This is a genomic window from Microbacterium gubbeenense DSM 15944, from assembly GCF_000422745.1.
In the GTDB taxonomy this organism is placed as follows: domain Bacteria; phylum Actinomycetota; class Actinomycetes; order Actinomycetales; family Microbacteriaceae; genus Microbacterium; species Microbacterium gubbeenense.
The window spans coordinates 57672-114147 of sequence record NZ_AUGQ01000001.1 but is presented as its reverse complement, the minus strand read 5'-3'; the positions used below and the strand labels follow the sequence as shown (position 1 = coordinate 114147).

The following is a 56476-nucleotide window of genomic DNA, read 5'->3' as shown; positions in this document are numbered from 1 at the left end:
CGGGGGCGAATGGCTGCCCCCCGTGAGGTCGGCGATCGCGTTCGTCGTCGACGGGCTCGGAGCGATTCAGCTGCGCGCACACCGGGCCCACGCGCGCACCCTGTCGCAGGCGATGCCGAAGAAGCACGTCGCCCAGACCGTATACCCCTCGACGACCGCCGCGGCGCTGGCGTCGTTCCTCACGGGCGAATGGCCGGGCGTCCACGGGCTCGTCGGGTACCGGGCGCTGGACCCCGACCGCGACGTCGTCGAGAACCAGATCAGCGGCTACGGCGAGAACGGGCTCGATCCCGCGACGTGGCAGCGCAGTGAGACGGTGTTCGAGCGCGCGGCCGCCGCCGGCCTCAAGCCGTATTCGGTCGGATCCCCGGAGTACCGGGGGAGCGGGTTCACGGCGGCGCTGCATCGCGGCGCGGAGTTCGCCGCGGAGAGCGATCTCGCGCAGCGCGTCCAGGTCGCCTGCGCCCTCGCGCAGCAGCAGGACGGCGCGCTCGTGTACTGCTACCTGCCCGAGCTCGACAAGGCCGGCCACAAGCACGGCGTCGACTCCGACCGCTGGCGCGACACGCTCGAGCAGATCGACCGCGCGCTGCGGCCCGCGTTCGGGCTCGGGCGCGACATCGGCGTCATCGTCACGGCCGATCACGGGATGATCGACGTGCCGTCCACGAGGCACGTGCTGCTCGAGGACGGGGATCCGCGCCTGGACGGCGTGCGCCACCTCGGAGGCGAGCCGCGCTTCCTCCACGTGTACGCCGATCATGGCCAGGACGCAGCCGCGCTGTGCGAGACGTGGCGAGAGGTCTCAGGCGCGACGGCGGACGTCGTCACGCGCGACGAGGCGATCGCCGACGGCCTGTTCGGCGCCGAGGTGCAGCCGCACGTCGCGGGGCGCATCGGGGACGTGCTCGTGGCCGCGCGCGGCCTCTGGGCGTTCTACGACGATCGGCTTGCCGATAAGCGTTCGCAGGCCATGATCGGCCAGCACGGCTCCCTGACCCCGGAGGAGACGACGGTTCCGCTCATCCGGGCCGGGGGGTATGCGGACTGAGTCAGTCCTCTCCGCGGGATCCGAACACGATCTCGTCCCACGAGGGCATCGTCGGGCGGCCCCTGCGGCGCGACGACTTGTCGCTCTCCGCGCTCGGCGCGTCCGCGTCGTCGTCCCCGGCGGGCGGCGTCTCCTCGAGATGCGGATCCAGGCCGCCGAGCGTCGCGACCGGACGCGACGGCTGATCGTCGGGGGCGTCGGTGAACGCGGGAGGCGCCTCGCGCTGCCCGCGCTTGCGGCGGAGGGCCTCGAGGAGGTCCGCCGTGTCGGCGGGGCGCTCGGGCTCGACCGGCTCGGGCGAGTGCTCCTCTTGGAACGCCTGGTCGTCGAACGTCGAGGAGTCCTTGGCGGCCCCCGACGCATCGAGCGCCCTGAGGCGCGGGATCAGCCCGTCGTCCGGCAGCTTGCCCTGGCGCGACAGCTGCACGGCGTCGTCGTTGGCGGGGGAGAGCGCGCTGCGGCGGGGGTCGAAGGACCAGCGCGCGTCGCGCTCGACACCGCCGGCCTCGAAGCTCAGCTTGACGACCCAGCCGTCGTCGGTCTTCCAGCTCGACCAGCGCTCGTGCCCCGCCGACACGTCGGCGAGCTTCTGGCGGATCGACGTGCCGAAGGTGGGTGCGTCGTCGAGATCGACCTGCACCCCGGTGAGGACCGGCATCGCGAGCGCGCGGTCGACGATGTGCTCGCGCTCGGCGAGAACCGGGCCCTCGAAGAGCCGCACGCGCTCGATGTCGCAGCCGAGCAGTTCGGCGACGTCCTCGGCGGACATGCCCGATCGGATGTGCGCCTGGATCTCGCGCGGACCGGGCCCCGCCTCTCGCGGCTTCGGCTCGGCCTCGGCGCGTGCGCGGCGCACCTCCGTGCGCAGCATGTCGTCGATGTCGAGGGTGAAGCGCTGTCCGTGCTCCGTGGCGAGGACGAGCGTCTGCCCCTCCGTGCCCACGATGGTCAGCTGTTCCATCCTGCTCCTTCCGCTTGGCGCGAGCGGATCGCGTCGCACACATGGTGTCACGCGCGGGCCGGGAAGTGCGGGAATACAGCGGGCGCGCCGCGGGTTTGACCTGCTGCGGCTCCCGGATGACGCGCCCATGACATCTCGCATTTGCGAATTCAGGTTTCGTCGTGCAAACTAACGCCGCCCCGCGTACGACGCACGATGTGCATCAGATGTCGAATTCCGCACGGTTCCGCCGCACGCGCGACCACTGCAGGGGCACCCTGCACTTGACCACAGACCCCCGAAAGAAGTGACGCCCGGCGATGGCAACAGACTACGACGCTCCGCGTAACAAGAACGAAGACGAAGGCAACGAATCGATCGAGGCCCTCAAGGCGGCGCGATCGAACCAGAGCACCGCGGTCGAGAGCGAGGACGCCGACAACCCCAGCTTCGTACTGGGCGGCAACGACCTCTCGAACGTCGAGCTCGACGTCGTCGTGCTGCCCCCGCAGCAGGACGAGTTCACCTGCATGGAGTGCTTCCTCGTGAAGCACCGCTCGCAGACCGACCACATCGGGCCCTCCGGCCCCGTGTGCAAGGACTGCGCCTAAGCGGACGCCCCGCTCTTCGCACGCCGAATAGCGGCCGCCAAGCGGTCGGGCGTGCGGGACGAGATTGTCCACGACCTGACGGGATCGTCGGGATCCGTGTTCTCCACGAACACGATCCCGTCGATCCCTCCGCGTATCTGGTACCAGCCGCGCGGGTCGAGATTCACTCCGCGCACGGCGCGGGCCTCGTCGCCCGAGAGGGCGAGCGGCTCGCCGAGGTGGGCGGCTTCGATATGCGCGCGCCCGGCGAGGAGTTCCCGCCCCGAGACCGAGATCACGGGCGCGAGGAAGATCAGCACGAGGATGAGCACGGCGGCGGACGCGACGCCGAGCGCGAGCGCTACGACACTGTTCATCTTCACGAAGACGAGCGACACCATGGGCGCGACGATGGCTGCCGCGCTGAGGATCTTCAGCGACGGCGCGAGCCGTTCGCGGTAGATCGGCCCCGTCGAACGGGTCCGATCGGGGGAGGAGGCGGTTTTCTGCATTACCCTCGATGCGTGAGTGATTCCGTGGATCTTCCCATTGTCGCACCGGTCGTGCCGACCTACGCCCACCCCGGAGACGCCGGCGCCGACCTCGTGTCGTCGATCGATCTCCGTCTCGAGCCCGGTCAGCGCGCGGTGGTGCCCACCGGAGTGCGCATCGCGCTGCCGGACGGATACGCCGGCTTCGTCGTTCCGCGCAGCGGGCTCGCCGCCAAGCACGGGATCACGATCGTCAACGCGCCCGGCACGATCGATGCGGGGTACCGTGGCGAGATCAAGGTCGCGCTGCTGAACACCGATCGGGACAGCGCGTATGACATCGCCGCCGGAGACCGCATCGCGCAGCTCATCGTTGCGCCGGTCGTCCGGGCGAGATTCCTCCCGGTCGACGACCTTGACGACAGCGTGCGCGGCGACGGCGGGTTCGGCTCGTCCGGATACGCCGCCGAGAAGACCAACGGAGAGTGACAACGATGACTGACCCCCAGGACACTTCGGACGCCGCAGAAGAGGCAGTCCCCTCGACGGAGAAGTCGGCCCCGGCCGATCGTGCGGAGGCCGGCCCGTTCGACGCGAGCGAGGCCAACCCGGTGCGCCCGTACATCGACATCGGCGGCATCAAAGTGCTGCCGCGCGAGGGGCTCAACCTGCGCCTCGAGGTCGAGGAGAACACGCAGCGCATCGTCGCGGTCGGGCTCGACTACGCCGGATCCACGCTGCAGGTGCAGCCGTTCGCCGCGCCGCGCTCGAGCGGTCTGTGGCACGAGACGCGCGAACAGATCCGCGCCCAGGTGTCGCAGCAGGGCGGGCGGGTCGAAGAGCGGGAGGGGCCGCTCGGGGCCGAGCTGCTCGCCGAGGTGCCCGCCGGAACCGGCGCCGAGTCGGGCCGGCGCGTCGTGCGCTTCGTCGGCATCGACGGCCCCCGGTGGTTTCTGCGCGGCGTGATCGGCGGAGAGGGGGCGAGCTCGGCCGAGGCCGCGCAGAAGGTCGAAGACCTGTTCCGTTCGATCGTCGTCGTGCGCGGGGCCGCACCGATGCCTCCTCGCGATCTGATCCCGCTCACGATGCCGCAGACCCCCGGATCCTGATGAGCGACGATGACGCGCGTCGCGACGACGCCGCGACGCCGCTGACGCCGCCCGCGCCGGAGGAGCCGAGCGCGTCGCGTGTGCTCGGCGAGGCCCTCGGACAGGCCGCGCGCCGCGCCGGCATGGACCCGTCCGACGAGGCGACGACGGGCAAGGTCGTGTGGAAAGCGATCGGCGGCGCGCGCGGCATCGTCGAATCGGTGCTGCCGCTCATGGTCTTCCTCATCAGCCTCGCGCTGTGGCCCGAGCAGCTGGCGGTGGCGGTCGTCGCCTCGATCGGCGCGGCGGCGATCTTCACCGTCGCGCGCCTGATCCAGCGTCAGCCGCCGTCGGCCGCGCTCGGCGGTCTCATCGCGGTCGGTGTGGCGGGCGCGCTGGTGCTGTTCACGGGGCGCGCCGAAGACAACTTCATCCCGGGATTCATCACCAACGTGGCGTACGGATCCGCTTTCCTCATCTCGGCGCTCGTGGGCTGGTCGCTGATCGGCCTCGCCGTCGGGTTCCTCATGGACGACGGGATCGCGTGGCGTGCCGACAAGCGCAAGCGCCGCGCGTTCTTCTGGCTCGCGATCATGTGGGCGGCGTTGTTCTTCCTGCGCCTCGGGGTCCAGCTGCCGATGTGGTTCGCCGACGTCGACGTGCAGACGCTCGGCACCGTGAAGCTCGTGATGGGGATCCCGCTGTTCGCGCCGCTCGTCGCCGTGACGTGGCTCGTGGTGCGCGCGACATACCCGCGGAAGTCGTCCTGACGCGTGCTATATTTATCTTGACATCAAGATAAATTGCGCAACATTAGGTCCGCCTTCCTAGCCTCGTCGCCGACGGGGGAGGAAACTGGGAGCGCAATGCTGCGGTCGACCAGAAGGAGACGCCCGTGTCCACGGTGAACAGCTTCGGTGCGAAGAGCACCTTGACGGTCGGTAGCACCGACTATGAGATCTATCGACTCGATGCGGTCGAGGGGTACGACAAGCTTCCGTTCAGCCTCAAGGTGCTGCTCGAGAACTTGCTTCGCACGGAGGACGGCGCCAACGTCACCCGCGAGCAGATCGAGGCGCTGGGCGCATGGGACGCGAATGCCGACCCCAACACCGAGATCCAGTTCACGCCCGCACGCGTGGTGATGCAGGACTTCACCGGTGTGCCCTGCATCGTCGACCTCGCGACGATGCGCGAGGCCGTGACGAGCCTCGGCGGCGATCCCGACAAGATCAACCCCCTCTCGCCCGCAGAGCTGGTCATCGACCACTCGGTCATCGCCGACCTGTTCGGCCGCGATGACGCCCTCGAGCGCAACGTCGAGATCGAGTACGAGCGCAACGGCGAGCGCTACCAGTTCCTGCGCTGGGGCCAGACGGCGTTCGACGACTTCAAGGTCGTCCCCCCGGGAACCGGCATCGTCCACCAGGTGAACATCGAACACCTCGCCAAGGTCGTCTACGACCGCTCGGTCGACGGCGTGCTGCGCGCATACCCCGACACCTGCGTCGGCACCGACTCGCACACGACGATGGTCAACGGCCTCGGCGTGCTCGGCTGGGGCGTCGGCGGCATCGAAGCGGAGGCGGCCATGCTCGGCCAGCCCGTGTCGATGCTCATCCCGCGCGTCGTCGGCTTCAAGCTCACCGGTCAGATCCCGGCGGCCGTGACCGCGACCGACGTCGTGCTGACGATCACCGACATGCTGCGCAAGCACGGCGTCGTCGGCAAGTTCGTCGAGTTCTACGGCGCCGGCGTCGGATCCGTGCCCCTCGCGAACCGCGCGACCATCGGAAATATGAGCCCCGAGTTCGGCTCGACCGCGGCGATCTTCCCGGTCGACGACGTCACGCTCGACTACCTGCGCCTGACCGGGCGCGAGGAGCACGCGGTCGAGCTGGTCGAGCAGTACGCCAAGGAGCAGGGCCTCTGGCACGACCCGTCCAACGAGCCGCAGTTCAGCGAGTACCTCGAGCTCGACCTGTCCACGGTCGTTCCGTCCATCGCCGGCCCGAAGCGCCCGCAGGACCGCATTCTGCTCTCCGAGGCGAAGACGCAGTTCGAGAAGGACATCGTCAACTACGCTGACGCGTCGACGACCGACGACATCGTCGATCTCGAGTCGAAGCATTCGTTCCCGGCATCCGACCCGGGCGCCGTCCCGGGCGACGAGGACCACGACACGCGTCCCGTGCACATCTCGAGCGGCGCGAGCGGCGTCTCGAAGCCGGTCAAGGTGACCTCGGCGGCGGGCGACCGGTACGTGCTCGACCACGGCGCCGTGACGCTCGCGGCGATCACCTCGTGCACCAACACGTCGAACCCGTCCGTCATGATCGCGGCCGGCCTGCTGGCGCGCAAGGCGCGCGAGAAGGGCCTCACGCAGAAGCCCTGGGTCAAGACGACGCTCGGCCCGGGCTCGAAGGTCGTCACCGACTACTACGAGAAGTCGGGCCTCGACAAGGACCTCGAGGGCCTCGGCTTCTACACCGTCGGCTACGGCTGCACGATCTGCATCGGCAACTCGGGACCGCTGATCACCGAGGTCTCCGAGGCGATCAACGACAACGACCTCGCCGTGACCGCGGTGCTCTCGGGCAACCGCAACTTCGAGGGGCGCATCAGCCCCGACGTGAAGATGAACTACCTCGCGTCGCCGCCGCTCGTCGTCGCGTACGCGCTGGCCGGTTCGATGCACTTCAACTTCGACACCGACTCGCTCGGTACCGACGCCGATGGCAACGAGGTCTTCCTCAACGACATCTGGCCGACGCCCGAAGAGGTGCAGGAGATCGTCGACTCGTCGATCTCGCGCGAGCAGTTCATCAAGCAGTACAAGACGGTGTTCGACGGTGACGACCGCTGGCGCAACCTGCCGACCCCCGAGGGTTCGATCTTCGAGTGGGACGACGAGTCCACCTACGTGCGCCGTCCCCCGTACTTCGAGGGCATGACTCGCGAGACGACGCCCGTCGAGGACATCACGGGTGCGCGGGTTCTCGCGAAGCTCGGCGACTCGGTCACGACCGACCACATCTCGCCGGCCGGCGCGATCAAGGCCGACACCCCCGCGGGCCAGTACCTCACCGAGCACGGCATCGAGCGCAAGAGCTTCAACTCTTACGGATCGCGCCGCGGCAACCACGAGGTCATGATCCGCGGAACGTTCGCGAACATCCGCCTCCGCAACCAGCTCCTCGACGACGTCGAGGGCGGCTACACCCGCGACTTCACGCGGGAGGGCGCGCCGCAGTCGTTCATCTACGACGCGTCGGTGAACTACCAGGCCGAGGGCACCCCGCTCGTGGTGCTCGGCGGCAAGGAGTACGGTTCGGGATCCTCGCGCGACTGGGCCGCCAAGGGCACCAGCCTGCTGGGCGTGAGCGCCGTCATCACCGAGAGCTTCGAGCGGATCCACCGTTCGAACCTCATCGGCATGGGCGTCGTTCCGCTGCAGTTCCCGGAGGGCGAGTCGGCCGACTCGCTCGGGCTCGACGGCACCGAGGTGTTCTCGATCGAGGGCCTCACGGAGCTGAACAACGGCGTCACCCCGAGCACGGTGCGCGTCTCCGCGCAGCCGAGCGAGCACTCGCCGGCCGGCAAGCAGACCATCGAGTTCGACGCGGTCGTTCGCATCGACACCCCCGGTGAGGCGGACTACTACCGCAACGGCGGCATCCTGCAGTACGTGCTCCGCAGCCTCGTCTGAGTCTCGCGCGCACATCGAGCCCCTCGCTTCCGGTCGGAGGCGAGGGGCTCGTCGCGTCCCGCCAGATTTCCAGCGCCGGGGCGTAGGGTCGAGTCTATGAGTCTGCTTGATTCGATCTCGGGCCCGCGCGATCTCGATCGCTTGTCGAAGCGCCAGCTCGTCGACCTCGCGGCCGAGGTGCGGCAGTTCCTCATCGAGAACGTGTCGCAGACCGGCGGCCACCTCGGGCCGAACCTCGGCGTCGTCGAGCTGACGATCGCGCTGCACCGGGTGTTCGAATCGCCCGAGGATCCGATCGTCTGGGACACGGGGCACCAGTCGTACGTGCACAAGCTCCTGACCGGGCGCCAGGACTTCCGCGACCTCCGCTCGCGCGATGGCCTGGCCGGATACCCGCAGCGGTCGGAGAGTCCGCACGACATCGTCGAGTCGTCGCACGCCTCGAGCTCGCTGAGCTGGGCCGACGGCATCTCGCGCGCGTTCGCGCGCACGGGCCGGGCCGACCGCCACGTCGTCGCGGTCGTCGGCGACGGCGCCCTCACGGGCGGCATGACGTGGGAGGCGCTCAACAACATCACCGACGACAACGATCGCAACCTCGTGATCGTCGTCAACGACAACGGGCGCAGCTACGCCCCGACGATCGGCGGTATGGCGCGCTTCCTCAACAAGGTGCGCACGGGCACGACCTACCGCGACCTCGACGCGAAGTCTGGCCAGGCGGCGCGCCGCTTCGGCAAGGTGGGGCGCGCGCTGCACCGCGGCCTGCGCGGCGGCACGCGCGGCTTCCTCTCGCGGTTCACGAACAACAACGCGCTGTACACGCAGCTCGACATCAAGTATCTCGGGCCGATCGACGGCCACGACCTCGCGGCGCTCACCGAGACCCTGGAGCTGGCGAAGAGCTACAGCGCTCCCGTGCTCGTGCACGTCATCACCGAGAAGGGCCGCGGCTACGAGCCCGCCCGGAACGACGAGGCGGATCAGTTCCATTCGGTGGGGAAGATCGATCCGGAGACGGGTCGCCCGGTCGCGGGCGGATCCGGTCAGTCGTGGACGAGCGTGTTCGCGCACAGCCTCGTCGAGGTCGGCGAGAAGCGCGACGACGTGATCGCCATGACCGCGGCGATGCTGCGGCCGACGGGGCTCGCGCCGTTCGCCGAGCGCTTCCCCGACCGGGTCTACGACGTCGGCATCGCCGAACAGCACGCCGTGACGAGCGCCGCGGGCCTCGCTTACGGAGGACTGCACCCGGTCGTCGCGCTCTACGCGACGTTCGTGAACCGCGCATTCGACCAGGTGCTCATGGACGTGGCGCTGCACAAGGCAGGCGTGACCTTCGTGTTCGATCGTTCGGGCGTGACCGGCCCCGACGGGCCGAGCCATCACGGCATGTGGGACCTGGCGCTGCTCAACATCGTGCCGAACATCCGCATCGCCGCACCGCGCGACGGGGAGCGCCTGCGCGAGGAGCTCGGCGAGGCGGTCGAGGTCGACGACGCGCCCACGGTGATCCGGTTCCCGAAGGGCGACGTCGGCGATGATATTCCGGCGCTGGAGCGCCTCGATGACGGCGTGGACGTGCTGTTCCGCGAGGGCGACGAGGACGTGCTGCTCGTGGGCATCGGCCCGTTCGCGCGTACGGCGCTCGATGTGGCCGCGCGCCTGCGCGCGCAGGGGATCGGTGCGACCGTGATCGACCCGCGCTGGGTCGTGCCCGTTGCGGCGTCGCTGGTCGACCTCGCGGCGCGCCATCGCCTCGTGATCACCCTCGAGGACGGGATCCGCGTCGGCGGCATCGGCACGCGCGTGCGCCAGGTGCTGCGCGAGGCGAGCATCGACACGGCCGTCGACGAGCTCGGCCTGCCGGATCAGTTCATCGATCACGCGTCGCGCGCCGAGATCCTCGAGGACACGGGCCTGACGCCCGCCAAGATCGCGCAGGACGTCGTCTCGCAGGTGCTCGGCACCCGCGTGCCCGTTGCCCGTCCGGAGGCGCCGCGCAGCGCCACAGGGGCCGCCGAGCCCGTGCGCAGACGCACCCGATGACGAAGAGCGGCCCCGGCGATCGCCGGGGCCGCTCTTGTGTCGCGGGGCGGTTCTAGTTCACGCCGAGGATCTTCGGGTCGTGGAAGTCGCCGCCCGCGGCGCGCGCGGAGGCGCCCACGCGGTCGAGATACGCGGTCGCACCGCCGTCGATCATCGGCCAACCCGCGCCGAGGATGAGCCCGAGGTCGATGTCCTCGACCTCCGGGACGACCTTCTCATCGAGCATCAGCCGGATCTCGCGCGCGAGCTCGTCCTCGACGCGGCGCAGGATCTCCTCGCCGCTCGCGGGGGACTTGCCGACCTCGATCGCCTTGCGAGCCTGTTTCGACCAGCCCGTGATCCTGCGCTTCTTGTCGCGCTCGAGCGGCTGCTCGATCTCGGCGATCGCGTGCAGGTTCGGCGAGGCGTAGAAGCGCTCCGGGAAGTGGTGCACCATCGTGTCCTGCACGTGGGCCGCGACCTTCCAGCCCACGAGGTCGATGAGCTCGAACGGACCCATCGGCAGGCCGAGCGGCTCGAAGGCCTTCTCGACATCGACGAGGTCGGCGCCCTCATCGACCGCACGACTGGCCTCGCCCATGACCTTCGCCAGCAGGCGGTTCACGATGAAGCCCGGCGCATCGGCCGACGCGATCGCGTTCTTGCGCAGGTTCTTCGCCACCACGAACGCGGTGGAGACCGCCGCGTCGCTGGCCTGCGGCGTGCGGACGACCTCGACGAGCGGCATGACCGCGACGGGGTTGAAGAAGTGGAAGCCGACGAGGCGCTCCGGGTGCGCGAGCACCGAGCCGATCTCCTCCACCGACAGCGACGAGGTGTTCGTTGCGAGGATGGCGTCGTCGGCGATGAACTCCTCGACCTCGCGGAACACCTGCTGCTTGACCGACGTCTCCTCGAACACGGCCTCGATCACGAAGTCGCAGTCGGCGAAATCGGCCTTGTCGGTCGTTCCGGTCACGAGTGCGCGCAGCTGGTTGGCGGTGTCGGCGTCGAGGCGCCCCTTGCCCTCGAGCTTCGCGATCTCGTCGTAGATGTAGGTGAGGCCCTTGTCGACGCGGTCCTGCGAGACGTCGGTGATGAGCACCGGAACCTGCAGGCGGCGAACGAACAGGAGCGCGAACTGGCTGGCCATGAGGCCCGCTCCGATCACGCCGACCTTGGTGACGGGGCGCGCGAGATCCTTGTCGGGGGCGCCGACGGGGCGCTTGGCCCGCTTCTGCACCAGGTCGAACGCGTACATCGACGCGGCGAACTCGTCGCTCGCCACGAGATCCGCCAGCGCCTCGTCCTCGCGCTCGAAGCCCTCTTCCTTCGTGCCCTTCACGGCCTGCTCGAGCAGGTCGAGGGCCCGATACGGCGAGCGCGGCATGGGGCCGACGCTCGATTCGAGCATGCCGCGCGCGATCTTGATCGCGGCGGGCCACTTGATCGAGCGCTCGATCTTGCCCGGTGCGTTCTTCCGCTCGACCGCCACGGATCCGTCGAGCACGCCGTCGGCCCAGCTGAGCGAGGCCTCGAGGAAGTTCGCGGGGGAGAAGATCGCGTCGAAGATACCGAGGTCGTAGGCCTGCTGCGGTTTCAGCGTGCGGTTCTGCTTCAGCGGGTTCGAGATGACGACCTCGAGCGCGTTCTCGATGCCGATCAGGTTCGGCAGGAGGTAGGCACCGCCCCATCCGGGGATGATGCCGAGGAACACCTCCGGGAGAGCGATCGCGGCGGCCGACGAGTCGATCGTGCGATACGTGGAGTTCAGCGCGATCTCGACGCCGCCGCCGAGCGCCAGCCCGTTCACGAACGAGAACGACGGCACTCCGAGCTCGCTGAGCTTGCCGAGGACGTGGTGGCCGCGCTGAGCGATCTTGAGCGCGAGGTCGCGCGTGCTGAGCGAGGAGATCTGCGACAGGTCGGCGCCGGCCGCGAAGATGTACGGCTTTCCGGTCACCGCGACGGCGTCGATCTCGCCCTTCGCCGCGCGCTCGGCGAGCTCGTCGAGCGTGTCGCTCAGCTCGCGCAGCGTCAGCGGGCCGAGCGTGTTGGGTCGCTTGTGGTCCCGCCCGTTGTGGAGCGTGATGAGGGCGAGCGTGCGGCCGCTCGCGAGGGTCACATCGCGCACGATCGAGTGCGTGATGACCTCGTCGACGGATGCCTGCTCGAGGTCCGAGAAATCGATGGTGCTGTAGTCGGTCATCGGCCCGGTCACTTCCTCTTCGTCTTGCCCGTGTAGTGCGGGTTCTCCCACACCACGCTGCCGCCCTGCCCGAGGCCGACGCACATGGCGGTCAGCCCGTAGCGCACGTCCGGGCGCTCGGCGAACTGCGCCGCCAGCTGGATCATGAGCCGCACGCCGCTCGCGGCGAGCGGGTGGCCGAGCGCGATGGCGCCGCCCCACGGGTTCACGCGCGGGTCGTCGTCGTCGATCCCGAAGTGATCCAGGAAGCTCAGCACCTGCACCGCGAACGCCTCGTTGAGCTCGAACAATCCGATGTCGTCGATGGTCAGGCCGGCCTTGGCGAGCGCCTTCTCGGTCGACGGGATCGGCCCGATGCCCATCACCTCGGGCTGGACGCCGGCGTAGCCGAACGACACCATGCGCATCTTGGGGGAGAGCCCGAACTCCTTCACGGCGTGCGAGCCGGCGAGGAGGCCGATGGTCGCGCCGTCGGTCAGCGGCGATGAGGTGCCCGCGGTGACGCGCCCGTGCGGACGGAACGGCGTCTTCAGGCCCTCGAGGTCGGCCATCGTCGTGTTCGGGCGCCGCCCCTCGTCCTGGGTGGCGAGGGCGAAGGCGCCCTCGGCATCGGAGACGGCGATCGGAACGAGGTCGGGCTGGATGAGGCCCTTGTCGTAGGCCGCCTGGACCTTCTGCTGGCTCAGCATGCCGAACCGGTCGGCGCGCTTCTTGGTCAGCTGCGGGAACCGGTCGTGCAGGCGCTCGGCCGTGACGCCCATGTTCAGCGCCTGCGGGTCGACGAGCTTCTCGGCCACGAACCGGGGGTTCGGGTCGGCGTTCGCCCCGATCGGGTGGTGCCCCATGTGCTCGACGCCGCCCGCGATGGCGAAGTCGTAGGCGCCGAAGCCGATCGAGGCGCCCATCGTCGTCACGGCGGTCATCGCGCCGGCGCACATGCGCTCGATCGCGAGCCCCGGAACCGACTGCGGCAGACCCGCGAGCATGGCGACGGTGCGACCGAGGGTGAGGCCCTGATCTCCCGTCTGCGATGTCGCGGCGATCGCGACATCGTCGATCCGGTCCTTGGGAACGTCGCCGTTGCGCTCCATCAGCCCGATCAGCGCCTTGACGGCGAGATCGTCTGCGCGGGTGTGTGCGTACATCCCCTTGTCGCCTGCGCGACCGAAGGGGGTGCGAACGCCGTCAACGAAGTAGACGTCGGTCAGCTTGGCCACAGTGCCTCCTGAAATTGGTGTGCCCCGCCAGCCTATGGCGCCGGGTGCGCGCGGCGGCGATCCGGTTGGGCCGAACCTACGAAGCCGATTCGTCCGTATCGTCCGAGGCTTGCGCCGCGTGCACAAACGCGGAGCAAATGATGGGGGCGGTCTGGGCGATCTGCCAGGGCCGCGCACCGTGGCTCGCGAGCGCTTCTCCGATGGCGTCCTCAGTGAGCGGCTCGGGCGGCTGCCACGCGACGCGGCGCAGGTGGTCGGGCGTGAGAAGGTTCTCGGTCGGGATCGACAGGAACTCGGCGTGCGCCTCGACCGCGGGCTTGGCGGCCTTGATCCGTTCGTCGGCCTCGGGGCGGCGCCCGCTCCACGCGCGCACGGGCGGGAGCGCATCGCTCGGCACGCGCTCGGCGGGGAGGTCATCGGTCGCGCGCCCGTCGACGAATGCCTGCCACCACCGATCGATCTGCGTGCGGCTCTGTCGCCCGGTGAACTCCTTGAGGCTCGACAGCTCGCCCTTCGAGCGGGGCTGCGCGACGACGCCGGCCACGAGCGAGCGATCCGGCACGAGGCGGCCGGGGGCCGCGTCCAGCTCGCGGGCGAGAGCGTCCCGCGACAGCCAGAACGCGCGCGCGATCGCGAGGTTGCGTCGGCCCCGGATCTTGTTCAGGCCGTTGAGCTTGCGCCACGGCTCCGCCGGAGCGGGCTTGGGCAGCCGCACCAGCTCGTCCGCGAACTCCTCCAGGGCCCACTCGAGCTTCCCCGTCTCGGCGAGCTCGTCGGCAATCAGGTCCCGCACGTCGAGCAGATGCTCCACGTCGAGCGCGGCGTACTCGAGCCACGATTGCGGCATCGGCCGCGTCGACCAGTCGGCCGCCGAGTGCTCCTTCTTCAGCACGATGCCCAGCGTGCGCTCGACGACAGCGCCGAGCCCCACCTTCGGCCAGTCGAGAAGCCGGGCCGACAGCTCGGTGTCGAAGATCCGCGGCGGCACGAGATCCAGCTCGCGCAGCGACGGGAGATCCTGCGAGGCGGCGTGGAACACCCACTCCTCATCGCCGATCGCGCGCTGCAGCGCCTGCATGTCGCCGATCGCCGGCGGATCGAAGAGGAACACGCCCGCGTCGCGTCGGGACACCTGCACGAGATACGCCCGCGCCGAGTACCGAAAGCCGCTCGCCCGCTCGACATCGACGGCGACGGGGCCGCTCGCCGCCGCCAGGATCCGGCAGGCGGACTCGAACTCATCGGCGGTGTCGATCACGCGGTACGAAATGACGGGGCTCCTTCACGAGGGGATGATGCAGGTTCCATTCTCGCGGATATCGTCACGCCGGATGTGCGCCGGGGCGGAGCACCGCGATGTCCTCGGACCCGGGCGGCAGGCCGGCCAGCATACAGACGAGCTCGGCCCAGGCCTCGATGTGGGCGTTCGAGGGCGTATCGGGCGACCACGACGCGCGCAGCTCGATCTGCGCGCCGTCGCCCTGGGAGGCGAGCGAGCCGAAGCCGCGCGACACGGTCTTCGTCGCGGTTCCCGCGAGCGCACGGCTCGACGCGCCCCGTTCCGCGAGCGCGTCGGTCAGCCACGACCATGCGACATCGGCGAGCAGGGGATCGGTGCCGATCTCGGGCTCGAGGGGCGCCTGCGCGAACGTGACGATGCGCCACGCGCCGTCCCAGGCGTCCGGCTCGTCGGGATCGTGGAGGAGGATGAAGCGCCCCGTGCCGAACGGGGAGTCGCCGTGAGAATCCGGGCGCACGTCCGCGGCGAAGGCGATGCTGTCGGGGGCGAGCCCGGCAGGCGAGGGGATCTGCCGGACGGCGAGATCATCGCGGAACGTCACCGTCCGCAGGCGTTCTGCGGCGGCTTCGAATCCGCGGGACGATCCGCCGTCGACGTTCACGCGGTCAGACTAGGCTGATTGTGTGCTGAGGAGATCCAGGCGCGCCGCGTCCGACAGAGCAGGCCTTCTCGAAGTCTTCGGAGCCGCCGCGGCGCTGGCCATCGGCGTGATCGTCGGCGGCACGATGCTCTCGTTCGCGATCGCGCGGAAGGTCGTCACTCCCGCCACTCGGAGGCTGACCGACGTCGAGATCGTCGGCATCGATCGCGGCTCGCAGACGATCACGCTCGCGCGCAGCTTCGACACGGTTCTGCCCGGTCGGTACGGCCTGTTCGTCAACGAGGCGCACGAGTACCTGAAGATCGGTTCGGTGCTCTCCGCGTCCGAGCACACGGTGACGCGCAAGCTGCTCACGCACGTGGCCCCGGGCAAGCGCATCGCCGATCGGGCGACCTTCAGCGGGTGGTACTTCGTGCACCCCGAAGAGCTCCATATCCCGTACGAGGACGTGCAGATCGACGCCCCGGTCGGTCCGTGCCCGGCGTGGCTGTTCCCAGCGCGCGAGGGCGGATCCGGCTCGACGTGGGCCATCAGCGTGCACGGCCGCGGCACCACGCGCTCCGAGGTGCTGCGCGCCGCCCCCGTGTTCCGCGATGCGGGGCTGACGAGCCTCGCAGTCTCGTACCGCAACGACGGCGAGGCCGGGCGCTCGAGCTCCGGGCGGTACGGTCTCGGCGCGACGGAGTGGCGCGACGTCGAGGCGGCGATCGAGTTCGCGCGCTCACGCGGTGCGACGCGGATCGTGCTGATGGGGTGGTCGATGGGCGGCGCGATCGCGCTGCAGACGGTGCTGAACACGGCACACGCCGACGTGGTCGACAGCATCATCCTCGAATCCCCGGTCGTCGACTGGCGCACGGTGCTGAACTTCCAGGCGCGCGCCCTGCACGTGCCCGCCCCGGTCGCGCACATCGTGCGGCGACAGCTCACGCTGCCGCGCTGGTCGCGCGTCGTGCGGGCCGGCAACGCGATCTCGCTGAACGACCTCGACGTCGTCAGTCGAGCCGACGAGCTGGTGCACCCGATCCTGCTGATGCACAGCGACGACGACGGGTTCGTCCCGTCCGAGGCCTCGCACTCGCTGGCGGAGGCGCGGCCCGACCTCGTGCGGCTCGTGTCGTACTCCGAGGCCCGCCACACGAAGCTCTGGAACTACGACGAGGCGCGGTGGCGCCGACACATCCTGGCTTGGCTGAGAGATCGAGGTCTCGGCGCCGACGTATCCTGAGAGGTGATGACTTCCGCCCAGGCAACGACCGTCCAGCTCGCCGAACGCCGCCCCCGCCTCACGGGGGAGGAGATGCTCGCGAGTCTTGTGCCGCCCCCGCAGTTCCGCGGTGCGACATTCGAGACCTATCGGGCCGACGACGCGTATCCGTCTCAGCAGGAGTCGAAAGAGCTCCTGCAGCGCTTCGCGACGCACGGATCCGCCCCGCTCGCGCGAGGAGGCCTCTTCTCGTTCGGCCGCAAGAACAAGCGCCCCGCGGAGATGAAGCCGGGCGTCTACCTCGACGGCGGCTTCGGCGTCGGCAAGACCCACCTGCTCGCGTCGATCTACCACGCGGTGCCCGCCCGGCGGAAGTACTTCGGATCGTTCATCGAGTACACCGCCCTCGTGGGGGCGCTCGGGTACAAGAACACCGTCGACCTGCTCACGGGATCCGCGCTGCTGTGCATCGACGAGTTCGAGCTGGACGATCCGGGCGACACGATGGTCATGACCCGGCTGCTGGCGGAGCTCGTGCGGACGGGCACCCGGCTGGCGGCCACGAGCAACACCCCGCCGAACGCTCTCGGCGAGGGACGATTCGCTGCGCAGGACTTCCTGCGCGAGATCCAGTCGATGTCGGACAGCTTCGAGACGATCCGGATCGACGGCGTCGACTACCGGCAGCGCTCGCTCGCGGGCGGCGCCGTCGTGACGGATCCGGATGACTACGAGTCAGCTCTCGTCAGCATCGACGGCACCGCCTCGGACGACGACTTCGACGCGTTGATCTCGCACCTCGCGCAGGTGCACCCATCGCGGTACATCCGCCTCGTCGAGGGAATCGACCTGGTCGGCCTGCGCGGGGTGCGCCAGCTGACCGACCAGTCGGAGGCCCTGCGGTTCGTCGCGTTCGTCGACCGCGTGTATGACGCGCAGATCCCGATGCGCGCGACCGGGGCGGCGCTGAGCGACGTCTTCTCCGACGAGATGCTCGACGGCGGCTACCGGAAGAAGTACCTGCGCGCCGTGTCGCGCCTGATCGCCTCCACACACGCGTGAAACACGCCGTTCACACCCGGGGCGGTTCGTAACGCCGCGGAAATCCTCAGCCACCCTGCGGGAAACGCCGAGTGTCCACGATGGGCTCATCCCTCGACACTCGACCCGTAAGGATGAAAATGGACAGCGGAAACCTCGCGTGGGTGATTATTGCGACGGCGCTCGTGCTCCTCATGACGCCCGGCGTCGCACTGTTCTACGGCGGCCTCGTGAAAGCGAAGAGCGTCGTGAGCATGATGATGATGAGCTTCGGCGCGATCGGCATCGTCGCGGTGCTATGGGTGCTGTTCGGGTTCAGCATGAGCTCGGTGCAGTCGCCGGGGACCTTCGCGGGCAACCCGTTCGCCGACTTCGGGCTGAGCACGACCATCGCCGATGATCCGACCGGCGAGAACACGATCGGCGTCGCGTTCGGCGCGACCTTCGCGATCATCACGGTGGCGCTGATCTCCGGCGCGATCGCCGACCGCGCCAAGTTCGGTTCGTGGATGATCTTCGCGGGCCTCTGGGCGACGGTCGTGTACTTCCCGGTCGCGGCGTGGGTCTGGGGCGGCGGCTGGATCTTCAACCTCGGCTCGATGATGTTCCCCGACTCGGGCGTCGAGGTCATCGACTGGGCCGGCGGCACCGCGGTGCACATCAACGCGGGTGCGGCGGCATTGGCCCTCGCGATCGTGCTGGGCAAGCGCGTCGGCTTCCAGAAGGGCATCCAGAAGCCGCACAACGTGCCGCTCGTGATGCTCGGCGGGTCGCTGCTGTGGTTCGGATGGTTCGGCTTCAACGCGGGCGTCACCGCGGCACCGCTCGGCGCGGACGGCAACCTGCAGACCGGACTGATCGTCATCAATACGATGGTGTGCCCGGCCGCGGCGATCCTCGGCTGGATCATCGTCGAGAAGCTCAAGGGCGGCAAGCCGACCTCGGTCGGTGCGGTGTCGGGCGCCGTGGCCGGCCTCGTCGCGATCACTCCGGCGTGTGCGCACCTGGAGCCGGTGTGGGCCATCGTGCTCGGCGTCATCGCGGGAGCGGCCTGTGCGCTGGCGGTCGAGCTGAAATGGAAGCTCGGGTACGACGACTCGCTCGACGTCGTCGGCGTGCATCTCGTCGGCGGCTTCATCGGCACGGTCTACCTGGGCTTCTTCGCGATCGACACGGGCCTGTTCACGGGCGGCGGCCTCGAGCAGCTCGTCGTACAGGTGATCGGATCCGTGGCAACCTTCGGATACTCGTTCATCGTCGCGCTGATCCTCGGGTTCGCGATCGAGAAGACGATCGGCTTTCGTATCAAGAACGAGGACGAGCTCGCCGGGGTCGACGTGTCGGTGCACGGCGAAGAGGGCTACGCGATCGTGTCGCGATAGCGTACGAGCATGGACTTCGCACCACTCGGATCAAGCGGACTCGTCGTCTCGGCCCTCGGGGTCGGGTGCAACGCTTTCGGTCGTCGCATCGATCAGGATCAGTCGGCAGCGGTGGTCAACGCCGCGCTGGACGCGGGCGTGAATTTCTTCGACACAGCGGATTCGTACGGCGTGGGCGCGTCGGAGCAGTCGCTCGGGCGCGCCCTCGGGCAGCACCGGGACGAGGTCGTCATCGCGACGAAGTTCGGCATGGACATGGGGGAGACGTACCCCGGTGCGCGCACGAATCGTGCGAGCCGCGGCTACATCGCGCGTGCGGTCGAGGGGTCGCTTTCGCGGCTCGGCACCGATCATATCGACCTGTACCAGCTGCACACGCCGGATCGGATCACACCGATCGATGAGACGCTCCAGGCTCTCACGGACCTCGTGCGGTCGGGGAAGGTGCGTTACATCGGCTGCTCGAATCTCGCCGCGTGGGAGGTCGCAGATGCCGCTCGTGTTGCCGACGCGATCGGCTCTGAGCACTTCATCACGGCGCAGAACGAGTACTCGCTGTACAACCGCAGCGCGGAAGCCGAGCTTTCGCCCGCTCTGGAGCACTATGGCATGAGCCTCCTGCCGTACTTCCCGCTCGCATACGGCCTGCTGACGGGCAAGTACTCTCAGGCGGACGGCGCACCCGAAGGGACGCGTCTCGCCACTGAGAAGGCGCGTTTCGACGGGGCGAACTGGGACATCGTGGAAGGGATCCGGCACTTCGCGCGTGAGCGCGGCATCTCGATGCTCGACGTTGCTCTGGGCGGCCTGCGCACGCAGCCGGCCATCGACACGATCATCGCGGGCGCCACGCGGCCGGAACAGATCGAAGCGAACGCTGCGGCGATGGGATGGACACCGACCCAGGAGGATCTCGCCGCGCTCGATGAGATCGTGGCGCCGGGATCCGGAACGGGCTACCTGACGTTCGCACCCGCCGTTCGATATCGATCTGGTCGGATCCAATCCGTTTGACGGAGCACGCCGAACCTTCTATGACAGCCGCTCAATGCGGATCTCATCTAGGAGGAAATCATGCGCTTCATCCCTACCAAGGTCCACGGTGTCCTCGACTATCTCGTGGGCATCGCGCTGATCGCCGCGCCTTGGCTCTTCGGCTTCGCGAGCGTCGGCGGCGCGGCCGTTGTGATCCCGATCGTGCTGGGCATCGGCCTCATCGTCTACAGCCTGTTCACGAAGTACGAGTGGGGGCCGTTCGGCTTCATTCCGATGCCGGTCCACCTCGTCTTCGATGTTGTGGCGAGCCTGTTCCTCGCGCTGTCGCCGTGGATCTTCGGATTTGCCGATGAAGCGATGAACGTGTGGCTTCCGCATGTCGTCGTGGGCGTCGTGGTGATCATCGTCGTCATCTTCTCGAAGCCGCAGCCGTCGAACGCGACAGCTCGCCCCTGAGAGCTTTCACTGCGACGCGCACCTTCCCGCACATCCAGCGAGGAAGGTGCGCGTCGCTGTATTCAGCGCCTGCGTGTGCTCCACAGTGCCCGCCGCGCGATGCGTCGAATCACTCGATCACGCCGCAACGGGGAATCGACGGGAGAAGGGATGTGGTGGGCGATGCGGGACTCGAACCCACGACCTCTTCCGTGTGAAGGACTCGGAACCTGCTGTGCAGCGGGTTCCACGTGGTGATTCCGTTGCATCTCCTGCGATGGTCGGTGGTCGTATGCACGGTGGGGGTGCGCCGGGGGTGCGCACGATATGACCTCCACGGGCACATCTGGCCTACCGTCCGATGATGTCCTCGCCGCGATCCGCTCGCACATCTGCGCCCGTCCGTACGAAGTTGAGCCTGGCCGGTTCATTCGGTGCCAGTCTCGCCGTACAGCGGTGTGTCCGTCGTGCGCTGGTCTATATCGCGGCGATTGGCAGCGCATCGCGCGGTCGGGCATCTACGACGCCGACGGGCACCCGCTCCCGTCGTACAAGTACTTCTTCATCACGCTGTCGGCTCCATCGTTCGGCCCGGTGCATTTGGTGCCGAAATGGGAGCGTGACGCGGGCAGGCGTTGTAAGTGCGGGCAGACCCATGGGCACGATGACGTGCACCTACGCGGGCTGCCGATTGACCAGGATTCATACCGGTATGAGGATCAGGTGCGGTGGCACGGGGCGCTCGGGAAACTCTGGCGGTCGTCGGTGGCGGCAATGCGGCGGCTCTGCCCGGACGCCGAGTACTACGCCGTCCGAGAGCTGCAATCGCGCATGGCGCTGCACCTCCATATCGTCGTGAGAGTTCCTGTGGGGGCAGTCGTCGATGCGGAGACGATGGGACATGCGGCGCGTATGGCGACGGCGACGCATCCGGAAACGGGCGAGGTCGTTGAGTGGGGCAAGCGGGGTGTGCAGGATCGGGAGATTCGGGCGCGGGTCACGGAGTCGGACGACGTCACGCCGGACATGTCGCGGGCTGCTGCGCGCGTGATCTCGTATACATCCAAGGCGTTGATGTATAGCACGAAGGATATTCTGCCGGGAGAGCGTGATGAGACGGCGACACCTGAGCGTGTTGAGTTTGTGAAGCGGCTACGGCAGGCGGCACGGCTCGGTGTGCGCTGTGTCGATTGCCCTCCTGGCGGCCCATCGGATTGCCCTCGGCGGGCGCACGACAACCTCGGCTTTGGGGGCCATGTCGTAACGGTTTCGCGTCCAACTGAGCGGCGCGAGGGGTGGAGTCTGTCGCACGTGACCCGGAAATTGTTGCGCGAGCAAAGAGCTGCCTGGATGGAGGCGAATCGGCCTGCTGACGTGGGCGGAGGATTGAGCGACGGTGATGTGAAGTTGGCGGAGTGGCTGGCTGAGCAAGCGGCGCGGCGCGCTCGGGAGGCGTGGAGCCCGAAGCAGCACGCGCGGGCACCGTAACGCTGCGCATCGGGCGTGAGGGTTGGCGGCTACGGCTGTCGGCCCTATTTGGCGTGCTCGGGTGGCCATGTGTTGGAGGGCAAGCGCCGTTTGCGGCGTGCGGCAGCCCTGATGCGGTCGGAATTGACAGGGAAACCGGCCCAGACAGGGCGGCGTGACCCTGCGGGCGGGGTGCGTGTGCGCCGCGAACGGCCGCCAGGCCGCACGCGCAAGGCGCACACGCTCACCCGCACGGGCGCGTCAGCGCCCGTCTTGTACCTGTGGGGCGTTTTGGCACGGCAATGCCGGGAAGCCGTCAGCGGCCCCCGCTCCGTGGCAACAAAAAGGCCCCTGACCTGTGAACAGGCCAGGGGCTGGGAACACGACTACTTCGTGAGGTCATCGGCAGCGAGTGGGCGATGCCACCAACGATTGCACGTGTCATGGCTCACTGCCAGCCACGGACGCTCCTTCGCGGCCTCGGTATCGGTGGTGAGGGCTTGCGCGGTAAGCGACTGGCTCAGTCCTGAGCGCATCGCATATTCGGCAGCGAGTTGGCGTCCCTCCGTGATCTGGGCGTGCGCCTTGCGCATGTAGTCAAGCAGCAGCAGGCGCTTCTTCTCGTCTGAAAGCTTGCTCTCGGTGATCGCCTTCACCGCCTCTTCGAGCGTCTCAAGGGCGGGTTGTACTGCGTCGCGAATGAGGTCAGCGCTGCGCTTCGCCTCGTGCGCCGGGTAGGAACGTGCCGGGTCTTTGTGGGCCGGTGGGCCTGGTCTGCGTGGTGTCATGAGTCGAATCTATCGCAGATAAGGCGATATCGTGCTAGCGTTCCGGTATCGCAAAATCTGCGAATAGGAACCGGTGCGACGCACCGCAACGAAGGGAACCCTTGTGTTCAAGATCGACGAGACCGAAGACATCCGCGTGCTGGCCGTGCAGCCGAAGATCGCAGATCGCAAGACGGGCGAGCAGAAGATCGACCGCGTGAGCAACCTGCCCGTGTGGTCGGTGTCTGCACTCAAGATGAGCGATGACCCGCTGGAGAAGCCGGAGTTGATCACTGTGTCCGTCACGTCGCGTACAGAGCCGGAGGTGGTGCCGCTGGCTACGGGCTTCGAGGGGCTGGAGGTCGGAAACTACGCGATCCCTGGCGACGGTGGTGGGATTCAGGCTGCGGGCCTGTTCTTCCGGGCGTCGGGCTTAGTTGAGTTACAGGCCTGATCATGTCGGGCATAAAGAAGTTGCCGCGGTGGTTACGCGCTGCACTCGTGCTGGCGGCCCGCGTCGTGGTCCTGGGAATCGCCGTCCGGATGACCGCCGCGATTGTCCAGTCTGTCGCCCTCTTCGTCGTGTTCGACGGGGACATGTTGTATCGCGGGATCGAGGGCGACGTGCTTACTTTTCTCACGGTCGCTGCTGCCGTGGTGTTCGTGTGGGCCGTGCTGCCGGAGCCGTGGGGTTCGAAGCGAGAGGTGGCGCGCGATGAAGCGGTTTGAGGCGCGGGGCGTCGCCGTGCTGATGGGGCTGTTGGTGCTGTTGACGGGGTGCGGTGTGCCGTCTGGGACCGACGAGTCCTCGGAGTCCGTGCAGGTGTATGAGGACGACCCGAAGGAATTAAGGGTTGAGGCGGTGACGGATGCGGCGGTGGTGCTGTATGTGCCTGCGTTGAGTCACGGCGCGGTGATCCGTATCACTCGCTTGTTCCCTCATGAACCGGGTGTCGTTGTGTGCGAGGTCGTGGTCACCAGCGGTGTCGATGTCGGCGTCTATTCGGACTGTGCGGTTGAGCCGCCGAGGCGAGTGAACGGATCGCTGGATGGTGTCCGTCTGAGTGTGTCGGGGCTAGGAGTCGGGAAGCACGTGCTTGAGGTGGAGAAGCGGCCGTTGGTGCGTGACGGCGGCGACTGGGATTTCCTCCACGGCATCCGGTCGGTTGAACGGCTGCGGGTGGAAGTGCCTGGAGACGTGAGTGACGACGAACTGGAGGAGAGCAATGATGAATAAGTTTTTGACGGTAGCGACGGTGGCGGTTATGGCCGGGGTCTTGCTCGTGCTCGCGTTTGGAGCACCGTCTGGGCTTGAATCACTCGCCACGCTTGGCCGTGTGCTCTGGGTAGTGCTGCTTATCGCTGCGGTGCTTGTGATCGGGATTCGTCCTCTGCGGCGTCGCGTGTTCGGGCGGAGTAAGGTGCTCGGGTCGATGTTTCGTCCGGGGTTGAAGCGTACGGATCGGGCGTCGTTGTCGAAGGGCGAGAAGCGTGCCGTTGCGAGCCTGCGGCGTGTAAGTCCTGGGTGGGCTGTGGCTGCGGGAGTGACGCGCGATGCGACGACTCGGAACGGCGATAGTGTGCGTACGTTCCCGGCGCTTGTATGGGTTGAGTTACGGGCTCATGGGCCGGCTGCGGTTTTCGAGGTGGTGCCGGGGTCGGTGCCGAGCGATTACGACGACGAGAAAGTGAGCGCTGCGCTCGGGTTCGCTGTCGAATGTGTCGCCGCGTCGCCATCAAAAATACGGATTCAGGTGCGCAGTCGTGATGCTCTCGCGGATCAGGGCACGGTTCCGTTCCGGATGGTGCCGCTGGCCGACCCTGCTGCGCCCGTGTGTGTGGGTGTCACGTCAGAAGGCCCGTTCTTGCTCCCGATCTTCGGACGCCAGACGCTCCTTGTGGGGGCTTCTGGCTCGGGCAAGGGCTCGGTGCTCTGGTCGGTCCTGGGGCAACTCGCGCCGAGTATCAACGAGGGCATGGTGCGCGTGCACGGGGTCGATTTGAAAGGCGGTGTCGAACTGACCGCTGGCCGGGGCCTGTTTCACGATGTGGCGTATACGTACGACGAGGCTGCGTCGATGATCGAGGGTCTTGCTCGGCGGTTGGATGATCGGCTCGCGTATATGCGTGAGAGCGGGCTGCGTAAGCACGTGCCGTCTGCTGCGGAGCCGCTGGAACTGCTGTTGATCGACGAGGCGGCGTCGCTGTCTTATCTCGCGCCGGATACGAAGGCGAAAAACGCGGTAGACGCGAATCTGAAACGGGTGCTGTCTACGGGGCGCGCTGCGGGTATCGCGGTTTTGGCTGCCATGCAAGACCCTCGGAAGGAATCACTGGCGTCTCGTGACCTGTTCACGGCTACTGTCGCGCTCCGGTTCCGGACGAAGGATGATGCCGTGCTCACGCTTGGGTCGGCTGCGTATGAAGCGGGCGCGCACGCAGACCGCATCCCGACGTCGAAGCCGGGAATCGGCTACGCGATCGAGGGCGATACCGGCGATGTTGTGCAGTTCCGGTCGTCCTGGGTGTCGGACGAGGCGATTGCGGAGATTGCGCGACGGTTCGCGGCTCCTGTGGAGGTGCCGGGCGATGTGTGACGACGTGTTCACGCTGGATGAGCGGATCGCTGAGGTCGATGAGCGGATCGCGGAGGTCGAGGCGATGAAGGAGTTCCGAGAGCGAATGGGAAGCGGCGGACGCTTCGTCGCCGTATTCGTGGATCGGCTCGGGGACTTGTACGACGAGCGTCGCCGCCTCGAAGCGAGAAGGGAGCAGGGCGATGGATCGGCTGGGTGACCTTAACGCTCGGATTGAACGTGCTCAGCGGGTCGCGATGGGTAAGGCCTTATGCGGGCAGTGGACGAAGGCGGACGACGAGGCCTCTATGAAGAGAAGGGACGACGTGATGCGTGAAGACGAAGGTCGCGGTGCGGGGCGTCTGTTCATCAGCGAGCGGGAACTCGCCTGGCAACTCGGCGTGCATCCATCGACGCTCACGAGGCTGGCGCAACAAGGGCATCTGCCGGTGGAGCCGGTGCACGTTGGGCATCGCCGTGTGTATCCGCGTGCGGCGGTGGAAAAGTTGGCAGGGGGTGCCTGATGGCGTTCGTCCGTAAGACTCAGGCGGGGCGTTGGCGGGGAATCGCGAAGCACGGTCGGGCGACGCTGGGATCGCGCACGTTCGATCTGCGCCGTGATGCCCTGGCATGGGCCGAACGTACCGAGGCCGCTGCTTCGGGAGGTGTAGATGTCCGGGCTGGTAAGGCTCTCGTTCGTGATCTTTTGGCTGAATGGGTGCGACATCGGCGGGCAACGGTGACGCCTCAGGCGGCGGCGACGGATGGGCAGTTGATCCGTCTTATGTCGCCGCCACTCGGGGCGCGCGCGGTTGCGTCGGTGCTGCCGGTCGATGTTGATCGTTGGTACGTGTACCTGCGCAGTCAAGGGCAATCGGACGGTTCGATGAAGCGGTACCGTGGCTCGCTGTCGGCGTTCTTTACGTGGTGCATCGCTGAGGGGCGTGCTGCGGAGAATCCGGTGACGGCATCGCGGCTTCCGGCGCAGATCGATCCGCCTTCTGAGATGCGCCCGCTGTCTGAGGCTGATCTGTCGGGCGTGGTCGATAAGGTTCATGGTCGCTGCGCGCATTGCGCGAATCTGGTGACGGTACTCGCGTGGTCGGGCGTTCGCTGGGGTGAGGCCCGCGAACTTCGCGTGAAAGACGTGTCGGAACTGCCTACGCCGTCGTTGCGAGTCGCGCGGAGCCGGTCAGAGGGCGAGCCGGTCAAGAGCACGAAGGGGCGTCGCGTTCGACGTGTGCCGCTGGCTGAGCCTGCATGGGTGATCGTCCGCGACCTCATGCAGATGAAGCATCCGGGCGACTTGTTGCTGACCGGTGAGCACGGCGGGCAACTTTGGCGGTCGCAGTTCCTGCGCTCATCGGGCTTCACAGAAGCGTCGGAGGGTCGCCGTATCCATGATTTGCGGCACACGTTCGCGACGCTCTCGCTCTCGCGGGGGGTGGATCTGGCGACTGTCTCAAAGTGGTTGGGGCACACGTCGGTGTCGATCACTGATCGGTACATGCACCACCTCGGCACCCAAGCCGATGTGGCTGGCCTCGCACTGCTGAACGGTGGCGGGGGTGCGCCGGGGGTGCGCGATAGCGGCACGGAGGGCAAGTCGTGATGGCGTCGAAAAGGCCTCCTGTCAAGCGACAGAAGGCCCTCCGGGGTGGTGGGCGATGCGGGACTCGAACCCACGACCTCTTCCGTGTGAAGGAAGCGCGCTAACCAACTGCGCCAAACGCCCATGTAGAGATTGTCGTGCCCTGCGGCACAAGAACCGATAGTACAGGATATGTGCGCGGGGCTCGAACGCGGCTGTCCGCCGGGGGTGTCGCTCGGGTCGCCCAGCGGACACGCCCGGATGCGTGGGCTGGTTTGGTCGGCCTCGCGATTCGGGGTAATGTATTCCAAGTGCCCGACCGGAAGGCCGGGGATGAGTATTGCGGATGTAGCGCAGTTGGTAGCGCATCACCTTGCCAAGGTGAGGGTCGCGAGTTCGAGTCTCGTCATCCGCTCGAGTGCAGGATCCATTTCGGGTCAGGTACGCGGGTTCGAATCCTGCATGGTGGCGTGGCCGAGAGGCTAGGCACCGGCCTGCAAAGCCGTTTACACGGGTTCGAATCCCGTCGCCACCTCGTGAAAATTTAATAGCCTTCATAGGCGCGATTAGCGCAGCGGTAGCGCGCTTCCCTGACACGGAAGAGGTCACTGGTTCGATCCCAGTATCGCGCACGAAAGCCCCCGCGAGGGGGCTTTTGCATCCGCGGATGTAGCGCAGTTGGTAGCGCATCACCTTGCCAAGGTGAGGGTCGCGAGTTCGAGTCTCGTCATCCGCTCAGAATCACGAAAGAGGTCCCTTCTGGGGCCTCTTTCGTCGTTTCGGCGCGACAAGGCTCCCCCGATTCGTTCTCCTACGAGCGCCGTCACGGGTGGATACTGAGGTCATGGATGCCTTCACCTTCGCCCGCACAGGGGACCCGGTTCTCCTTCAGGAGATCGACGACGGATACAGCGTCGACAGCGCCAACGAGAACGGCGATACGCTGCTCATGCTCGCGGCCTATCACGGGCACGCGGACCTCGTGCGCGGCCTCATCGCCCGCGGCGCCGACCTCAACCGTCCGAACGCGAAGGGGCTCGTTCCCCTCGCCGGCGCCGTCTTCAAGGGGCACGACGCCATCGTGCTCTCGCTCGTCCGTGCGGGAGCGGACGTCGGCGCCGGCTCGCCGAGCGTGCGCGAAACAGCCACGCAGTTCGGCCGCACCCTTCCGGTGTAGTCCGGAACGGATCCGGCGGGACATTAGAATGTTCGGGTGACTACCGGATTTGATCTGTTCCCCGAGAAGAACGTCGTCGCGATGCGCGTCGACGGCATCCTGAAAGACCTTGCCGCCGAGGTGACGGATACGGGCACGACCGAGCCGGTCACCATCGACAGCCCGGACGGGCTGAACATCCTGCGCCACTCGACCGCGCACGTCCTCGCGCAGGCGGTGCAGCGCATCAACCCCGACGCCAAGCTCGGCATCGGACCGTTCATCACCGACGGCTTCTACTACGACTTCCAGGTCGCAGACCCCTTCGCGCCCGACGACCTGCGGGCGATCAAGAAGGAGATGCAGCGCATCGTCAAGGAGGGCCAGCGCTTCGTGCGCCGCGCCGTCACCGACGAGCAGGCGCAGCAGGAGCTCGCGGCCGAGCCGTTCAAGGTCGAGCTCATCGGGCTAAAGGGCGGCAAGAAGGAAGCCGCCGAGGGCGCGAGCGTCGAGGTCGGCGCGGGCGAGCTGACCATCTACGACAACGTCGACCCGAAGACGGGCGAGACGAAGTGGGGCGACCTGTGCCGCGGCCCGCACGTGCCGACCACGCGCATGGTCGGCAACGGCTGGGACCTCCTGCGCGTCGCCGGGGCGTACTGGCGCGGCAGCGAGAAGAACCCGCAGCTGCAGCGCATCTACGGCACCGCGTGGCCGACGAAGGACGAGCTCGTCGCCTACAAGGATCGCCTTGCCGAGGCGGCGAAGCGCGACCACCGCAAGCTCGGCAAGGAGCTCGACCTGTTCTCGTTCCCGGACGAGGTCGGATCCGGCCTGTCGGTCTGGCACCCCAAGGGCGGCGTGATCCGCGGCGAGATGGAGCAGCACGCGCGCCGCCGCCACATCGAGAGCGGCTACACCTACGTGTACACGCCGCACATCGCCAAGAGCGACCTGTTCAGCGTCTCGGGCCACCTCCAGACCTACGCGGAGGGCATCTGGCCGCCCATCCGCATGGACGAGGAGCGCGACGACGACGGCCACGTGACCAAGCAGGGCGCCGACTACTACCTCAAGCCGATGAACTGCCCGATGCACATCCTCATCTACAAGGAGCGCGCGCGCAGCTACCGCGATCTGCCGCTGCGGTTCGCCGAGAACGGCACGGTCTACCGCAACGAGCTCTCCGGGGCGCTCCACGGCCTCACGCGCGTGCGCGGCTTCACGCAGGACGACTCGCACCTGTTCGTCACGCACGAGCAGCTTGAGGGCGAGGTGACGAAGGTGCTCGAGTTCATCATCTCGATGCTGCGCGACTTCGGCCTCAGCGACTTCGAGCTCGAGCTGTCGATGCGCGACGACGAGAAGTCGAAGTGGATCGGATCCGAGGAGTTCTGGGACGATTCCACGAACGCGCTGCGCAACGTCGCGGTGGCAAGCGGACTGAAGCTCACCGAGGTGCCGGGCGAGGCAGCCTTCTACGGGCCGAAGATCGACCTCAAGACCCGCGACGCGCTCGGCCGGGTGTGGCAGCTGTCCACCGTGCAGGTCGATCCGAACCTGCCCGAGCGCTTCGACCTCGAGTACGCGGCCGCCGACGGCACGAAGAAGCGCCCGATCATGATCCACCGCGCGCTGTTCGGCTCGATCGAGCGGTTCTTCGCGATTCTGCTCGAGCACTACGCCGGCGACTTCCCGCTCTGGCTGGCGCCGGTGCAGATCATGGGCGTTCCGGTCGCCGACGAGTACGCCGACTACCTCGGCGAGGCGGCGGAGAAGTTCCGCGCCGCCGGCGTTCGGGTCGAGGTCGACTACTCCGACGACCGCATGCCGAAGAAGATCCGCACCCACACGACGCACAAGGTGCCGATCATCATGATCGCGGGGGAGCAGGATCGCTCCGCGGGCACCGTGTCGTTCCGGTTCCGTGACGGAACCCAGCGCAATGGCGTGCCGATCGACGAGGCTGTCGCCCTCGTCGCGGGCCTCATCGAGCAGAAGAAGCTCGTCCTGACCGACGAGGACGCTCTGCTGGAGACTGCGTGACGGGCCCGCAGGAAGAGTTCGCACAGCTCGAACCGGAGAGCGAGTTCGGCGGTGTGCCGGACGCGTTCCAGCGGCTGTGGACCCCGCATCGCATGGCGTACATCCAGGCCGGCGCCGACGCCAACCGCGGGGCCGGGTGCCCGTTCTGCGCCGCGCCCGAGAAGTCCGAAGAGGACGGCCTGATCGTTCATCGCGGCGAGACGGCGTACGTGCTGCTGAACCTGTTCCCCTACAACGCGGGGCACATGCTGGTGTGCCCGTACCGCCACGTGGGCACCTACGACGAGGCCACGCCCGAGGAGATCGACGAGATCTCCCGGCTCACGCAGACGGCGATGCGGGTGCTGCGCGCCACGGCCGGATGCCACGGCTTCAACATCGGCATGAACCAGGGCGAGGTCGCCGGTGCCGGCGTCGAGGAGCACCTGCACCAGCACATCGTGCCGCGGTGGCAGTCCGATGCGAACTTCTTCCCGATCATCGCCCAGACCAAGGCGCTGCCGCAGCTGCTCGGCGATGTCCGCCGTTCGGTCGCCGATGCCTGGCCCGCGTAGGAATCGGCGACCGAACGGTCAGGTGTAGAGCGAGATCGGCTGGTTCTCGCCGTTGAGCACATAGGCGCCGACCTCGAGCCGCTTGAAGTCGACCGGGTCGTGCAGCGAGTGCGTTCGGATGTTGCGCCAGTGCAGATCGAGGCCGGTGGACGCCTTGGCGGAGCTCGAACCGGTGACCTCGAACACGCGGTTCGCCACGTCGAGGGCCGTCTCGTTCGTGACGATCTTGAGGCGAGCGATGTCGATCGCGATGCGTCCGCGATCCTCGCTCGTGACGGCGGATCCGCGTGCGACGACGGCGTCGAAGTCGTCGCCGACACGGTCGGCGAGCGCCTCGGCGGCCGCGATCCTCGCGTCGAGGTCGCCGACTATCCGCTGCGTGAACGGATCGTCGCGATACTTCTCGGCCGTCGACAGGAACCACGAACCGCGGCGCTGGCGCACGAGCTCGATGCCCTGCGCGAGGGCGCCCTCCGCGATCCCGAGGTAGAGGTTGCCGAAGGAGAGCTGGATCGCGGGAGTGAACAGCGAGCCGAACGGCTCATCGCCGGCCCAGGCCAGCACATCGCTCTCGGAGATCGCGACGTCGTCGAATCTCACCGATCCGCTCGCGGACTGGCGCTGCCCGAGCGCGTCCCAGTCGCCGAGCGGTGCGACGCCTGCGCGCGTGCGCTCGACGACGACCGTGAGGCCGCGCCCATCGTCGTCCCCGCCGCGCACGGTTCCGCTGACCAGGATGACGTCGCCCGCCGAGGCGCCCGTCGAGAACCGTTTCGTGCCGCGCAGCGTCCAGCCGCCGGGCGCCGGTTCGAACGCCAGATCAGGATCCGTCGGGTTGACCGAATCGCCCCAGATCCAGCGGTTCGCGGCCGACGCGCGGTACCAGCGTTCGCCGGCCTCCGGCGTCGCGGCGAAGCCCGCGTTCGACTCGTTCACGTAGTGGTAGGCGAGCACCTGAGCGACGGACGCGTCGGTCCGGGCGAGCGCGCGGATCACGCGCACGGCCGTGCTCCACGTCGCGCCCTGCCCGCCGTACTCCGACGGAGCGAGCAGCGTGGTGAGCCCCGACTCGCGCAGCAGGTCGAGCTGGGGGAGCGGGTCGGATCCCGTGCGGTCGCGCTCGAGAACGTCGGCGGCGAGGCTCCGCCCCACCTCCTCGGCGACGGCGACGAAGCGTCGGAGGTCGTCCTGAACGCTCATCGCGCGGCCTCCTCTGCCCAGGCGGGTCCCGACTGATCCGCGACGCTCGTTCTGCCCGCGAGCGAGCCCCGATGGCGGGACGCGGGATGCCACTCGGGCACCGTCGGCGACCCGTCGCCCGTCAGGCGGCCGCGGAGAGTGCCCTCCGGGTACTCGTCCCATACCCGGCCGCGGCGGCGCAGCTCGGGGATGAGGTGCTCGACGATCTGCTCGAAAGATCCGGGGGTGACGACGTACGCGAGGTTGAAGCCGTCGATGCCGCCGACGTCGATCCAGCGCTCGAGCTCGTCGGCGACGGTCTCGGGGCCGCCGACGATCACGGGGCCGATGCCGCCGATGCCGACGTACTCGGCGATGTCGCGCGGCGTCCACTTGCGGTCGGGGTCGTAGGTCGTGAACGCCGCGAGCGCGGAACGCGCGGCGTCGGTGTCGACGTACTCCAGCGGGGTGTCGGGGTCATACGTCGACAGGTCGAGCCCCGACCAGCCGCCGTAGAGCGCGAGGGCGCCCTCGAGCGACACGTACCCGCGGTACTCCTGTTCGAGAGCACGGGCCTCGGCATCCCTGGCGGCGACGATGACGGTCGCCAGCACGAGGATCTTCACGGTGTCGGCCGGGCGCGATGACGCCTCGGCTCGTGATCGGATGTCGTCCGAGATCGGTCGGGTCTGCTCGGGGGTGAGGCCGTTGATGAAGATCGCCTCGCCGTGCGCCGCCGCGAACTCCCGGCCGCGCGGCGACGCGCCGGCCTGGAAGATCACCGGGGTGCGCTGCGGGCTCGGCTCGGCGAGGTGGAAGCCGGGCACCCGGAAGTGCTCGCCCGCGTGCTCGATGGGATGCACCTTCGTCGCGTCGGTGAACACGCCGGTCTCGCGGTCGCGGAGGACCGCGCCGTCCTCCCAGGACGCCTCCCACAGCTTGTACGCGACCTCGAGGAACTCCTCCGCGACGCCGTAGCGGTCGTCGTGGGCCATCTGCGTCTCGCGACCCAGGTTGCGCGCGGCCGAATCGAGGTAGCTCGTCACGACGTTCCAGCCGACTCGGCCGCCCGTGAGGTGGTCGAGCGTCGTGAAACGGCGGGCGAGCGCGTAGGGGTGGTCGTACGTCGAGGCGACCGTGATCCCGAAGCCGAGGTGCGTCGTCGCGTACGCCATCGCCGAGATCGGAACGACCGGATCGCCGAGCGGCACCTGGTCCGCGTCGGTCAGCGCCGCCTCGCCGGATCCGCGCCACACGTCGTACACGCCGAGCACATCGGCGAGGAACAGGGCGTCGAAGCCCCCTCGCTCGAGCAGCTTCGCCAGCTCGACCCACTCGTCGAGCGACGTGTATCGATCTGCGCGGTTCTCGGGGTGGCGCCACAGGCCGGGGGCCTGGTGCGTGACGCACGACATGTCGAATGCGTTCAGGATGATGCGCTTCATCAGTGTCCGTTCCTTATCGGTGGCTCCACGCTATGGTCCCGGCCGCCCGTCGCCCTGTTCGTGCTACGCGACATGACGCAATGTGTCGTTCTGCTACGCGCCGACTTGGCCCGCGGCGATCGCGCGCCTCAGACTCGACCTCGCCGTGCCCGCCCCGCACCGGCCCGATACCGACAACGGAGCACCTCATGAACCGATCCCGCAGAGCACGCGCCTTCTCCGTCTCCTCGGCGCTCGTCATGATGGTGGGCGTCGGCAGCCTTGCCGGTTGCGCATCGCAGGCCGGCGGCGCCGAGGGGGAGCAGGAGCTCACCGTCCTGTTCAACCAGTCGAACGAGGCCGGCTCCGAGTGGCTCGCGAAGGAGTACGAGGAGCGCACCGGTGTGAAGATCAACCCGGTGCTCTCGCCCTACGACGAGATCGCGTCCAACCTCGCCCTCGACCAGCAGTCGGGCGCGAACACGATCGACGTGGCGACTCCCTGGTACGTCTCGCTCGGCGACCTCGCGGCCGACGGCGTGATCCAGGACATCACCGACTGGGTGGATGAGACCCCGGAGATCGACGTGGACGATTTCATCCCGGCGATCTGGGAGCCGTACTCGACGATCGACGACAAGATCTACGGCCTCCCGTTCGACGGCGACACGCACGTGCTCTTCTACAACAAGGAGATCCTCGAGCGCAACGGGATCGAAGAGCCGCCGGCGACCTGGGACGAGTACCTCGAGCAGGCCACGACCATCACGGAGAACGAGAGCGCCGACGGCATCTATGGCGCCTCGGTATTCGGACAGCAGTCGCCGCTGATTCTCGGCGCGAGCTTCGCGAACCGCCTCGCCGGATTCGGCGGCTCGTTCCTCGACGACGACGGCGCCCCGACGATCGACTCCCCGGAGGCGATCGAGGCGGCGCAGGCGCTCGTCGACATCGACGACGTGGCGCTGCCGACGCCGGCCGAGACCGACTTCGGCGTCGGAAACTCCGCGTGGTTCGCCGGCAAGGTCGCGTTCATCGAGAACTGGACCGACCTCGGTGTCAAGAGCGAGGATCCGACGACGGGCAGCGAGGTCGCCGGCAAGTGGGGCGTGCAGCTGCTCCCGGTCGGCGAGGAGGGACAGGAGCCCCGTGCGTCCCTCGTCTCGGGCTTCAGCTGGGTGATCACGGCCAACACCGAAAAGCGCGAGCTCGCGGAGGACTTCATCGAGTTCGCGGCGTCGAGCGAGGTCAACGCGGCGCTTCTGACCGAGTCGCCGCCCACGGGCGTCGACCCAAGCCGGCTCTCCTCGCTCGAGGACGAGACGTACGGCAAGGAGTTCCCCGAGATCCAGGAGGTCAACCGCGCGACCCTGAGCGACGCGCTCGAGTGGCCGACCGGGAAGAACGCCACGCAGGCGGCGCAGGTGCTCACCGACGAGCTCGCCTCGCTCATCGCCGGCACCGGCGGTTCGGCCGAGGAGACGATGCAGCGGGTCCAGGAACAGTGGGAGACGCTGCTGGCCGATGACTGACCTTGCGACCAGGCGCCGCAGCGGGCCGCGGTGGGTGCGGCGGGGATTCGTCGCACCCACCGTGCTGGTCACCGTGGTGCTCGGCCTGTATCCGCTGATCTTCATCGTCGGTGCCGCCGTGACCGAGTCGAGTCTCGGCAAGCCCTTCCAGAGCGTCGTCGGCGCGGATCAGATCGTCGCGGCCGCGACGGACGCGGGCGTGATCGGATCCCTCGTTCGGGGCACGCTCTACGCCCTCGTTGTGGCGGCCGCCTCCACGATCCTCGGCACGGCGGCCGCGCTCGCGCTGTGGCGGTCGGCGTTCGCGGGCTCCGCGGCCAGGATCATCCTGCTGCTGCCGCTCGCGCTTCCGCCCGTCGTCGTCGGCGTGCTCTGGCGGCTGATCTTCACTCCCAACGGCGGGCTTCTGGACACGATCCGTCGGATGATCGCGCCGGGAACGGAGCCGCTCGCGATCCTGTCGGACCCGGTGCTCGCGATCGTCGGCATCGCGGTCGCCGACATCTGGGAGTGGACGCCGCTGATCACGATCCTCGTCTTCGCCGCCCTGATCGGCATCGATCGCGAGGTCATGGAGGCGGCCTCGCTCGACGGCGCCCACGGCCTTCGCCTGCTTCGCGAGATCGCGGTGCCGGCCGTTGCGGGCACCATCGCGGCGGCCTTCGTGATCCGCCTCGTGCTCGCGTTCAAGCTGTTCGACCTCGTCGACGTCATGACGAAGGGCGGGCCGGGGGAGGCGACGACCGTGCCGGCCTGGCTCGTCTGGAAGGCCGCCATCGAGCAGTTCGACGTCGGCCGGGGCGCCGCGATCACGCTACTGCTCGCCGTCGTCGTCACCCTCATCACCCTGCCCCCGATCCTGATCGCAAGGAGGAGCCATGGCTGAGCGCGTCGCGGCCGACGGCCGAGCCTCGTCCCGCGCCGCGAGCGCGTGGCTCATCGCGGCGCTCGCGGTATCCGCCGTCCCGATCCTGTATCTCGCCTCGGTCTCGTTCATGACCCAGGGCGAGGTCGCGGCGGGGCGCCTGTTCCCGGAGCACCCGACGCTCGCCCACTGGATCGGCGCGCTGACCGGCCCCGTGCCGAGGGCGATCGCGAACTCGCTGGTCGTGTCGCTCACAAGCGCGGCGATCACGCTCGTGCTGGCGCTCCCCGCGGCCTGGGCGATCGTGCGGCACCGCACGGGAGGCCGGCTGCTGGCGGGCACGTTCCTGGCGCCGTGGCTGCTGCCGCCGATCGTCGCGATCGTGCCGCTGTTCGTGCTGCTGCGCGTGCTCGGGCTCAACAACACTCTCACCGGTCTCACCCTGCTGTACGCGATCATGAACGTCGGCCTCGCCGTTTGGCTGCTCGAGGGCTTCGTGCGCCGCCTGCCGGTCGAGCTCGAGGAGGCAGCGCGGCTCGACGGCGCGGGAGAGTTCGGCGTGCTCGTGCGGATCGTCGCGCCGCTGACCGGGCCGGCGCTCGTCGCGGTCGGCGTGATCCTCGTGATCCTGAGCTACAACGAATACCTGTTCGCGGCGTTCGTCACGCAGAGCGCCGACTCCCGCACGGTTCCGGTCGTCATCAGCCTCATGCTCAGCGAGCGGGTGCAGGACTTCGGAAAGGTCGCGGCCGCCTCCCTCATGGGCGCGATCCCGCCGCTCGCGATCGCGGGCCTGCTGCAGAAGCGCCTGGTCGAGGGACTCACGTCGGGCGCGGTGAAGTAGCCGCCGTCGATCAGGCGCCGCCCGAGTCGGCGATCGCCTCCGCGAGGCGATCCTGGGCCGCATCGTCGAGGTCGTGGGCCGTGACGCGCAGGTGGTGCGACGGGGCCGCGTCCGGGGAGACGCGGAACTCATCGCCCGAGCGGGTGATCCAGCCGCGCTCGCGAAGCCGGGCGGCGACCTCGGCCGCGGGGCGCGCGACCGGCACCCAGAGGCTCAGCCCGTCGCCGGGGCGGGCGCGGATCCCGTGCCGCTCGAGCGCGCGGCCGAAGGCGTCGTTCCTCTCGGAGTAGTGGGCGCCCGCAGCCTTGATCTCCGCGCGCACGTCCTCGTCGGTCACGAGCGCGAGCGAGAGGCGCTGCAGCAGGTGGCTGACCCAGGCGGTGCCGGGACGCAGCCGCCTGCCGAGCCGCTCGGCGGTGTGCGGATCCGACGCCACGAGGGCGAGACCCATGTCGGGGCCGAGGAACTTCGACACCGACCGCACGAGGGCCCACCGCTCGTGGCGCGGCGCGATGATCGAATGGAACGGCCGCCGGGACAGCAGGGAGAAGTGGTCGTCCTCGACGACGAGCACGTACGGGTGGTCGGCGAGCTCCGCGCGGAGCGCGGCGGCGCGGCCCGCGGAGAGCGATGCCCCCGTCGGGTTCTGCGCGCGCGGCGTGCAGATCACCGCGCGCACGCCCTGATCGAGCGCGGCCCGGAGGCCATCGGGCGTCATACCCTCCTCATCGACGGACACGGGCACCGCGTCGTATCCGCCGATCCGCAGCGTGTGGATGACGGTGAGGAACCCCGGATCCTCGACCGCCACGCGGTCGCCCGGGGCGAGGACGGCGGTGAAGAGCCGGTCGAGCGCGTCGGCCGCGCCGTTCGTCACGGTGATGCGCACGTGCTCGGGCGCGACCTCGAGGTCGCCGCCGAGGCGGGCGTGCGCCCAGCGCTCGAGGTCGGTGTCGACGACGGGCGCGCCGTACAGCACGGGGTGCCCGTCGAGCGCCGCCAGCGCGCGCATCGGATCGGGGATGAACCGCGGATCCGGATTGCCCGCGCCGACGTCGGCGAGCGTCGCGTCGTTCGCGGATCCCTCCCGCGCGACGGCCTCGGGCGCCGAGACGCGCGTGCCGCCGCGTCCCTGGCTGACGACGAGGCCCGACGAGGCCAGCTGCCGGTAGGCGGAAACGGCCGTGTTGCGATTCACGCCGAGACGGTCGGCGAGCACCCGCACGGGCGGCAGGGAATCCGCGGGGGCCAGCGCTCCGCGTTCGATCAGGCCGCGCACGCTCGACGCGATCTCGGCGGCGGTGGCCCCGGAGATCTCGTGTGTCGGATCGTGTCGCATCGATGCCGATTGTCTCACGCGGATCGGTTACGCTTTGGCATAGATCAATCATTGACCTAGGCCATAAGGGGCACTCATGACGGAACAGACCACCGGAACCGGCCGCGTCAAGCGCGGTCTCGCGGAGATGCTGAAGGGCGGCGTGATCATGGACGTGGTCACGGCCGACCAGGCGAAGATCGCCGAGGACGCGGGCGCCGTCGCGGTCATGGCGCTCGAGCGCGTTCCCGCCGACATCCGCTCGCAGGGCGGGGTGGCGCGCATGAGCGATCCCGATCTCATCGACGGCATCATCGAGGCCGTGTCGATCCCCGTGATGGCGAAGGCGCGCATCGGCCACTTCGTCGAGGCGCAGGTGCTCCAGAGCCTCGGGGTCGACTACATCGACGAGTCCGAGGTGCTCTCTCCGGCGGACTACGTCAACCACATCGACAAGTGGCCCTTCGACGTACCGTTCGTGTGCGGGGCGACCAACCTGGGGGAGGCGCTGCGCCGCATCACCGAGGGCGCGGCGATGATCCGCTCCAAGGGCGAGGCCGGCACGGGCGACGTGTCGGAGGCGACGCGCCACATCCGCCAGATCACGGGCGAGATCCGGGCGCTTGCGGGCAAGAGCTCGGACGAGCTCTACGTCGCGGCGAAGGAGCTGCAGGCTCCCTACGAGCTCGTCGCCGAGATCGCGCGCACGGGCGAGCTTCCGGTCGTGCTGTTCACCGCCGGTGGCGTCGCAACGCCCGCGGACGCCGCGATGATGATGCAGCTCGGCGCCGACGGCGTTTTCGTCGGATCCGGCATCTTCAAGTCGGGCGATCCCGCCGCGCGCGCGAAGGCGATCGTGAAGGCGACGACCTTTCACGACGACCCCGCGGTGATCGCGGAGGTCTCGCGCGGCCTCGGCGAGGCGATGGTGGGCATCAACGTGTCCGACCTCGCCGCTCCCCACCGCCTCGCCGAGCGTGGCTGGTAGCGCCGCGCGCGTCGGGATCCTCGCCCTGCAGGGCGACGTCGTCGAGCACGAGCGCATGCTGGGCGCGCTGGGCGCAGAGACGATCCGCGTCCGGCGCCCGGAGGAGCTCGAGCGCATCGACGGGCTCGTGCTGCCGGGAGGCGAGTCGACGACGATCGACAAGCTGTTGCGCGCGTTCGGCCTGCGGGATCGTCTGGCGGACCTCATCCGGTCCGGCCTGCCGGTCTACGGCACGTGCGCGGGCCTGATCCTGCTCGCAGACCGGCTGGTCGACGGGGCCGCGGATCAGCAGACCCTGGGCGGCCTCGACGTCACGGTGCGCCGCAACGCCTTCGGGCGGCAGAGCGAGTCGTTCGAGACCGACCTCGAGGTTCGCGAGCTGGGGGATCCGCCCGTGCGCGCGGCCTTCATCCGCGCGCCGGTCGTCGAGGAGGTGGGGCCCTCGGCGCGGGCCCTCGCGGCGCTGCCGGACGGGCGCGTGGTCGCGGTCGAGCAGGGCGCGATCCTCGCGACGTCCTTCCACCCCGAGCAGACCGGAGACCCGCGCCTCCACGAGCGCTTCCTCGCGCGCGCGGCTCAGCGCAGCTGACGCGCTTCGAACTCCATCCGCGGCGACGCGTAGTGCTCCTGCGCCTCGATGAGCTTCAGCTCGTTGGTGGAGGCGGCGTGCGTGATCTCGAGCAGGCCGAACACGCTCGACGCCGTGCGCGCGAGGGCGTCGGCGGCGCTGCGGGACGCGACGTAGTGGCTCGTGAACAGCGCGGCGGTCACATCGCCGGATCCGTTGGCCTTGAGCGGCAGATACGGCGTCGTGACGATCCACGCGCCGCTGTCGTCGACCGCGATCATCTCGATCGTGCCGTCGTCGCGGTCGGGGCGCTCCACGCTCGTGACGAGCACGGTGCGCGGGCCCATCGCGCGCGCGGCGTCGGCCGCCGCGAGCGTCTCGTCGATCGTGTGGGGGTCGGTTCCCGTGAGGTACCCGAGCTCGAACTGGTTCGGCGTGATGATGTCGGCGACCGGAACGACCTTGTCGCGCAGCAGGTCGGGAATCGCGGGGGCGACGAAGCAGCCCGACTTGGCGTTGCCCATCACGGGGTCGCAGGCGTACAGCGCGTTCGGGTTCGCGCTCTTGACCCGCGCGACCGCGTCGATGATGACGTCGGCGATGCCCTCGGATCCCTGATACCCGCTCAGCACCGCGTCGAGGCCGCCGAACGCGCCGCGCTCCTCGACGCCCGTGATCACGTCGGCGACGTCCTGCGGCGCCATGACGGGGCCGCGCCACGAGCCGTAGCCGGTGTGGTTCGAGAAGTTCACGGTGTACACGGGGAGCACATCGACGCCGATGCGCTGCATGGGGAACACCGCCGCGGAGTTTCCCGCGTGCCCGAACGCGACTGCCGACTGAATCGAGAGGATCTTCATCCCTCGATCATGCCACCATGGAGGTGTGACAAAACGGGGGATATGGATCGGCGCGGCCATCGCGATCGCGGTGGTCGTGGTGGTGATCGTCGCGTACCTGGTCTGGCCCCGCGAGGCTCCGGCCGCGCAGCCCGCCCCGACGCCCTCTCCGGCGGCGACCGCGACTCCCACACCCACCCCGACGCCGAGCGGCCCGCCCGCGAACGATACCGCCTACGACCAGGGGGACCTGCCGATCGACGACGTCTTCCTCGTCGACGCCGCGCTGCCGGTCGACGACGACCCGACGGGTGAGATCCTGCCGCTGACGGCCTCGCCGCGCGACGAGGCCGGCGCGCCCGTCTTCGCGGATCCGTCAGGCGAGCCCATCGCCTGGCTGCCGCAGGAGCAGACGTACGGCGGCACCGACCTGCCGGTCGTCGAGATGCACGAGTCGTGGGTCAAGGTACTGCTCGCCGGACGCCAGGCGCGAGCGGGCGAGGGCGACGCGAGCCAAGTGGTCGGCTGGCTGCGCGTCTCCGACGCGGTGCTCACCCCCAACGACGTCGTCGTCGAGGTGGATCTGGACGCGCACGCGATCGATATCGTCACGGGCGACGGATCCGATCAGTCGCGCGAGCGGATCGCGGACGATTTCGCCTGGGGCACCGAGGCGACCCCGACGCCCGTCGGGCGCACGTTCGTGATGCACACCGAGGTCGTCCCCTCGCTGGCGTACACGCGGGGACATCCCATCGTCTATCTCGGCGCGCAGTCGAGCACCCTCGCCGGGTTCGACGGTCAGGACGTCGCCGTCACGGCGTTCCACTACCACGACGTGCGCTCCGGGGCGATCTCGAACGGATGCATCCGCGTGGACGCGGATGTCACCTCCCGGCTCGCGGAACTGCCCGTGGGCACGCCCGTCGTCATCTCGTGAACGCGCGCACCCGCTGGTGCGTAAACTGTCGAGAGACATCCGAGGAGGCATATGTCTGGACACTCCAAGTGGGCGACCACCAAGCATAAGAAGGCGGCGATCGACGCCAAGCGTGCGAAGTCGTTCGCCAAGCTGATCAAGAACATCGAGGTCGCGGCCCGCATGGGCGGTCCCGACCTGCAGGGAAACCCCACGCTGTACGACGCCGTTCAGAAGGCGAAGAAGACGTCGGTCCCGAACGACAACATCGACCGCGCTCTCAAGCGCGGGGCGGGCGTCGGCGGCGACGCCGTCGAGTACACGACGATCATGTACGAGGCTTACGGCCAGGGCGGCACCGCCATTCTGATCGAGTGCCTGACCGACAACAAGAACCGCGCCGCGGCCGACGTGCGCACGGCCGTCACCCGCAACGGCGGCAACATGGCCGACCCCGGCAGCGTCTCGTTCAACTTCGAACGCAAGGGCGTCATCGTCGTCTCGGGCGACGGAACGACCGAGGACGACGTGATGATGGTCGCGCTCGAGGCCGGCGCCGAAGAGGTCGAGCCGCACCCCGATGGGTTCGAGATCATCACCGACGCGAGCGAGATGGTCGCTGTGCGCCAGGCGCTGCAGGCCGCCGAGATCGACTACGAGTCGGCCGACGCCGAGTTCGTGCCGCACGTCAAGGTGCCGCTCGACGCCGACACCGCGCGCAAGCTGTTCAAGCTCATCGACGGGCTCGAGGATCTCGACGACGTGCAGAACGTGTTCACGAACCTCGACCTCACCCCTGAGGTCCAGGCGGAGCTGAACGACAACGACGAGGAATGACCTCTCGCCGTCGAAACGCCCCGCGGCAGCCGTCCAGGCAGTCGCGGGGCGTTTAACGTGGGAGCTATGACCCTGCGCGTGCTCGGAATCGACCCCGGCCTGACCCGGTGCGGCGTGGGCGTCGTCGACGTGGCGCCCGATCGCTCCGCGACGCTCGTGCACGTCGGCGTCATCCGCTCGCCCATCGACGCGGATCCGGGGGACCGGCTCGCGACGATCGCGCGCGGGATCCGCGCGGTGCTCGATGCGCATTCGCCGGACGTTGCGGCCGTCGAGCGCGTGTTCGCGCAGCACAACGTCGCATCGGTGATGGGAACCGCGCAGGTGTCGGGGATCGCGCTCATGCTCGCGGCCGAGCGCGGCCTGCCGACGGCGACGCACACGCCCAGCGAGGTGAAGGCCGCGATCACGGGGTACGGATCCGCCGACAAGGCGCAGGTGCAGCACATGGTCGCTCGGGTGCTTCGGCTCGCCGAGCTGCCGAAGCCGGCGGATGCCGCCGATGCCCTGGCGATCGCGCTGTGCCACGCCTGGCGCCGCGGACCGGTGTCGTCGGGTCCCTCGCCGTCCGGTGCCACGCCGGCACAGCGCGCGTGGGCGGAGGCCGAGAAGAAATCGCGTGTTGCTCGAACAAAGCTACGAAACTCCCGATAGCCTGGGGCGATGATCTCTTCTGTTCGCGGCACCGTCGTGCACACCGCGGCCGACAGCGTCGTGATCGACGTGTCCGGCGTCGGATACTCGGTCGCGGTTCCGCCCGACGTGGCGCGCACCGCCGGCCACGGTCACGAGCTGTTCCTGCACACCCACCTCGTCGTACGCGAAGACGCGTTGAGCCTCTTCGGCTTCGCGACGCGCGACGAGCTCGAGGTGTTCGGCGTGCTGCTCGGCGTGAACGGCGTCGGCCCGAAGTCGGCGCTCGGCATTCTTTCGGTCCTAACGATCGATCAGATCGCCTCGGCCGTCGAGGCAGAAGACGACAAGCCGTTCCGCAAGGTCAGCGGCATCGGCCCGAAGACGGCGAAGCTCATCGCCCTGCAGCTGCAGGGCAAGCTGCATGCGCCGGCCCCTGCGGGCGCGAGCGGCGCATCGGCTCCGGCGGGAGTCTCGGCCCAGGTGATCGCGGCGCTCACGGGCCTCGGCTGGCCCGAACGCACGGCGGCCGAGGCCGTCGACCAGGTCGTCGAGGGCGCCTCCGACGCGGATCGCGCATCGGTGCAGGCTCTGCTGCGCCTGACGCTCGCCGCGCTCGGACCCGCCAGTAAGAGCGGTACGCGTGTCTGATCCCGTCGTCTCACCCGAGCCCCAGGACGAGACCGAGCTCGCCGTCGAGGGCGCGCTGCGCCCGCACAGCCTCGGCGAGTTCATCGGCCAGCAGAAGGTGCGCGGCCAGCTGCAGCTGCTGCTCGACGCCGCCGCGATGCAGGATCGGCCCGCGGATCACATCCTGCTCGCGGGCCCGCCCGGCCTCGGCAAGACGACGCTCGCGATGATCGTGGCCCACGAGGCCGGGCGCCCGCTGCGCATGACGAGCGGGCCGGCGATCCAGCACGCAGGCGATCTGGCCGCGGTCCTGTCGAGCCTGACGCCCGGCGAGGTGCTGTTCATCGACGAGATCCATCGCATGGCCCGCGCGGCCGAAGAGATGCTCTACCTCGCGATGGAGGACTTCCGCATCGACATCATGGTCGGCAAGGGCGCGGGCGCCACGAGCATCCCGCTCGATCTCGCGCCGTTCACGCTCGTGGGCGCGACGACGCGATCCGGCATGCTGCCGAACCCGCTGCGCGACCGCTTCGGCTTCACGGCGCACCTCGAGTACTACGAGCCCGACGAGCTCGAGCGCGTCGTCGAACGGTCCTCGTCGATGATCGGCGTCGATCTCGACGCCGAACAGCAGGGCGAGATCGCCCGTCGCTCGCGGGGCACACCCCGAATCGCGAACCGCCTGCTGCGTCGCGTGCGCGACTGGACGCTCGTGCACGGGGCGGGGGAGGTGTCGCTCCACGGCGTGCGCGCGGCACTCGACCTGTACGACGTCGACGCGATCGGCCTCGATCGGCTCGACCGCGCGGTGCTCGATGCTCTCGTGCATCGGTTCCGCGGCGGCCCCGTCGGTCTGTCGACGCTCGCGGTCACGGTCGGCGAGGAGCCCGACACCATCGAGAGCGTCGTCGAGCCGTATCTCGTGCGCATCGGGTTCATGGGCCGAACCCCGCGCGGCCGTGTTGCGACTCCCTATGCATACGCTCATTTGGGCCTTGCCGAGCCCACCGATGCCATACAATCGTGAGGATGTGCCGGGCATCTCCCGGCTTGTTGGGTGCTGAACGCGATACCCACGTCACACCGATCCGCGAAAGGCTCTCCCGCTCTATGGACATCATTCTTCTCGTCGTCGCCGGCGCCCTGCTCATCTTCATGTTCTGGAGCTCGTCGCGTCGCCGGAAGAAGATGCAGGCCGACGAAGAGAGCCGTCAGCAGGCGCTCACGCCCGGCACGCCGGTCATGACGCGATCCGGCCTCTACGGCACGCTCGTCGCATTCGACGCCGACGACCTCACCAAGCGCGCCGTGATCGCCATCGCTCCGGGCGTCGAGATCGAGGTGCACGCGCAGACGGTCACTCTCGACCAGGAGTCGCTGCAGGCGGAAGACGCCGATGAATACGACGAGGTCGACGAGGTCGACGAGGAGTTCGTCGAGGACGACGAAGGCGCTACCCTCGAGGAGCAGGTCTTCGACGACGCGCGTCTCGATGACGAGCAGACGTCGGGCGAGACCGACGAGCGCAAGAACGACTGATCTACTTTCCACTCCGGCGACCGACGTAAGGCACCACTGTCGTGGCGATTTCCACTCCCACGCGCCATGCTTGGCGCGCACTCATCGGCCTCTTGGGCCTCACCCTCGTACTCTTCGGCGCTAACGCGGCCGGTGTCCACGTGTTCAAGGAAGGCACGTGGGTCCCGGAGCTGGCGCTCGATCTGCAGGGCGGAACCCAGATCGTCATGGAGGCTGACACCGACGGTGCCACGCCCACGGACGAGCAGATGGCCCAGGCCGTGGAGATCATTCGCCAGCGCGTCGACGCGTCCGGCGTCTCGGAGGCGCAGATCACGACGCAGGGATCCGACAACCTCGTCGTGGCGCTTCCCGGTAACCCCGACCAGGCTCAGCGCGAGCGCATCGAGGCGAGCGCGCAGATGCAGCTGCGCCCGGTGCTGTACGCCTCGAACCCGGCGACGACCTTCGTCGGCGACGACGGCGAGTCGACGCCGTACCCGACGCCCGATCCCACGCTGGCCGACGAGCCGACGGCCGAGCCCACCGACCCGAGCGACCTCAACTGGGTCACCGACAAGATGTACGCAGAGATGCTCGCGTACAACTGCGAGGCCGAGGACAACGACCCGGCGCACGCGCCGCACGACGAGCCCCTGATCACCTGTGAGGCCGACGGGTCGGCGAAGTACATCCTCGGACCGGTCGAGATCGACGGCTCCGACATCGTCGATGCCCAGGCCGGCGTCAACCAGGACAACGGCTCGTGGCTCGTGAGCATCGACTTCGACAAGTCGGCGAGCGACGGCGAGAAGAGCGGCGCCGACAAGTTCGCGGAGATCAGCCAGCGCCTCGTCAACCTCACGGGCGTGCAGAACCAGTTCGCGTTTGTCCTCGACGGCAACGTCATCTCGGCACCGGGCATGAACCAGGCGATCACGGGCGGCAGCGCCCAGATCTCGGGCGGCGGCATCACGGAGGAATCCGCCAAGGTGCTCGCCGACCAGCTGCGCTTCGGCGCGCTGCCCATGACCTTCAACGTCATCTCGAGCGACACGATCTCCGCGACCCTCGGCTCGCAGCAGCTGATGATCGGCCTGGTCGCGGGGCTCATCGGCCTCGTGCTCGTCGCCGCCTGGGTGCTGCTCGTCAGCTATCGCGCGCTCGGGTTCGTGATCATCGCGTCGCTCGCGGTGATGGCGATCCTCACGTTCGTGATGCTGTGTCTGCTCTCGTGGCGCATCGACTATCGATTGTCGCTCGCCGGCGTGGCCGGCCTGATCGTCACGATCGGCTTCACGGCCGACTCGTTCATCGTCTATTTCGAGCGCATCCGTGATGAGCTCCGCGATGGGAAGTCGCCGTTCGCGGCCGTCGAGGACGGCTGGGCGCGCGCGAAGCGCACGATCTTCAGCGCGAAATCGATCAACGTGCTCGCCGCCGTCGTGCTGTACATCATGGCGGACGCCACGGTGAAGGGCTTCGCGTTCACGCTCGGCCTGACGACCGTGATCGACATCGTCATCTTCGTGCTGTTCACCCACCCGGTGATGCAGCTGCTGGTGCGCACGCGGTTCTTCGGCGGCGGTCACCCGCTGTCGGGCCTGGATCCGAGCGCGCTCGGCGCCGTGCACACCAGCCGTACGAGCTTCCGCAGCCCCACCGCGGCCAAGGGCCGCGCGCAGCGGTCCCGCGGCGAGGCCGAGAAGCGCCAGACGATCGCCGAGCGCAAGCTCGAGGAACAGCGCCGCGCGGCGGCCGGCGATAAGCAGACATCGAACGCGGAGGGCGACCACTGATGCGCACCATGAATCAGCTCGGCAACGACCTCTACACCGGCGAGACGTCGATTCCCTTCGTCGCTCGTCGCCGGCTGTGGTTCATCATCGCGATCGTGCTCGTCGTGCTCTCGGCTCTCGCGCCGTTCGTGCGCAGCGTGCCGCTGTCGATCGAGTTCACGGGCGGATCGAAGTTCACCATCTCGGCGCCCGCGTCGACCGACCAGCAGATCGCGACGGACGCCGTCGCGTCGGTCGCACCCGACGCCGAGTCGTCCGTGACCGAGCTCGGCAGCGGCGACCTGCAGATCCAGACCTCGACGCTCACGAACGACGACACGCGGGCGATCGCCGCGGCCCTCGCCGAGGGCTACGGCGTCTCGGCCGATCAGGTGACCGATTCCTTCGTCGGCCCGACCTGGGGTCAGGACGTGACGACGAAGGCCCTCTGGAGCCTCGCGATCTTCCTCGCGCTGACGTTCCTCGTGCTGGCGATCTACTTCCGCACCTGGAAGATGTCGGTCGCGGCGATCGTCGGTCTCGTCGACGTGCTCGTCGTCACGATCGGCGTGTATTCGCTCGCCGGATTCCAGATCTCGCCGTCCGCCGTCATCGGGTTCCTGACGATCCTCGCGTATTCGCTCTACGATACGACCGTCGTGTTCGACAAGGTGCGCGAGAATACGGTCGAGGATCAGGGCGATCGCACGTTCGGAGAGTCGGTGAACCTCGGTGTGAACCAGACGCTCGTGCGCTCGATCAACACGTCTGTGGTCGCGGCGCTGCCGGTTGCAGCGATCCTGTTCATCGGTGTGTTCGGCATGGGAGCGGAGACGCTCAGCGACATCTCGCTGTCGATCTTCGTCGGCATCATCGTGGCGACGTACTCGACGCTGTTCGTCTCCGCGCCGCTGTATTCGCTGATGCGCGAGCGCGAGCCGAAGATCCGCGAACACGACCGGAAGGTGCTCGCGGCGCGGGCGAAGGCCGCCTCGGTCGAGGCCTAGAATGGGGTCATGAGGGCTGACTCGGAGATGCGACATGGCTGACCCGACCTCGCCCGCCTCCGGGCCGAGCCTTCGATGGCTGGTGCCGCGCATCTTCACCCGCGCGAAGCCGAACGCGTCGGTGCGCAAGCTGATCGACACGGTCCGGCAGAACCACCCCCGCGGCGACGTGGGCCTCATCGAGAAGGCCTATCGCGTCGCGGAGGAGAAGCACCGCTCGCAGCGGCGTCAGAGCGGCGAGCCGTACATCACGCACCCGCTGGCCGTCGCGCAGATCCTCGCGGAGCTGGGCCTCGCGCCCCGCGCGATCGCGGCGGCGCTGCTGCACGACACGGTGGAGGACACCGGGTACGCCCTGTCCGAGCTCACCGATGAGTTCGGCGAGGAGGTCGCGCTCCTCGTCGACGGCGTGACGAAGCTCGACAAAGTCAAGTACGGCGAATCGGCGCAGGCCGAGACGGTGCGCAAGATGATCGTCGCCATGTCGAAAGACGTGCGCGTACTCGTGATCAAGCTCGCCGACCGCCTGCACAACGCGCGCACCTGGGGCTTCGTCCCGCCAGAGAAGGCCAAGAAGAAGGCCACCGAGACTCTCGAGATCTATGCGCCGCTCGCGCACCGCCTCGGTATCCAGGCCATCAAGAGCGAACTCGAAGACCTCTCGTTCGCGGTGCTGTATCCGAAGATCTACAACGAGATCGACAGCCTCGTGAAGCAGCGCACCCCGCAGCGCGAGCAGTACGTGCAGAAGGTGATCGACGAGGTCGGTCGCGACCTCAGCGACCTGCGCGTGCGCGGATCCGTGTCGGGCCGGCCGAAGCAGCTGTACTCCGTCTATCAGAAGATGGTCGTCCGGGGCCGCGAGTTCGACGACATCTACGACCTGATCGGCATCCGGGTGATCGTGCCGTCGGTGCGCGACTGCTACGCCGTGCTCGGCGCGATCCACGCGCGGTGGACCCCGCTTCCCGGCCGGTTCAAGGACTACATCGCGACGCCGAAGTTCAACCTGTACCGCTCGCTGCACACGACCGTGATCGGCCCCGGCGGCCGCACCGTCGAGATCCAGATCCGCACGCAGGAGATGCACTACCAGGCCGAGTTCGGCGTCGCGGCGCACTGGATGTACAAGGAGCGCATGACCCAGACGGGCGGCGCTCCCGACGCGAACGCGTCGAGTCAGGATATGGCTTGGATCGCGCGCATCAGCGACTGGCAGGCGGAGACGAAGGATCCGGGGGAGTTCCTCGATTCGCTGCGCTTCGAGATCGGCGCGAAGGAGGTCTATGTCTTCACCCCGAAGGGGCGCGTCATCGGCCTGCCGACCGGCGGCACCCCCGTCGACTTCGCCTTCGCGGTGCACACCGAGATCGGCTATCGCACGATGGGCGCGAAGGTCAACGGGCGGCTGGTGCCGCTCGAGACCGAACTGCACTCTGGCGACGTCGTCGAGGTGTTCACATCGAAGAACCCGGACGCCAGCCCGAGCCAGGACTGGCTGAGCTTCGTCAAGAGCACGCGCGCCCGCAACAAGATCCGTGCGTGGTTCACGAAGGAGCGCCGCGAGGAGGCGATCGAGCAGGGCAAGGAGTCGATCGCCCGCGCCATGCGGCGCAACAGCGTGACCTTCGCGCGCCTCAAGGAGGCGCTGCCCGACGTCATCTCGCAGATGCGGTACGACGACGTGTCGGCACTGTACGCGGCCGTCGGCGAGGGCCACGTCTCCGCGCAATCGGTTCTGGAGAAGATCCAGAACGCGCTGAGCACCGCCGACGACTCCACCGGATCCGTCGACCTTCCGCCCACCGCGAGCCAGCGCGAGCGCTCGCGCACGGGCGACTCCGGAGTGCTCGTGCGCGGCGCGCCCGACATCCTCGTGAAGCTCGCCAAGTGCTGCACCCCGGTGCCGGGCGACGAGATCGTCGGCTTCGTCACGCGCGGCAGCGGCGTGAGCGTGCACCGCGCCGACTGCACGAACGTCGGCTCGCTCAAGAACGAGCCCGATCGCATGATCGACGTGACCTGGGCGCCCGCCTCCAAGGCGATCTTCCTCGTGCACATCCAGGTCGAGGCGCTCGATCGCGGAGGGCTCCTGAGCGACATCACGCGCATCCTCACCGAGCACCACGTGAACATCCTGTCGGCGTCGGTGCAGACCACCCGCCACCAGCTGGCGATCAGCCGGTACGTGTTCGAAATGGGCGATACCGTGCACCTCGACCGTGTGCTGAACGCCGTGCGCCGCATCGAGGGCGTCTACGACGTGTATCGCGTCACCTCGTCGTAAGGATCTCCGCGACCTGTTTCGTGAACTTCAGGCGCCGGCCCTGGGCGAGCCAGGCGAGTACGTCGGCGCGCCGCTCGGCGAGCGCGAGGAACCCCGCGAGCGCGAGCGACGCGTCCGCGCTCGACGGATCCTCGATGCTCTCGCGCGCGACGTCGTAACAGGTGCGCTCGAACGTTGAGACCGGGGTGCCGGCGATCACGGCGACGTCGATGAGCGGAAGCGGCCACGAGTGGGCGACGAGGCCGCCGCGCCAGTGCCGCTTGGCCGGCGATCCCTCGAGAATGTGCGCGTGATGCGGATCGGGCTCGCGCTCGAGGGCGCCGTGGATCCACGCGGCGGTCGTCCACGTGGCGGCGTAGCCGTCGGGCACGAACTCGCGGGCGGCGGATGCTCGAAGGCCCACGCTGTCCGGGAGCGCCGTGGAGGCGTAGGCGGTTCGCGAGACGCGCGCGAGGTCGCCGTCGAGGGTCGCGGCGGTCAGCTCAGCGATCGAGAGCGGGGAACCTGCGATGAGCGCGGACGGGGCCATACCGCGAGTATGTCGCGATATGGCCCCGTCCGGGAGCGCCTGTGGATAACTGAGGCGTCAGCCGCCGATGGCGCGCAGCCACGCCGTGCGGGCGTCGATCGACTCCTGCGCCTCGCGGGCAGCCCGGTCGTCGCCGGCCGCGCGCGCCTTCTCGAGATCCTTCTCGAATCCCTCGATGGACTCGCGCAGCTGCGTCTCCATGTCGTTCGCGCGCGCCTTGGTCTCGGGGTTGTTCCGCTTCCAGTCGACGTCCTCGCGGTCCTTCAGCGCGAGCTCGATCTTGCGCATCTTCGAGTCGAGATCGCGCTCGACCTCGCGCGGGAAGATCCGGCCGATCTCGTCCCACTTGCGCTGGATGTCGGTGAGAGTCTGGCGGGCCTTCTTCAGATCCGCGATGTCGGCCACGACGCGGGCCTCGACGACGAGCGCCTCGCGGGCCTCGATGCGCGGCTTCGACTCGGCCTGCTCCTCGAGGGAGCGCTCGGCGCGCGCGCCGTAGAGCACGTCTCCCGCAGCCTTGAACCGGGCCCACAGCGCGTCGTCGGCCTTGCGGCCGGCGCGGCCGAGGCGCTTCCACTCGTCGAGGAGGTCGCGGTACGCGGGGATCGCGTCCTCGCCGCGCGAGGCCATCGCCTCGGCGCGCTCGATGAGGCGGGTCTTGTCGGCCTTCGCGGCCTTGTGCACCTCGTCGAGCTCGGAGAAGAAGGCGCGGCGGGCGCGCTCGATCTTCGAGCGCGAGTCGCGGAATCGCTTCCAGAGCGCCTGCGCGGTCGACTTGGGAAGGCGCGGTGCCGACTTCTGGTGCTCCTGCCAGGCGGCGAACAGGGCGTTCAGGTCGGCCGTCGCCTGCTTCCACTGCACCTGCTGCGGGTCGCGCGCGGCGAGCTCCTCGACCTTCTCGACGATCACGGTGCGGTCGGCGATCGCTTGGTCGACGGCCGCGCGCTGCGCCGCCGCCTCCTGTGCGCTCGCCTCGGCGAGCTCGTCGACCATCACCGTGAGGCGCCGGTCGAGCTCCGCGAGGTCTCCGACGGCAGCGGCGCCGACGACGTCGCTCTTCAGCTGCGTGGCCTGCTTGCGCAGATCCGATGCCGATGCGCCGCCCGCCTGGTGGCGCTGCTCGATCGTGTGCACCTTGAACGCGAGGTCATCGAACTTCTGCACGTAGTACTGCAGCGCCTCGTCGTGCGATCCGTCCGGGTACTCGCCGACCACGCGCCACTCGTCGCCCTCCTTGACGGAGACGACGCCGTTCTCGTCCACGCGGCCCCAGTCGCTCGCGCCGGGCGTGGCGGGAGGAGCGGCCGGCGCGACGACGGGCGCCGTCGGGGCCGCGGGCTTCGCGAGCCGCGCCATCGCGGCCGGGCTCGGCACGGCGGAGGGCTTCGGAGCCGGCGCCTTCTTCGGGGCGGCGGGCTCGGGCTCGGTAGCCTCGGGCTCTGCCGTCGCGGGCTCCGCAGCCTCGGGCTCGGCCGGAACAGCGGCGTTCTCGGCGGACTCGACGTCGGGCGCGTTCTCGGGCTCGGTGACGCTGTCGGATGTGGGGGTGTTGTCGGAGATCGACACGAGAGGCTCCTTGGCGCGGCGACCGCGTGAAGGGGGAAAGGGACGGGCCCAGCCTATGACATTCCCGGGATGAAAGTGCGCCGAACCGGATAGCGTGGGTGGGATGAATTCCTCCGGCGCGCTCTTCTCGGGGCAGACCCCTCTCGCGGTCCGCATGCGGCCCGTCTCGCTCGACGAGGTCGCCGGGCAGGGCCACCTCCTCGGTTCCGGATCTCCGATCGTCGCGCTGGCTGACCCCGATGCCGCGAAGCCCGGCACCGTCTCGGTCATCCTCTGGGGTCCGCCCGGCACGGGGAAGACGACGCTCGCGCAAGCGATCGCGCGCTCGTCGGGCCGCCGTTTCGTGGAACTGTCCGCGATCACGGCGGGCGTGAAGGACGTGCGCGAGGTCATGAAGCAGGCCCTCGACGATCGCGACCTCTACGGGCAGACGACGATTCTGTTCCTCGACGAGATCCACCGCTTCACGAAGGCCCAGCAGGACGCGCTGCTGCCGGGCGTGGAGAACGGGTGGGTGATCCTGATCGCGGCGACGACCGAGAACCCCTCGTTCTCGGTGATCTCCCCGCTGATGTCGCGCTCGCTCCTGCTCACCCTGAAGCCGCTCACCGACGGCGACCTGGCGAGCCTCGTCGACCGTGCGGTGACCGATCCGCGCGGGCTCGACGGATCCGTCGTGCTGGACGACGAGGCGCGCGACGCGATCGTGAGCCTGTCCTCGGGCGACGCCCGGCGCGCGCTCACGGCGCTCGAGGCGGCCGCGGGCGTCGCGCTCAGCGAGTCGGACGGATCCGCGGAGCCGCGCGTGACGGCCGACCAGGTCGCGCAGGCCGTCGACCGCGCGCTGCTGCGGTACGACCGGCAGGGCGATGAGCATTACGACGTGATCAGCGCGTTCATCAAGTCGATCCGCGGATCCGACCCGGACGCGGCGGTGCACTACCTCGCGCGCATGATCGAGGCGGGGGAGGACGCGCGCTTCATCGCCCGCCGGCTGATGGTGCACGCGGCGGAGGACATCGGGCTCGCCGACCCGCGCGCGCTGCAGATCGCCGTCGCGGCCGCCGACACGGTGCAGCTGATCGGCATGCCCGAGGCGCGGATCCCGCTCGCGGAGGCGACGATCTACCTCGCGACGGCGCCGAAGTCGGGCGCCGTGATCAACGCGATCGACTCGGCGATCGCCGACGTGAAGGCGGGCCGGATCGGCACGGTGCCGCTGCACCTGCGCGACGTCCACTACGCGGGGGCGAAGCGGCTCGGGCACGGCAAGGGATACCTCTTCCCGCACAACGATCCGCGGGGCGTGGTCACCCAGCAGTACCTGCCGGACGCGCTGCGCGGCACCAGGTATTACGAGCCGACGACGCACGGCGCCGAGCGCGAGGTCGCCGACCGGCTCGAGAAGATCCGCCGCATCGTGGGGGACTGACGCCCGCGCTCAGGCAGGACCCAGCCGTTCTGGTAGAATCGTATGGCTCGATCTCCGAGCACATCCCCTTCGCTTATCCTGCGGGTACTCCGGCGTACGCCCGCGCATGGGAAGAAGGCGGAATGTACGCCCGTGAAGCCGCCTGATCGGCGGCACGTGAAAGGAACCTCAATGGTTACCAAGTCCCAGGACCGCCGCAAGGTCCGGCTCTCGCGCGCACTCGGCATCCCGCTGACGCCGAAGGCCGCGCGCTACATGGAGAACCGCCCGTACGGCCCCGGCCAGCACGGACGCACCAAGCGCAAGACCGACAGTGACTACGCCGTGCGTCTGCGCGAGAAGCAGCGTCTGCGCGAGCAGTACGGCATCCGCGAGGCGCAGCTGCGCATCGCCTTCAACGAGGCGAACCGCACCGAGGGCCTGACGGGTGAGAACCTCGTCGAGCTGCTCGAGATGCGTCTCGACGCGCTCGTCGTTCGTTCGGGCTTCGCTCGCACGACCGCACAGGCTCGTCAGTTCGTGGTGCACCGCCACATCCTCGTCGACGGCAAGCTCGTCGACCGCCCGTCGTTCCGCGTCAAGCCGGGTCAGACGATCGAGGTCAAGGCCAAGAGCGAGGGCCTCGAGCCCTTCCAGGTCGCAGCCGCCGGCGGACACGCCGAGGTTCTGCCTCCCGTCCCCGCCTACCTCGAGGTGACGCTCGACAAGCTTCAGGCGAAGCTCGTCGCTCGTCCGAAGCGCGCTGAGGTCCCCGTGACCTGTGAAGTGCAGCTCGTCGTCGAGTACTACGCCGCGCGCTAAGCGCCCGTCGAAAAGGCGTCCCGGACTTCCGTCCGGGGCGCCTTTTGCGTGTGCGGGAGTGCCTCGTGGTCGTTCTGAGCGCCCATAACGACCACGAGGCATTCCGGGAGGAACCGGGTCAGCGCGTTTTCCAGCCGTACGCCTTCTGGAGGACCATTGCGACGCGCGTGAAGCGGTCGAGGTCGAGGGCCGCGGCCTCTCGGCGCATGCCGTCGCGGTGCACGCTGTAGAGCTGGTCGGTGTCGACCCAGGACGGGCGTCCGCTCGAGTCCCACGGGCCCGAACCGATGCCGAGCCTGTCGTCGCGGCCCGTCTTCTGCTTGCTCGTCAGCTTCACGGCGTACACGCGGTCGGCCGACTGGCGGGCGATCACGAGAACGGGCCGGTCCTTCCCGCGGCCGTCGTTCTCGGCATACGGCACCCAGGTCCAGACGATCTCGCCTGCGTCGGGGTCGCCGTCGTCGTTGGGGGAGTACTCGAGCAGCAGCCCGCGCACCTGTTCGGGGGAGACCTCGATGGTGTCGGTCGAACCGGCGCGCTGTGATCGGTTTCGCTTGTTGCCGGACGAATCGGCGAGCGCCTTGACGCCGAGAGTGAGCACCGTTGACCAGAATCCGCGTTTCGCCACGACGTCAGCATAGGCGCTCGGGAAGACAGGCTACGCTCTCGTGAGCGCGAACGCGCAGGCCGAACGGCTTAGGATGGATGCGCCCGTCCGCTCGCGACCAAGGGAGATGGCATGAAGAACGTTGCGTGGTTCCTGTTCGGCATCATCAGCGGTTTCGTCGCCGCGCATTTCATGAACAAGGATCCGCGAGGTCACGAACTGTTGGCATCGATCGACTCGCGCATCAGCGGTTTCACCGGCACGATGTCCGAGGCGTACCACGCCGAGGTCGCGCGCGAAACCAACGACTGACATCCTCTCGCCAGACACAAGGACACACTCCCTGATATGAAGACCGCGGAGATCGCTAACCGCTACCTCGATTACTTCCGTTCGAAGGATCACACGATCGTTCCGTCGGCGTCGCTCGTCAGCGACGATCCGTCGATCATGTTCACGATCGCCGGAATGGTGCCGTTCATTCCGTACCTGACCGGCGTGGTGCCGGCCCCGTACAAGAGCGTCGCCGACCTGCAGAAGTGCATCCGGACGAACGACATCGAAGAGGTGGGCCAGACCGCGCGTCATGGCACCTTCTTCCAGATGATGGGCAACTGGTCGTTCGGCGACTACTTCAAGAAGGAAGCCATCGGCTACGCCTGGGAGCTTCTGACCTCGAGCGAGTCGGACGGCGGGCTCGGCTTCGCCGAGAAGGACCTCTGGGTCACCGTCTACGAGGACGACGACGAGGCGGAGCAGCTCTGGCGCTCCATCGCGGGGCTCCCCGCGAACCGGATCCAGCGGCTGGGCCGCGAGGACAACTACTGGACGACGGGGCAGCCGGGACCGGCAGGGCCCTCCTCCGAGATCTACGTCGACCGCGGCCCCGCGTACGGCAAGGACGGCGGCCCCGCCGTCGACGACAACCGGTTCCTCGAGATCTGGAACCTCGTGTTCATGCAGTACGCGATCGACAACGTGCGCTCGAAGACCGAGTTCGACATCGTCGGCGAGCTGCCGCAGAAGAACATCGACACGGGCCTCGGCCTCGAGCGCGTCGCGTTCCTGAAGCAGGGCGTCGAGAACATGTACGAGACGGACCAGGTGCGCCCGGTCCTCGATCGCGCCGTGGAGCTCTCCGGGCGCCGATACGGCGTCGACCACGCCGACGACGTGCGCTTCCGCGTCATCGCCGACCACGTGCGCTCGTCGCTCATGCTGCTCAGCGACGGCGTCACGCCGTCCAACGAGGGCCGCGGCTACATCCTCCGCCGCCTGATGCGCCGCACCGTGCGCTCGATGCGCCTGCTCGGCGTCGAAGAGGCGACGTTCCCCGAGCTGTTCGCCGCGTCGCGCGAGGCGATGTCGACCGGGTACCCCGAGATCGATACCGACTGGCAGCGCATCTCGAATTACGCGTTCGCCGAGGAAGAGACCTTCCTGCGCACGCTCGCGTCGGGATCCACGATCCTCGACACGGCCGTGACCAAGGCCAAGGAGGCGGGAACCGCGAAGCTCGGCGGCGACCAGGCCTTCCTTCTGCACGACACCTACGGATTCCCGATCGATCTCACGCTGGAGATCGCCGAGGAGGCCGGTATCGGCGTCGACCGCGATGGTTTCGACGACCTCATGCGCTCCCAGCGCGAGCGCGCGAAGGAGAACGCCCGGTCGCGCAAGACCCAGATCGCCGACCTCAGCGTCTACCGCGAGTACCGCGCAGCGGGCGAGACCCGGTTCCTCGGGTACGACGAGCTCGTCGCCGAGAGCCGCGTGCTCGGACTGATCGTCGACGGCGCCCCGGTCGAGCGCGCCTCGGCCGGCCAGACGGCCGAGGTCATCCTGCCCGAGACGACGCTGTACGCCGAGTCGGGCGGTCAGGTCGCCGACCGCGGCACGATCGTGGGCGCCGGGTTCGAGCTCGACGTCA

Annotated in this window: 55 protein-coding genes and 5 tRNA genes (2 of these 60 only partly in view); 45 read left to right on the top strand and 15 right to left on the bottom strand. The window is 68.6% G+C overall.

From position 1 onward, the window contains the following. Positions 1–1051, top strand: the 3' portion of a protein-coding gene (locus tag G510_RS0100590; protein ID WP_036321396.1) for an alkaline phosphatase family protein. The gene continues 83 nt to the left of window position 1, outside the view; only the last 1051 of its 1134 coding nucleotides appear in the window; its start codon lies beyond the left edge, outside the window; the stop codon is at positions 1049–1051. Between the two features lies 1 nt (position 1052). Here the strand turns inward: G510_RS0100590 and sepH are convergent, their stop codons facing one another. Further along, positions 1053–2012: a septation protein SepH gene (gene sepH / locus G510_RS0100585; RefSeq protein ID WP_029151992.1), complete on the bottom strand. Its 960-nt coding sequence runs from the start codon at positions 2010–2012 to the stop codon at positions 1053–1055. Positions 2013–2311: 299 nt separating this feature from the next. Between sepH and G510_RS0100580 the strand changes: the two genes are divergently transcribed. Further along, positions 2312–2602, top strand: a complete 291-nt coding sequence (locus tag G510_RS0100580) for a DUF4193 domain-containing protein (RefSeq protein ID WP_029151991.1) — start codon at positions 2312–2314, stop codon at positions 2600–2602. Here G510_RS0100580 and G510_RS0100575 read toward each other — a convergent pair. Beyond that, positions 2599–3093 carry a DUF3093 domain-containing protein gene (locus G510_RS0100575; RefSeq protein ID WP_029151990.1) on the bottom strand — a complete coding sequence of 165 codons (495 nt, stop codon included), beginning with the start codon at positions 3091–3093 and terminating at the stop codon, positions 2599–2601. The two genes, G510_RS0100580 and G510_RS0100575, sit on opposite strands and share 4 nt — an antisense overlap. Positions 3094–3105: 12 nt before the next feature. Here G510_RS0100575 and dut point away from each other — a divergent pair, with 12 nt between their 5' ends. The 5 genes from dut (at position 3106) to dxs (ending at position 9918) form a co-directional block, all read left to right on the top strand. Next, positions 3106–3561, top strand: coding sequence for a dUTP diphosphatase (dut, locus tag G510_RS0100570; RefSeq protein ID WP_029151989.1), 456 nt, complete (start codon positions 3106–3108; stop codon positions 3559–3561). A gap of 5 nt (positions 3562–3566) precedes the next feature. Next, the gene (locus tag G510_RS0100565) at positions 3567–4181 is read left to right on the top strand and encodes a DUF3710 domain-containing protein (RefSeq protein ID WP_029151988.1); all 615 of its coding nucleotides are present in this window, start codon (positions 3567–3569) and stop codon (positions 4179–4181) included. Next, on the top strand, positions 4181–4930 hold the full coding sequence (locus G510_RS0100560; RefSeq protein WP_029151987.1) for a DUF3159 domain-containing protein: 750 nt from the start codon (positions 4181–4183) through the stop codon (positions 4928–4930). The genes G510_RS0100565 and G510_RS0100560 overlap by 1 nt, the downstream gene beginning before the upstream one ends. Before the next feature lie 125 nt (positions 4931–5055). Beyond that, on the top strand, positions 5056–7869 hold the full coding sequence (locus G510_RS0100555) for an aconitate hydratase (RefSeq protein WP_029151986.1): 2814 nt from the start codon (positions 5056–5058) through the stop codon (positions 7867–7869). Between the two features lie 96 nt (positions 7870–7965). Then, positions 7966–9918: a 1-deoxy-D-xylulose-5-phosphate synthase gene (dxs, locus tag G510_RS0100550; protein ID WP_029151985.1), complete on the top strand. Its 1953-nt coding sequence runs from the start codon at positions 7966–7968 to the stop codon at positions 9916–9918. Between the two features lie 52 nt (positions 9919–9970). Here dxs and G510_RS0100545 read toward each other — a convergent pair whose 3' ends face one another. From G510_RS0100545 to G510_RS0100530, 4 genes are all read right to left on the bottom strand, one after another. Then, positions 9971–12106: a 3-hydroxyacyl-CoA dehydrogenase NAD-binding domain-containing protein gene (locus G510_RS0100545; protein ID WP_029151984.1), complete on the bottom strand. Its 2136-nt coding sequence runs from the start codon at positions 12104–12106 to the stop codon at positions 9971–9973. 8 nt (positions 12107–12114) lie between these two features. Next, positions 12115–13323: a thiolase family protein gene (locus tag G510_RS0100540; protein ID WP_029151983.1), complete on the bottom strand. Its 1209-nt coding sequence runs from the start codon at positions 13321–13323 to the stop codon at positions 12115–12117. A gap of 76 nt (positions 13324–13399) precedes the next feature. Beyond that, on the bottom strand, positions 13400–14581 hold the full coding sequence (locus G510_RS0100535) for an HRDC domain-containing protein (RefSeq protein WP_029151982.1): 1182 nt from the start codon (positions 14579–14581) through the stop codon (positions 13400–13402). Positions 14582–14645: 64 nt separating this feature from the next. Next, complete coding sequence (locus tag G510_RS0100530) at positions 14646–15224, bottom strand: DUF3000 domain-containing protein (RefSeq protein WP_029151981.1); 579 nt, start codon at positions 15222–15224, stop codon at positions 14646–14648. 22 nt (positions 15225–15246) lie between these two features. On the opposite strand from G510_RS0100530, the gene G510_RS0100525 reads away from it, so the two are divergent. The 6 genes from G510_RS0100525 to G510_RS17345 all read left to right on the top strand — a co-directional run bounded on the left by G510_RS0100525 (position 15247) and on the right by G510_RS17345 (position 21773). Then, positions 15247–16452, top strand: a complete 1206-nt coding sequence (locus G510_RS0100525) for an alpha/beta hydrolase family protein (protein ID WP_245563197.1) — start codon at positions 15247–15249, stop codon at positions 16450–16452. Between the two features lie 6 nt (positions 16453–16458). After that, on the top strand, positions 16459–17493 hold the full coding sequence (gene zapE, locus G510_RS0100520) for a cell division protein ZapE (RefSeq protein WP_029151979.1): 1035 nt from the start codon (positions 16459–16461) through the stop codon (positions 17491–17493). 119 nt (positions 17494–17612) lie between these two features. After that, a complete protein-coding gene (locus G510_RS0100515) occupies positions 17613–18854 on the top strand; it encodes an ammonium transporter (protein WP_029151978.1) in 1242 nt (413 codons plus the stop codon). 9 nt (positions 18855–18863) lie between these two features. Further along, positions 18864–19868 (top strand): aldo/keto reductase, encoded by a 1005-nt coding sequence (locus G510_RS14850; protein ID WP_051216092.1) that lies wholly within the window; start codon positions 18864–18866, stop codon positions 19866–19868. 60 nt (positions 19869–19928) lie between these two features. Beyond that, a complete protein-coding gene (locus G510_RS0100505; RefSeq protein ID WP_029151977.1) occupies positions 19929–20306 on the top strand; it encodes an SPW repeat domain-containing protein in 378 nt (125 codons plus the stop codon). A 306-nt stretch (positions 20307–20612) separates the two neighbouring features. After that, positions 20613–21773, top strand: a complete 1161-nt coding sequence (locus tag G510_RS17345; RefSeq protein ID WP_029151976.1) for a replication initiator — start codon at positions 20613–20615, stop codon at positions 21771–21773. Positions 21774–22138: 365 nt separating this feature from the next. On the opposite strand, the gene G510_RS0100495 is transcribed toward G510_RS17345, so the two are convergent. Further along, entirely contained in the window at positions 22139–22540 is a 402-nt protein-coding gene (locus G510_RS0100495; protein WP_157560368.1) for a hypothetical protein, read from the bottom strand. Between the two features lie 103 nt (positions 22541–22643). On the opposite strand from G510_RS0100495, the gene G510_RS0100490 reads away from it, so the two are divergent. The 7 genes from G510_RS0100490 to G510_RS17745 all read left to right on the top strand — a co-directional run bounded on the left by G510_RS0100490 (position 22644) and on the right by G510_RS17745 (position 26707). Next, entirely contained in the window at positions 22644–22973 is a 330-nt protein-coding gene (locus G510_RS0100490; protein WP_029151974.1) for a hypothetical protein, read from the top strand. 2 nt (positions 22974–22975) lie between these two features. Continuing rightward, complete coding sequence (locus G510_RS0100485) at positions 22976–23248, top strand: hypothetical protein (RefSeq protein ID WP_036321386.1); 273 nt, start codon at positions 22976–22978, stop codon at positions 23246–23248. Beyond that, positions 23235–23756: a hypothetical protein gene (locus tag G510_RS0100480; protein ID WP_029151972.1), complete on the top strand. Its 522-nt coding sequence runs from the start codon at positions 23235–23237 to the stop codon at positions 23754–23756. The genes G510_RS0100485 and G510_RS0100480 overlap by 14 nt, the downstream gene beginning before the upstream one ends. Beyond that, positions 23746–25116 carry a P-loop NTPase family protein gene (locus G510_RS17340; RefSeq protein ID WP_051216090.1) on the top strand — a complete coding sequence of 457 codons (1371 nt, stop codon included), beginning with the start codon at positions 23746–23748 and terminating at the stop codon, positions 25114–25116. The genes G510_RS0100480 and G510_RS17340 overlap by 11 nt, the downstream gene beginning before the upstream one ends. Next, positions 25109–25315: a hypothetical protein gene (locus tag G510_RS0100470; protein ID WP_029151971.1), complete on the top strand. Its 207-nt coding sequence runs from the start codon at positions 25109–25111 to the stop codon at positions 25313–25315. The genes G510_RS17340 and G510_RS0100470 overlap by 8 nt, the downstream gene beginning before the upstream one ends. A gap of 88 nt (positions 25316–25403) precedes the next feature. Next, positions 25404–25619: a helix-turn-helix domain-containing protein gene (locus G510_RS0100465; RefSeq protein ID WP_157560367.1), complete on the top strand. Its 216-nt coding sequence runs from the start codon at positions 25404–25406 to the stop codon at positions 25617–25619. Beyond that, positions 25619–26707 carry a tyrosine-type recombinase/integrase gene (locus G510_RS17745; RefSeq protein ID WP_036321383.1) on the top strand — a complete coding sequence of 363 codons (1089 nt, stop codon included), beginning with the start codon at positions 25619–25621 and terminating at the stop codon, positions 26705–26707. Before G510_RS0100465 ends, G510_RS17745 begins: the two co-directional genes overlap by 1 nt. Positions 26708–26753: 46 nt before the next feature. Here the strand turns inward: G510_RS17745 and G510_RS0100455 are convergent. Continuing rightward, positions 26754–26830, bottom strand: a tRNA-Val gene (locus tag G510_RS0100455). A 198-nt stretch (positions 26831–27028) separates the two neighbouring features. On the opposite strand from G510_RS0100455, the gene G510_RS0100450 reads away from it, so the two are divergent. From G510_RS0100450 to G510_RS0100420, 7 genes are all read left to right on the top strand, one after another. Continuing rightward, positions 27029–27101: transfer RNA gene (locus G510_RS0100450), tRNA-Gly, on the top strand. A 49-nt stretch (positions 27102–27150) separates the two neighbouring features. Continuing rightward, positions 27151–27221, top strand: a tRNA-Cys gene (locus G510_RS0100445). Positions 27222–27246: 25 nt separating this feature from the next. Continuing rightward, positions 27247–27318 (top strand) — tRNA-Val (locus G510_RS0100440). Between the two features lie 31 nt (positions 27319–27349). Then, positions 27350–27422 (top strand) — tRNA-Gly (locus G510_RS0100435). Between the two features lie 108 nt (positions 27423–27530). Further along, complete coding sequence (locus G510_RS0100430) at positions 27531–27863, top strand: ankyrin repeat domain-containing protein (RefSeq protein ID WP_036321380.1); 333 nt, start codon at positions 27531–27533, stop codon at positions 27861–27863. Positions 27864–27944: 81 nt separating this feature from the next. Further along, the gene (thrS, locus tag G510_RS0100425; protein WP_051216185.1) at positions 27945–29888 is read left to right on the top strand and encodes a threonine--tRNA ligase; all 1944 of its coding nucleotides are present in this window, start codon (positions 27945–27947) and stop codon (positions 29886–29888) included. After that, positions 29885–30442 (top strand): HIT family protein, encoded by a 558-nt coding sequence (locus G510_RS0100420; RefSeq protein WP_029151967.1) that lies wholly within the window; start codon positions 29885–29887, stop codon positions 30440–30442. Before thrS ends, G510_RS0100420 begins: the two co-directional genes overlap by 4 nt. Positions 30443–30460: 18 nt before the next feature. Here G510_RS0100420 and G510_RS0100415 read toward each other — a convergent pair whose 3' ends face one another. Next, entirely contained in the window at positions 30461–31642 is a 1182-nt protein-coding gene (locus G510_RS0100415; protein ID WP_036321377.1) for an acyl-CoA dehydrogenase family protein, read from the bottom strand. Next, on the bottom strand, positions 31639–33069 hold the full coding sequence (locus tag G510_RS0100410; RefSeq protein ID WP_029151965.1) for an LLM class flavin-dependent oxidoreductase: 1431 nt from the start codon (positions 33067–33069) through the stop codon (positions 31639–31641). Before G510_RS0100410 ends, G510_RS0100415 begins: the two co-directional genes overlap by 4 nt. Before the next feature lie 185 nt (positions 33070–33254). On the opposite strand from G510_RS0100410, the gene G510_RS14825 reads away from it, so the two are divergent. The 3 genes from G510_RS14825 to G510_RS0100395 are packed head-to-tail and all read left to right on the top strand — an operon-like array spanning position 33255 to position 36286. Beyond that, the gene (locus G510_RS14825; protein WP_051216085.1) at positions 33255–34577 is read left to right on the top strand and encodes an ABC transporter substrate-binding protein; all 1323 of its coding nucleotides are present in this window, start codon (positions 33255–33257) and stop codon (positions 34575–34577) included. Beyond that, complete coding sequence (locus G510_RS0100400; protein WP_036321371.1) at positions 34570–35463, top strand: carbohydrate ABC transporter permease; 894 nt, start codon at positions 34570–34572, stop codon at positions 35461–35463. Before G510_RS14825 ends, G510_RS0100400 begins: the two co-directional genes overlap by 8 nt. Beyond that, positions 35456–36286, top strand: a complete 831-nt coding sequence (locus tag G510_RS0100395) for a carbohydrate ABC transporter permease (RefSeq protein WP_029151963.1) — start codon at positions 35456–35458, stop codon at positions 36284–36286. Before G510_RS0100400 ends, G510_RS0100395 begins: the two co-directional genes overlap by 8 nt. 10 nt (positions 36287–36296) lie before the next feature. Here the strand turns inward: G510_RS0100395 and G510_RS0100390 are convergent, their stop codons facing one another. Continuing rightward, positions 36297–37625, bottom strand: coding sequence for an aminotransferase class I/II-fold pyridoxal phosphate-dependent enzyme (locus G510_RS0100390; RefSeq protein ID WP_029151962.1), 1329 nt, complete (start codon positions 37623–37625; stop codon positions 36297–36299). A 76-nt stretch (positions 37626–37701) separates the two neighbouring features. Here G510_RS0100390 and pdxS point away from each other — a divergent pair, with 76 nt between their 5' ends. Both pdxS and pdxT read left to right on the top strand, forming a co-directional pair. Then, positions 37702–38592, top strand: a complete 891-nt coding sequence (pdxS, locus tag G510_RS0100385) for a pyridoxal 5'-phosphate synthase lyase subunit PdxS (protein WP_029151961.1) — start codon at positions 37702–37704, stop codon at positions 38590–38592. Then, positions 38582–39181: a pyridoxal 5'-phosphate synthase glutaminase subunit PdxT gene (gene pdxT / locus G510_RS0100380; RefSeq protein ID WP_029151960.1), complete on the top strand. Its 600-nt coding sequence runs from the start codon at positions 38582–38584 to the stop codon at positions 39179–39181. Before pdxS ends, pdxT begins: the two co-directional genes overlap by 11 nt. Here the strand turns inward: pdxT and pdxY are convergent. Further along, positions 39169–40020 carry a pyridoxal kinase PdxY gene (pdxY, locus tag G510_RS0100375; RefSeq protein ID WP_029151959.1) on the bottom strand — a complete coding sequence of 284 codons (852 nt, stop codon included), beginning with the start codon at positions 40018–40020 and terminating at the stop codon, positions 39169–39171. The two genes, pdxT and pdxY, sit on opposite strands and share 13 nt — an antisense overlap. A 25-nt stretch (positions 40021–40045) precedes the next feature. Between pdxY and G510_RS0100370 the strand changes: the two genes are divergently transcribed. From G510_RS0100370 to G510_RS0100330, 9 genes are all read left to right on the top strand, one after another. Continuing rightward, positions 40046–40939, top strand: coding sequence for a L,D-transpeptidase (locus G510_RS0100370; protein WP_029151958.1), 894 nt, complete (start codon positions 40046–40048; stop codon positions 40937–40939). A gap of 51 nt (positions 40940–40990) precedes the next feature. Continuing rightward, entirely contained in the window at positions 40991–41755 is a 765-nt protein-coding gene (locus tag G510_RS0100365) for a YebC/PmpR family DNA-binding transcriptional regulator (RefSeq protein WP_029151957.1), read from the top strand. Positions 41756–41821: 66 nt separating this feature from the next. After that, positions 41822–42409, top strand: coding sequence for a crossover junction endodeoxyribonuclease RuvC (ruvC, locus tag G510_RS0100360; protein ID WP_029151956.1), 588 nt, complete (start codon positions 41822–41824; stop codon positions 42407–42409). Between the two features lie 9 nt (positions 42410–42418). Further along, positions 42419–43039 (top strand): Holliday junction branch migration protein RuvA, encoded by a 621-nt coding sequence (gene ruvA, locus G510_RS0100355; RefSeq protein WP_029151955.1) that lies wholly within the window; start codon positions 42419–42421, stop codon positions 43037–43039. After that, a complete protein-coding gene (gene ruvB / locus G510_RS0100350; protein ID WP_029151954.1) occupies positions 43032–44048 on the top strand; it encodes a Holliday junction branch migration DNA helicase RuvB in 1017 nt (338 codons plus the stop codon). The genes ruvA and ruvB overlap by 8 nt, the downstream gene beginning before the upstream one ends. 83 nt (positions 44049–44131) lie before the next feature. Next, positions 44132–44560, top strand: coding sequence for a preprotein translocase subunit YajC (locus G510_RS14820; RefSeq protein ID WP_051216083.1), 429 nt, complete (start codon positions 44132–44134; stop codon positions 44558–44560). Between the two features lie 41 nt (positions 44561–44601). Then, complete coding sequence (gene secD, locus G510_RS0100340; RefSeq protein ID WP_029151953.1) at positions 44602–46338, top strand: protein translocase subunit SecD; 1737 nt, start codon at positions 44602–44604, stop codon at positions 46336–46338. Continuing rightward, on the top strand, positions 46338–47324 hold the full coding sequence (gene secF, locus G510_RS0100335) for a protein translocase subunit SecF (protein ID WP_029151952.1): 987 nt from the start codon (positions 46338–46340) through the stop codon (positions 47322–47324). The genes secD and secF overlap by 1 nt, the downstream gene beginning before the upstream one ends. 34 nt (positions 47325–47358) lie before the next feature. Next, a complete protein-coding gene (locus G510_RS0100330) occupies positions 47359–49611 on the top strand; it encodes a RelA/SpoT family protein (protein ID WP_029151951.1) in 2253 nt (750 codons plus the stop codon). Here the strand turns inward: G510_RS0100330 and G510_RS0100325 are convergent. Together G510_RS0100325 and G510_RS0100320 are read right to left on the bottom strand one after the other, a co-directional pair. Further along, a complete protein-coding gene (locus G510_RS0100325; RefSeq protein ID WP_029151950.1) occupies positions 49598–50140 on the bottom strand; it encodes a hypothetical protein in 543 nt (180 codons plus the stop codon). The genes G510_RS0100330 and G510_RS0100325 overlap by 14 nt on opposite strands. A gap of 57 nt (positions 50141–50197) precedes the next feature. Beyond that, positions 50198–51706, bottom strand: coding sequence for a DUF349 domain-containing protein (locus G510_RS0100320; RefSeq protein ID WP_342664710.1), 1509 nt, complete (start codon positions 51704–51706; stop codon positions 50198–50200). Between the two features lie 103 nt (positions 51707–51809). On the opposite strand from G510_RS0100320, the gene G510_RS0100315 reads away from it, so the two are divergent. Beyond that, the gene (locus G510_RS0100315) at positions 51810–53138 is read left to right on the top strand and encodes a replication-associated recombination protein A (protein WP_084644128.1); all 1329 of its coding nucleotides are present in this window, start codon (positions 51810–51812) and stop codon (positions 53136–53138) included. 171 nt (positions 53139–53309) lie between these two features. Next, positions 53310–53939, top strand: a complete 630-nt coding sequence (gene rpsD, locus G510_RS0100310; RefSeq protein ID WP_029151947.1) for a 30S ribosomal protein S4 — start codon at positions 53310–53312, stop codon at positions 53937–53939. A 118-nt stretch (positions 53940–54057) separates the two neighbouring features. Here the strand turns inward: rpsD and G510_RS14815 are convergent, their stop codons facing one another. Next, positions 54058–54567 (bottom strand): type II toxin-antitoxin system PemK/MazF family toxin, encoded by a 510-nt coding sequence (locus G510_RS14815; protein ID WP_084644127.1) that lies wholly within the window; start codon positions 54565–54567, stop codon positions 54058–54060. A gap of 111 nt (positions 54568–54678) precedes the next feature. Between G510_RS14815 and G510_RS14810 the strand changes: the two genes are divergently transcribed. Together G510_RS14810 and alaS are read left to right on the top strand one after the other, a co-directional pair. Beyond that, entirely contained in the window at positions 54679–54858 is a 180-nt protein-coding gene (locus G510_RS14810) for a hypothetical protein (RefSeq protein ID WP_036321366.1), read from the top strand. A gap of 36 nt (positions 54859–54894) precedes the next feature. After that, a protein-coding gene (alaS, locus tag G510_RS0100295; protein ID WP_029151946.1) for an alanine--tRNA ligase crosses the window boundary here: on the top strand, positions 54895–56476 show its 5' portion. It continues 1079 nt past the right edge of the window; the window shows 1582 of its 2661 coding nt (coding positions 1–1582); the start codon lies at positions 54895–54897; its stop codon lies beyond the right edge, outside the window.

Coding starts and splice junctions, on each gene's coding strand:
- pdxS (WP_029151961.1), top strand. CDS start 37,702: ATGACGGAACAGACCACCGGAACCGGCCGCGTCAAGCGCGGTCTCGCG.
- G510_RS0100465 (WP_157560367.1), top strand. CDS start 25,404: ATGAAGAGAAGGGACGACGTGATGCGTGAAGACGAAGGTCGCGGTGCG.
- G510_RS14820 (WP_051216083.1), top strand. CDS start 44,132: ATGGACATCATTCTTCTCGTCGTCGCCGGCGCCCTGCTCATCTTCATG.
- G510_RS0100480 (WP_029151972.1), top strand. CDS start 23,235: ATGAAGCGGTTTGAGGCGCGGGGCGTCGCCGTGCTGATGGGGCTGTTG.
- G510_RS17345 (WP_029151976.1), top strand. CDS start 20,613: ATGACCTCCACGGGCACATCTGGCCTACCGTCCGATGATGTCCTCGCC.
- ruvC (WP_029151956.1), top strand. CDS start 41,822: ATGACCCTGCGCGTGCTCGGAATCGACCCCGGCCTGACCCGGTGCGGC.
- G510_RS14810 (WP_036321366.1), top strand. CDS start 54,679: ATGAAGAACGTTGCGTGGTTCCTGTTCGGCATCATCAGCGGTTTCGTC.
- zapE (WP_029151979.1), top strand. CDS start 16,459: ATGACTTCCGCCCAGGCAACGACCGTCCAGCTCGCCGAACGCCGCCCC.
- G510_RS0100505 (WP_029151977.1), top strand. CDS start 19,929: ATGCGCTTCATCCCTACCAAGGTCCACGGTGTCCTCGACTATCTCGTG.
- G510_RS0100485 (WP_036321386.1), top strand. CDS start 22,976: ATGTCGGGCATAAAGAAGTTGCCGCGGTGGTTACGCGCTGCACTCGTG.
- G510_RS0100565 (WP_029151988.1), top strand. CDS start 3,567: ATGACTGACCCCCAGGACACTTCGGACGCCGCAGAAGAGGCAGTCCCC.
- G510_RS0100400 (WP_036321371.1), top strand. CDS start 34,570: ATGACTGACCTTGCGACCAGGCGCCGCAGCGGGCCGCGGTGGGTGCGG.
- thrS (WP_051216185.1), top strand. CDS start 27,945: ATGCGCGTCGACGGCATCCTGAAAGACCTTGCCGCCGAGGTGACGGAT.
- dxs (WP_029151985.1), top strand. CDS start 7,966: ATGAGTCTGCTTGATTCGATCTCGGGCCCGCGCGATCTCGATCGCTTG.
- rpsD (WP_029151947.1), top strand. CDS start 53,310: ATGGTTACCAAGTCCCAGGACCGCCGCAAGGTCCGGCTCTCGCGCGCA.
- G510_RS0100545 (WP_029151984.1), bottom strand. CDS start 12,106: ATGACCGACTACAGCACCATCGATTTCTCGGACCTCGAGCAGGCATCC.
- G510_RS0100560 (WP_029151987.1), top strand. CDS start 4,181: ATGAGCGACGATGACGCGCGTCGCGACGACGCCGCGACGCCGCTGACG.
- G510_RS0100580 (WP_029151991.1), top strand. CDS start 2,312: ATGGCAACAGACTACGACGCTCCGCGTAACAAGAACGAAGACGAAGGC.
- G510_RS0100325 (WP_029151950.1), bottom strand. CDS start 50,140: ATGGCCCCGTCCGCGCTCATCGCAGGTTCCCCGCTCTCGATCGCTGAG.
- G510_RS14825 (WP_051216085.1), top strand. CDS start 33,255: ATGAACCGATCCCGCAGAGCACGCGCCTTCTCCGTCTCCTCGGCGCTC.
- secF (WP_029151952.1), top strand. CDS start 46,338: ATGCGCACCATGAATCAGCTCGGCAACGACCTCTACACCGGCGAGACG.
- G510_RS0100470 (WP_029151971.1), top strand. CDS start 25,109: ATGTGTGACGACGTGTTCACGCTGGATGAGCGGATCGCTGAGGTCGAT.
- G510_RS0100495 (WP_157560368.1), bottom strand. CDS start 22,540: ATGACACCACGCAGACCAGGCCCACCGGCCCACAAAGACCCGGCACGT.
- G510_RS0100430 (WP_036321380.1), top strand. CDS start 27,531: ATGGATGCCTTCACCTTCGCCCGCACAGGGGACCCGGTTCTCCTTCAG.
- ruvA (WP_029151955.1), top strand. CDS start 42,419: ATGATCTCTTCTGTTCGCGGCACCGTCGTGCACACCGCGGCCGACAGC.
- G510_RS17745 (WP_036321383.1), top strand. CDS start 25,619: ATGGCGTTCGTCCGTAAGACTCAGGCGGGGCGTTGGCGGGGAATCGCG.
- G510_RS0100390 (WP_029151962.1), bottom strand. CDS start 37,625: ATGCGACACGATCCGACACACGAGATCTCCGGGGCCACCGCCGCCGAG.
- G510_RS0100315 (WP_084644128.1), top strand. CDS start 51,810: ATGAATTCCTCCGGCGCGCTCTTCTCGGGGCAGACCCCTCTCGCGGTC.
- G510_RS0100365 (WP_029151957.1), top strand. CDS start 40,991: ATGTCTGGACACTCCAAGTGGGCGACCACCAAGCATAAGAAGGCGGCG.
- G510_RS0100330 (WP_029151951.1), top strand. CDS start 47,359: ATGGCTGACCCGACCTCGCCCGCCTCCGGGCCGAGCCTTCGATGGCTG.
- pdxY (WP_029151959.1), bottom strand. CDS start 40,020: ATGAAGATCCTCTCGATTCAGTCGGCAGTCGCGTTCGGGCACGCGGGA.
- G510_RS0100415 (WP_036321377.1), bottom strand. CDS start 31,642: ATGAGCGTTCAGGACGACCTCCGACGCTTCGTCGCCGTCGCCGAGGAG.
- G510_RS17340 (WP_051216090.1), top strand. CDS start 23,746: ATGATGAATAAGTTTTTGACGGTAGCGACGGTGGCGGTTATGGCCGGG.
- G510_RS0100395 (WP_029151963.1), top strand. CDS start 35,456: ATGGCTGAGCGCGTCGCGGCCGACGGCCGAGCCTCGTCCCGCGCCGCG.
- G510_RS0100515 (WP_029151978.1), top strand. CDS start 17,613: ATGGACAGCGGAAACCTCGCGTGGGTGATTATTGCGACGGCGCTCGTG.
- sepH (WP_029151992.1), bottom strand. CDS start 2,012: ATGGAACAGCTGACCATCGTGGGCACGGAGGGGCAGACGCTCGTCCTC.
- G510_RS0100575 (WP_029151990.1), bottom strand. CDS start 3,093: ATGCAGAAAACCGCCTCCTCCCCCGATCGGACCCGTTCGACGGGGCCG.
- G510_RS14850 (WP_051216092.1), top strand. CDS start 18,864: ATGGACTTCGCACCACTCGGATCAAGCGGACTCGTCGTCTCGGCCCTC.